The 57671-nt window shown below is 70.3% G+C and carries 49 protein-coding genes and 1 pseudogene (2 of these 50 cut by a window edge); 29 read left to right on the forward strand and 21 right to left on the reverse strand.

Annotated features, from left to right (window positions below):
* From eccCa to ACQPZW_RS11345, 8 genes and pseudogenes are all read left to right on the forward strand, one after another.
* Window positions 1-3142: the 3' portion of a type VII secretion protein EccCa gene (gene eccCa, locus ACQPZW_RS11310; RefSeq protein ID WP_433794800.1), read on the forward strand. Its footprint begins 818 nt before the window's first position; the window shows 3142 of its 3960 coding nt (coding positions 819-3960); the start codon falls outside the window, past its left edge; it ends in the stop codon at window positions 3140-3142.
* Between the two features lie 34 nt (window positions 3143-3176).
* Window positions 3177-4586, forward strand: a complete 1410-nt coding sequence (gene eccD / locus ACQPZW_RS11315) for a type VII secretion integral membrane protein EccD (protein WP_433794801.1) — start codon at window positions 3177-3179, stop codon at window positions 4584-4586.
* Between the two features lie 6 nt (window positions 4587-4592).
* Window positions 4593-5948, forward strand: a complete 1356-nt coding sequence (gene eccB / locus ACQPZW_RS11320) for a type VII secretion protein EccB (protein ID WP_433794802.1) — start codon at window positions 4593-4595, stop codon at window positions 5946-5948.
* 9 nt (window positions 5949-5957) lie between these two features.
* A pseudogene (locus tag ACQPZW_RS11325) lies at window positions 5958-8973 on the forward strand (hypothetical protein).
* A 4-nt stretch (window positions 8974-8977) separates the two neighbouring features.
* On the forward strand, window positions 8978-12283 hold the full coding sequence (locus ACQPZW_RS11330; protein WP_433794803.1) for a right-handed parallel beta-helix repeat-containing protein: 3306 nt from the start codon (window positions 8978-8980) through the stop codon (window positions 12281-12283).
* Window positions 12284-12354: 71 nt separating this feature from the next.
* Window positions 12355-12630, forward strand: a complete 276-nt coding sequence (locus ACQPZW_RS11335; protein ID WP_433797505.1) for a YbaB/EbfC family nucleoid-associated protein — start codon at window positions 12355-12357, stop codon at window positions 12628-12630.
* 126 nt (window positions 12631-12756) lie between these two features.
* A complete protein-coding gene (locus ACQPZW_RS11340) occupies window positions 12757-13380 on the forward strand; it encodes a response regulator transcription factor (RefSeq protein WP_433794804.1) in 624 nt (207 codons plus the stop codon).
* Between the two features lie 22 nt (window positions 13381-13402).
* Window positions 13403-15826 (forward strand): hypothetical protein, encoded by a 2424-nt coding sequence (locus tag ACQPZW_RS11345; RefSeq protein WP_433794805.1) that lies wholly within the window; start codon window positions 13403-13405, stop codon window positions 15824-15826.
* Window positions 15827-15959: 133 nt separating this feature from the next.
* On the opposite strand, the gene ACQPZW_RS11350 is transcribed toward ACQPZW_RS11345, so the two are convergent.
* Genes ACQPZW_RS11350 through ACQPZW_RS11360 form a run of 3 tightly spaced genes read right to left on the reverse strand, consistent with a single transcriptional unit; the run spans window position 15960 to window position 20142 of the window.
* Window positions 15960-16760 carry a hypothetical protein gene (locus tag ACQPZW_RS11350; RefSeq protein WP_433794806.1) on the reverse strand — a complete coding sequence of 267 codons (801 nt, stop codon included), beginning with the start codon at window positions 16758-16760 and terminating at the stop codon, window positions 15960-15962.
* Window positions 16715-18025, reverse strand: a complete 1311-nt coding sequence (locus ACQPZW_RS11355) for a BTAD domain-containing putative transcriptional regulator (protein ID WP_433794807.1) — start codon at window positions 18023-18025, stop codon at window positions 16715-16717. Before ACQPZW_RS11355 ends, ACQPZW_RS11350 begins: the two co-directional genes overlap by 46 nt.
* Window positions 18022-20142 carry a BTAD domain-containing putative transcriptional regulator gene (locus ACQPZW_RS11360; protein WP_433794808.1) on the reverse strand — a complete coding sequence of 707 codons (2121 nt, stop codon included), beginning with the start codon at window positions 20140-20142 and terminating at the stop codon, window positions 18022-18024. Before ACQPZW_RS11360 ends, ACQPZW_RS11355 begins: the two co-directional genes overlap by 4 nt.
* Before the next feature lie 236 nt (window positions 20143-20378).
* Here ACQPZW_RS11360 and ACQPZW_RS11365 point away from each other — a divergent pair, with 236 nt between their 5' ends.
* Window positions 20379-20726 carry a hypothetical protein gene (locus ACQPZW_RS11365; protein ID WP_433794809.1) on the forward strand — a complete coding sequence of 116 codons (348 nt, stop codon included), beginning with the start codon at window positions 20379-20381 and terminating at the stop codon, window positions 20724-20726.
* A 1-nt stretch (window position 20727) separates the two neighbouring features.
* Here the strand turns inward: ACQPZW_RS11365 and ACQPZW_RS11370 are convergent, their stop codons facing one another.
* From ACQPZW_RS11370 to ACQPZW_RS11395, 6 genes are all read right to left on the reverse strand, one after another.
* The gene (locus ACQPZW_RS11370; RefSeq protein WP_433794810.1) at window positions 20728-22047 is read right to left on the reverse strand and encodes a S8 family serine peptidase; all 1320 of its coding nucleotides are present in this window, start codon (window positions 22045-22047) and stop codon (window positions 20728-20730) included.
* 5 nt (window positions 22048-22052) lie between these two features.
* Window positions 22053-24428, reverse strand: coding sequence for an RICIN domain-containing protein (locus tag ACQPZW_RS11375; protein ID WP_433794811.1), 2376 nt, complete (start codon window positions 24426-24428; stop codon window positions 22053-22055).
* 631 nt (window positions 24429-25059) lie between these two features.
* Window positions 25060-25287: a hypothetical protein gene (locus tag ACQPZW_RS11380; RefSeq protein ID WP_433794812.1), complete on the reverse strand. Its 228-nt coding sequence runs from the start codon at window positions 25285-25287 to the stop codon at window positions 25060-25062.
* A 175-nt stretch (window positions 25288-25462) separates the two neighbouring features.
* Complete coding sequence (locus tag ACQPZW_RS11385) at window positions 25463-26011, reverse strand: GAF domain-containing protein (RefSeq protein WP_433794813.1); 549 nt, start codon at window positions 26009-26011, stop codon at window positions 25463-25465.
* The gene (locus tag ACQPZW_RS11390; RefSeq protein WP_433794814.1) at window positions 26008-26313 is read right to left on the reverse strand and encodes a hypothetical protein; all 306 of its coding nucleotides are present in this window, start codon (window positions 26311-26313) and stop codon (window positions 26008-26010) included. Before ACQPZW_RS11390 ends, ACQPZW_RS11385 begins: the two co-directional genes overlap by 4 nt.
* Window positions 26314-26390: 77 nt before the next feature.
* Entirely contained in the window at window positions 26391-28028 is a 1638-nt protein-coding gene (locus ACQPZW_RS11395) for a methyl-accepting chemotaxis protein (RefSeq protein ID WP_433794815.1), read from the reverse strand.
* Window positions 28029-28233: 205 nt separating this feature from the next.
* Here ACQPZW_RS11395 and ACQPZW_RS11400 point away from each other — a divergent pair, with 205 nt between their 5' ends.
* Window positions 28234-28431: a hypothetical protein gene (locus tag ACQPZW_RS11400; RefSeq protein ID WP_433794816.1), complete on the forward strand. Its 198-nt coding sequence runs from the start codon at window positions 28234-28236 to the stop codon at window positions 28429-28431.
* A 470-nt stretch (window positions 28432-28901) separates the two neighbouring features.
* Window positions 28902-29597 carry an IS3 family transposase gene (locus ACQPZW_RS11405; RefSeq protein ID WP_433794817.1) on the forward strand — a complete coding sequence of 232 codons (696 nt, stop codon included), beginning with the start codon at window positions 28902-28904 and terminating at the stop codon, window positions 29595-29597.
* 18 nt (window positions 29598-29615) lie between these two features.
* Here ACQPZW_RS11405 and ACQPZW_RS11410 read toward each other — a convergent pair whose 3' ends face one another.
* Together ACQPZW_RS11410 and ACQPZW_RS11415 are read right to left on the reverse strand one after the other, a co-directional pair.
* Window positions 29616-30299 carry an alpha/beta hydrolase gene (locus ACQPZW_RS11410; RefSeq protein WP_433794818.1) on the reverse strand — a complete coding sequence of 228 codons (684 nt, stop codon included), beginning with the start codon at window positions 30297-30299 and terminating at the stop codon, window positions 29616-29618.
* Window positions 30230-30736 carry an alpha/beta hydrolase gene (locus ACQPZW_RS11415; protein WP_433794819.1) on the reverse strand — a complete coding sequence of 169 codons (507 nt, stop codon included), beginning with the start codon at window positions 30734-30736 and terminating at the stop codon, window positions 30230-30232. Before ACQPZW_RS11415 ends, ACQPZW_RS11410 begins: the two co-directional genes overlap by 70 nt.
* Window positions 30737-31286: 550 nt before the next feature.
* Between ACQPZW_RS11415 and ACQPZW_RS11420 the strand changes: the two genes are divergently transcribed.
* From ACQPZW_RS11420 to ACQPZW_RS11430, 3 genes are all read left to right on the forward strand, one after another.
* The gene (locus ACQPZW_RS11420; RefSeq protein WP_433794820.1) at window positions 31287-31829 is read left to right on the forward strand and encodes a cyclophilin-like fold protein; all 543 of its coding nucleotides are present in this window, start codon (window positions 31287-31289) and stop codon (window positions 31827-31829) included.
* Between the two features lie 128 nt (window positions 31830-31957).
* Complete coding sequence (locus tag ACQPZW_RS11425) at window positions 31958-32737, forward strand: glucose 1-dehydrogenase (protein ID WP_433794821.1); 780 nt, start codon at window positions 31958-31960, stop codon at window positions 32735-32737.
* A gap of 136 nt (window positions 32738-32873) precedes the next feature.
* Window positions 32874-33029, forward strand: a complete 156-nt coding sequence (locus tag ACQPZW_RS11430; protein ID WP_433794822.1) for a hypothetical protein — start codon at window positions 32874-32876, stop codon at window positions 33027-33029.
* Window positions 33030-33045: 16 nt separating this feature from the next.
* Here ACQPZW_RS11430 and ACQPZW_RS11435 read toward each other — a convergent pair whose 3' ends face one another.
* The 4 genes from ACQPZW_RS11435 to ACQPZW_RS11450 form a co-directional block, all read right to left on the reverse strand.
* On the reverse strand, window positions 33046-34032 hold the full coding sequence (locus ACQPZW_RS11435) for an aldo/keto reductase (protein ID WP_433794823.1): 987 nt from the start codon (window positions 34030-34032) through the stop codon (window positions 33046-33048).
* A gap of 117 nt (window positions 34033-34149) precedes the next feature.
* Complete coding sequence (locus tag ACQPZW_RS11440) at window positions 34150-34356, reverse strand: hypothetical protein (RefSeq protein ID WP_433794824.1); 207 nt, start codon at window positions 34354-34356, stop codon at window positions 34150-34152.
* A 1-nt stretch (window position 34357) separates the two neighbouring features.
* The gene (locus ACQPZW_RS11445) at window positions 34358-35212 is read right to left on the reverse strand and encodes a zinc-binding dehydrogenase (protein WP_433794825.1); all 855 of its coding nucleotides are present in this window, start codon (window positions 35210-35212) and stop codon (window positions 34358-34360) included.
* Between the two features lie 278 nt (window positions 35213-35490).
* Complete coding sequence (locus tag ACQPZW_RS11450; protein ID WP_433797506.1) at window positions 35491-36174, reverse strand: response regulator transcription factor; 684 nt, start codon at window positions 36172-36174, stop codon at window positions 35491-35493.
* A 368-nt stretch (window positions 36175-36542) separates the two neighbouring features.
* Between ACQPZW_RS11450 and ACQPZW_RS11455 the strand changes: the two genes are divergently transcribed.
* Genes ACQPZW_RS11455 through ACQPZW_RS11470 form a run of 4 tightly spaced genes read left to right on the forward strand, consistent with a single transcriptional unit; the run spans window position 36543 to window position 41157 of the window.
* A complete protein-coding gene (locus ACQPZW_RS11455) occupies window positions 36543-36995 on the forward strand; it encodes a (2Fe-2S)-binding protein (protein ID WP_433797507.1) in 453 nt (150 codons plus the stop codon).
* Window positions 36996-36998: 3 nt separating this feature from the next.
* Window positions 36999-37979 (forward strand): FAD binding domain-containing protein, encoded by a 981-nt coding sequence (locus ACQPZW_RS11460; RefSeq protein ID WP_433794826.1) that lies wholly within the window; start codon window positions 36999-37001, stop codon window positions 37977-37979.
* Complete coding sequence (locus ACQPZW_RS11465; protein ID WP_433794827.1) at window positions 37976-40168, forward strand: xanthine dehydrogenase family protein molybdopterin-binding subunit; 2193 nt, start codon at window positions 37976-37978, stop codon at window positions 40166-40168. Before ACQPZW_RS11460 ends, ACQPZW_RS11465 begins: the two co-directional genes overlap by 4 nt.
* Entirely contained in the window at window positions 40165-41157 is a 993-nt protein-coding gene (locus tag ACQPZW_RS11470) for an XdhC family protein (protein ID WP_433794828.1), read from the forward strand. The genes ACQPZW_RS11465 and ACQPZW_RS11470 overlap by 4 nt, the downstream gene beginning before the upstream one ends.
* Window positions 41158-41170: 13 nt before the next feature.
* On the opposite strand, the gene ACQPZW_RS11475 is transcribed toward ACQPZW_RS11470, so the two are convergent.
* Window positions 41171-42418: a multidrug effflux MFS transporter gene (locus tag ACQPZW_RS11475; protein WP_433794829.1), complete on the reverse strand. Its 1248-nt coding sequence runs from the start codon at window positions 42416-42418 to the stop codon at window positions 41171-41173.
* 101 nt (window positions 42419-42519) lie between these two features.
* On the opposite strand from ACQPZW_RS11475, the gene ACQPZW_RS11480 reads away from it, so the two are divergent.
* Entirely contained in the window at window positions 42520-43395 is an 876-nt protein-coding gene (locus ACQPZW_RS11480) for a helix-turn-helix transcriptional regulator (protein ID WP_433794830.1), read from the forward strand.
* A gap of 50 nt (window positions 43396-43445) precedes the next feature.
* A complete protein-coding gene (locus ACQPZW_RS11485; RefSeq protein WP_433794831.1) occupies window positions 43446-44177 on the forward strand; it encodes an SDR family NAD(P)-dependent oxidoreductase in 732 nt (243 codons plus the stop codon).
* Between the two features lie 42 nt (window positions 44178-44219).
* Here the strand turns inward: ACQPZW_RS11485 and ACQPZW_RS11490 are convergent, their stop codons facing one another.
* The 3 genes from ACQPZW_RS11490 to ACQPZW_RS11500 all read right to left on the reverse strand — a co-directional run bounded on the left by ACQPZW_RS11490 (window position 44220) and on the right by ACQPZW_RS11500 (window position 47923).
* Window positions 44220-45518: an MBL fold metallo-hydrolase gene (locus ACQPZW_RS11490; protein ID WP_433794832.1), complete on the reverse strand. Its 1299-nt coding sequence runs from the start codon at window positions 45516-45518 to the stop codon at window positions 44220-44222.
* Between the two features lie 157 nt (window positions 45519-45675).
* A complete protein-coding gene (locus ACQPZW_RS11495; RefSeq protein ID WP_433794833.1) occupies window positions 45676-46818 on the reverse strand; it encodes a (R)-mandelonitrile lyase in 1143 nt (380 codons plus the stop codon).
* Window positions 46819-46963: 145 nt separating this feature from the next.
* Window positions 46964-47923, reverse strand: a complete 960-nt coding sequence (locus tag ACQPZW_RS11500; RefSeq protein WP_433794834.1) for an alpha/beta hydrolase — start codon at window positions 47921-47923, stop codon at window positions 46964-46966.
* Window positions 47924-48262: 339 nt separating this feature from the next.
* On the opposite strand from ACQPZW_RS11500, the gene ACQPZW_RS11505 reads away from it, so the two are divergent.
* Window positions 48263-49375, forward strand: coding sequence for a PQQ-dependent sugar dehydrogenase (locus ACQPZW_RS11505; RefSeq protein WP_433794835.1), 1113 nt, complete (start codon window positions 48263-48265; stop codon window positions 49373-49375).
* A gap of 114 nt (window positions 49376-49489) precedes the next feature.
* Here the strand turns inward: ACQPZW_RS11505 and ACQPZW_RS11510 are convergent, their stop codons facing one another.
* Window positions 49490-49735 (reverse strand): hypothetical protein, encoded by a 246-nt coding sequence (locus tag ACQPZW_RS11510; protein WP_433794836.1) that lies wholly within the window; start codon window positions 49733-49735, stop codon window positions 49490-49492.
* Between the two features lie 204 nt (window positions 49736-49939).
* On the opposite strand from ACQPZW_RS11510, the gene ACQPZW_RS11515 reads away from it, so the two are divergent.
* From ACQPZW_RS11515 to ACQPZW_RS11540, 6 genes are read left to right on the forward strand one after another with little or no spacing between them, the layout of a single operon-like run.
* A complete protein-coding gene (locus ACQPZW_RS11515) occupies window positions 49940-50959 on the forward strand; it encodes an AAA family ATPase (protein ID WP_433794837.1) in 1020 nt (339 codons plus the stop codon).
* Window positions 50956-51936: a DUF58 domain-containing protein gene (locus ACQPZW_RS11520; RefSeq protein ID WP_433794838.1), complete on the forward strand. Its 981-nt coding sequence runs from the start codon at window positions 50956-50958 to the stop codon at window positions 51934-51936. Before ACQPZW_RS11515 ends, ACQPZW_RS11520 begins: the two co-directional genes overlap by 4 nt.
* Window positions 51933-52883, forward strand: coding sequence for a VWA domain-containing protein (locus ACQPZW_RS11525; protein WP_433794839.1), 951 nt, complete (start codon window positions 51933-51935; stop codon window positions 52881-52883). The genes ACQPZW_RS11520 and ACQPZW_RS11525 overlap by 4 nt, the downstream gene beginning before the upstream one ends.
* A gap of 11 nt (window positions 52884-52894) precedes the next feature.
* A complete protein-coding gene (locus ACQPZW_RS11530; protein WP_433797509.1) occupies window positions 52895-53851 on the forward strand; it encodes a S1C family serine protease in 957 nt (318 codons plus the stop codon).
* 7 nt (window positions 53852-53858) lie between these two features.
* On the forward strand, window positions 53859-54542 hold the full coding sequence (locus ACQPZW_RS11535) for a response regulator transcription factor (protein ID WP_433794840.1): 684 nt from the start codon (window positions 53859-53861) through the stop codon (window positions 54540-54542).
* The gene (locus ACQPZW_RS11540) at window positions 54539-55732 is read left to right on the forward strand and encodes a sensor histidine kinase (RefSeq protein ID WP_433794841.1); all 1194 of its coding nucleotides are present in this window, start codon (window positions 54539-54541) and stop codon (window positions 55730-55732) included. The genes ACQPZW_RS11535 and ACQPZW_RS11540 overlap by 4 nt, the downstream gene beginning before the upstream one ends.
* Before the next feature lie 90 nt (window positions 55733-55822).
* Here ACQPZW_RS11540 and ACQPZW_RS11545 read toward each other — a convergent pair whose 3' ends face one another.
* Window positions 55823-56173, reverse strand: coding sequence for a hypothetical protein (locus ACQPZW_RS11545; RefSeq protein ID WP_433794842.1), 351 nt, complete (start codon window positions 56171-56173; stop codon window positions 55823-55825).
* A 205-nt stretch (window positions 56174-56378) separates the two neighbouring features.
* Here ACQPZW_RS11545 and ACQPZW_RS11550 point away from each other — a divergent pair, with 205 nt between their 5' ends.
* Together ACQPZW_RS11550 and ACQPZW_RS11555 are read left to right on the forward strand one after the other, a co-directional pair.
* Window positions 56379-56858 carry a lipocalin-like domain-containing protein gene (locus ACQPZW_RS11550; protein WP_433794843.1) on the forward strand — a complete coding sequence of 160 codons (480 nt, stop codon included), beginning with the start codon at window positions 56379-56381 and terminating at the stop codon, window positions 56856-56858.
* Window positions 56859-57103: 245 nt separating this feature from the next.
* A protein-coding gene (locus tag ACQPZW_RS11555; protein ID WP_433794844.1) for an SDR family NAD(P)-dependent oxidoreductase crosses the window boundary here: on the forward strand, window positions 57104-57671 show its 5' portion. It continues 245 nt past the right edge of the window; 568 of the gene's 813 nt are visible here — the first part of the coding sequence; the start codon lies at window positions 57104-57106; the stop codon falls past the right edge of the window.

Genomic DNA, 57671 nt, shown 5'->3' on the forward strand with positions numbered 1-57671 from the left:
CGACGCGGCCGGGCCGGTGCGGATGTTCGCCGGCACCCACGACGCGCTGATGGACATGCTCGGAACCGATGTCACCGACCGCGGCGACCACGACAAGAACGTACGGCCGACGGCCACCGAGCCGCTCGTCGTGATCATCGCCCACCTGGTCGACCTGCCGGACAGCTCCCGGCTGCTCGGCGCCGGCATCCGTAACGTGGTGCTTCTCGACCTCACCGGTGCGATGCCCGGCGGCCCCAAGGTGCTGCGGCTCACCGTCAAGGACGACGTGGTCGAGTTCCCGGCCGGCGCCACCACCGGTTCGGCGCAGCGGGACAGCCTGGACGACGTCCAGTGCGAGACCCTGGCCCGGATCATCGCGCCGAAACGGACCAGCGGCACCCTGGAGGTCTCCGACGAACCGCTGGAGACGAGCTTCGAGCTGACCACTCTGCTCGGGATCCGCGACGCGAAGACCTTCGACGTCCAGGCGCTCTGGCGTACCCGGACGTCGCAGCGCAACCGCCTGACGGTGCCGATCGGTGTCACCGAGGAGCGCGAGGTCATCGAACTCGACCTCAAGGAGTCGGCGCAGGGCGGCATGGGACCGCACGGCCTGCTGATCGGTGCCACCGGCTCCGGCAAGTCGGAGCTGCTCCGTACGCTCGTCTGCGGTCTGGCCGCGACGCACAGCTCGGAGATCCTCAACCTGGTGCTGGTCGACTTCAAGGGCGGCGCCACCTTCATCGGCATGGAGAAGCTGCCGCACACCTCGGCGGTCATCACCAACCTCGCCGATGAGCTGCCGCTGGTCGACCGCATGCAGGACGCGCTCAACGGTGAGATGACCCGGCGCCAGGAGATGCTGCGGGCCAGCGGGTACGCATCACTGTTCGACTACGAGAAGGCCCGTGGCAGCGGCGCTCAACTGGTGCCCTTCCCGGTGCTGCTGATCATCGTCGACGAGTTCAGTGAGCTGCTCTCCAGCAAGGCCGAGTTCATGGACCTGTTCGTCTCCATCGGACGCCTGGGCCGGTCGCTCGGCGTACACCTGCTGCTCGCCTCCCAGCGTCTCGACGAGGGCCGGATCAACCGGGTCGAGGGGCACCTCTCCTACCGGCTGGCCTTGCGGACCTTCTCGTCGATGGAGTCGCGTTCGGTCATCGGCGTGGGTGCGGCCTACGAGCTGCCGCCCGAGCCCGGCAACGGCTACCTCAAGATCGACACCACCAACCTGGTGCGGTTCAAGGCGGCGTACGTGTCCGGTTCGTACACCGGCAGCGGCCGGGACAGCGGCAGCGTGGAGACCGCCGACGACCTGCCCGCCGACGTGGTCCCGTTCACCACCCGGCAGGTCGCGGTCCGTCACGATCCGGGCCAGGAGCGCCCGGCGCCGGCCGAGCAGGAGACGTCCGCGAACGCCAACGGGCCCAGTCTGGTCGAGGTGCTGCTGGACCGGCTCGCGGGTTCCGGCCCGCCGGCCCGTCAGGTCTGGTTGCCGCCGCTGTCCAACGCGCCCAGTCTGGACTCGCTGCTGCCGAGCGTGGTGCCCGATCCGGATCGTGGCATGACCCTCGACGACCCGTACCTCCGTGGTGGTCTCAAGGTCCCGGTCGGCATCGTCGACCGGCCCGCCGAGCAACTGAGGGAACTGCTGGTCGTCGATCTGAGCGGCGCGGACGGGCACGTCGGCATCGCGGGCGCGCCGCAGAGCGGCAAGTCGACCCTGCTGCGCAGCCTCATCCTGGCGCTGTCGCTGGCCAACACCCCGCGGGAGGTCCAGTTCTACGGGCTGGACTTCGGCGGTGGTGGTCTCTCGTCGATCTCCGGTCTGCCGCACGTCGGGTCGGTTGCGACGCGGATGGAACGCGATCGCGTGGTCCGTACCGTCGAAGAGGTCCTTCAGGTCATGGAGAGGCGTGAGGCGGAGTTCGCCGCCCACGGGCTCGATTCGATGGCCACCTACCTGGCCCGGGTGGCCGAGGGCGTGATCGAGGACAACTTCGGCCACGTCTTCCTGGTCATCGACGGCTGGTACACGATGAAGCAGGACTTCCAGGACCTGGAGCAGAAGTTCCAGGAGCTCGCCTCGCGCGGCCTGTCGTTCGGTGTGCACGTCATCGTCACCGCCACCCGCTGGTCGGAGATGCGCACCTGGATGCGGGACCTGCTCGGCACCAAGCTGGAGTTGCGGCTCGGTGACTCGATGGAGTCCGAACACGGCAACCGCAAGGCCCAGACCGTGCCCAACCAGGTCGGCCGCGGCCTGACCGACGGCGCTCTGCACTTCCTCTCCGCGCTGCCGCGGATGGACGGCAGCTCCGAGGTCACCGACCTGGCCGAGGCGACCAAGTCGGTGGTCGAGGAGATCGGCACCTTCTGGCCCGGCCCGGCGGCGCCGCCGGTACGGATGTTGCCCGCTCACCTGATGGCCGACCGTTTGCCGGCGCCGGAGCCGGAGTTCAAAATGGTCGTCGGCCTGGACGAGCAGCGGCTCGCCCCGGTCTGGCACGACTTCATGGCCACCCCGCACATGCTGGTCTTCGGGGACAGTGAGACCGGCAAGACCAACATGCTCCGCCTCGTGCTGCGGGCCATCCAGCAGCGCTACCAACCGGATCAGGCCAAGGTGGTGCTCGGCGACTCCCGCCGGGACCTGGACACCGCGATCGACGCCGCCTATCAGGTGGGCTTCGCCTTCACCGGCGACAAGATGTACGAGCTGGCCGGCCAGACCTCGGTCTCGATGAACAAGCGGATGCCCGGCGCGGACATCTCCTCCGAGCGGATGCGTAAACGGGACTGGTGGGAGGGCCCGGAGCTCTTCGTCATCGTCGACGACTACGACCTGATGTCGAAGGGCACCGGCATGGGCTCGGCGCTCGACCCGGTGCTCCCGCTGCTGGCCCAGGGCATGTACATCGGCCTGCACCTGATCATCGCGCGGAGCACCTCCGGCGCGATGCGGGCGATGATGGACCCGGTGATCCGGCGGATGTGGGAACTCGGCACCCCCGCGATGCTCTTCTCCTACCCCAAGGAGGAGGGCAAGTTCCTCGGTGAGGCGAAACCCCGGCAGTTGCCGCCGGGCCGGGCGCAGCTGGTCACCCGCCGCGGTGTGCGCCTGATGCAGACCGGTTTCGTATCGGACACGGCCCCGTGAGAGCCGGACACGGTCCCATGAGAAAGGCTCGCTGGTGAGTACAGCGTTGAACGAGCAACTGTGCCGCATCACCGTGATCGGGCCGGAACGCAAGGTCGATCTGGCCGTGCCGATGCGGATGCCGGTCGGCAACCTGATGCCGATGCTGGTGCGGCACACCACCGATCTCGGCCGGGTCCCGGACGGTGACGTCGCCGACGAGTCGTGGGTGCTGCAACGCCTCGGGCAGACGCCGTTCGAGCTGTCCGGCACGCCGGAGAGCCTGGACTGGCTGGAGGGCGAGGAACTGCACCTGCGCCCCACCCAGGACCCGCTACCGGAACTCGCCTTCGACGACCTCGCCGAGGGCGTCGCCACGATGGTCAACCGGCGTGGGGACCGATGGCAGCCGGAATACCGCCGGGTGCTGTTCCTGGTGCTGTCCATGGTGGCGATGGGAGCGCTCGCGGCCGTCCTGGTCGACCGGGGCCCGGTGCTGCCGCAGGTGATCGGTGGCGGCGTGCTCGCTGTCGGCCTGCTCGTCGCCGCGCTGGTCAGCGCGCTGCGGCAGAGCGACGGCGCGTTCCCGCTGCTGTTCGGTTGCGGTGCGGCGTTCTTCGCCGCGGTCGGTGCGTCCAGCGCCTCCGACGGCAACCCGGACGGTGTCTCGCTGAACGGCCCGGCCCTGCTGTCGGCTGCGGTCGCCGTCACCGCGGTGTTCGCGTTCCTGCTGGTCGCGCAGCGCACCTTCGCACCCGTCATGCCGTTCCCGCCGCTGCTGATCGGCGGCGTGACGGCGGTGATGGCGGTCCTCGTCCTGCTGACCCGGGGCATCGCCGAGATGACCGTTCCGTCGGTCTCGGCCACGGCCGTCGCCGTGATCCTGACGCTGATCGTGCTCGCCCCGCGGATGGCGGTGAAGTTCTCCCGGCTGCGCGGGCCGCAGTTGCCCAAGACCGGCGCCGACATGTCGTACGACATCGAACCGGAGGATTCCGACCTGGTACGGACGCGGGCCAACGACGCGGACACCTACCTGACCGTCTGCATGGTCTCGTCCGCGTCGGTGCTGCCGTTCCTGATGTACTTCACCATGGCGGTTCCGGGCTGGTCCGGCTGGACTCTGGTGCTGGTGACCTCAAGTGCAATCCTGCTGCGCTCGCGTACCTTCTTCGGCCTCTGGCAGCGGATCGCGCTCGTGGTGGCCGGTACCGTCGGCTACCTCATGGTGGTCCTCGAATTCTCCGACATGTTCGGCCCGGCCGGCCGCTACGTGCTGCTCGGCGGTCTCGCCGCGCTGCTGATCCCGCTGGTGACGGCGGCGCTACGGCCGTGGCCGCGGCGCATGCTGCCGTTCTGGGAGTACACGGCCACCGGTCTGGACGTCGCGACCGGCCTGGCCGTGCTCCCGGTGCTCGCGCAGGTGCTCGGGCTCTACGCCTGGGCCCGAGGACTGTTCGGGTAGGCGCCGGTGCAGACTCAGCGCGACCACGTACACGCCCATCAGTTCATGATGGGCCGGTTGAGTTCCGCCCTCGTGCAGGGTGACCCGTCGACCGCGGAGATCCCGGGCCGGCGCGCCCTCACCGGACTGTCCTTCGGCGTACTGATCAGCGTCCTGGTGGTGGCCGGGTTCGCCGTCTACGGCTGGATCGTCCCCGGTGGCAGCAAGGCGTACACCCAGCCCGGGATGATCCTGGTGGAGAAGGAGAGCGGCACACGTTTCGTGTTCCTGAACGGCATGCTGCGGCCGACACCGAATCTCACCTCGGCCATGCTGATCCAGGGGCCGTCCGGCACCGTGAAGCTGATCTCCAAGGAATCGCTCAAGGATGTGCCGCGCGGCCCGTCGATCGGGATCGAGGGCGCACCGCAGTCCATCGCGACCGACTCGATGGTCACCGGCCCCTGGCTGACCTGCCTGCCCGGTTCGGTGTCGGACTCCCCCGGTGACCGGCTCGGCCTGAACCTGGACCCTCGGATCACCGGCACCCCGGTGCCGGCCGACGGCTTCGTCGTGGTCCGGGGACCCCAGGCGGCCACCTACCTGGTGACCGCCGACCGGAAATACCGGGTGAGCGATCCGGCGGTGCTCGTCGCGCTCGGCGCCAGCACGGCGCGGGAGGTGCGGGCCCCGCAGGCCTGGCTGGATTTCCTGCCGGACGGCCCCGCGCTGGCCCCCGCCAAGATTCCCGGCGCCGGTGAGCCCGGGACGGTGGGGCCGGCGAGTCATCCGGTCGGCACGCTGTTCCGGCAGCAGCCGGACGCCGGTGTGGAGCAGCTGTTCGTCCTGCGGCGCGACGGCCTGGCGGCGATCAGCCGGACCGAGTTCCTGTTCGCGACCGCGACCAGCGACCGGAAACCGGTCGAGCTGGACGCGGCCGACCTGGTCTCGGCCCGCAAGTCCGACGACCGCTCGCTGCTCACCCGGCTGCCCGACCTGACCGGCCTGACTCCGCGGGAGCCGGGACCAGAGGTGCTCTGCCTGCGGCAGGCGCCGGTGGGCGAGCAGCAGTTCACCAGCGGCGCGGTGTTCGTGCCGCCGGCCCGGTCCGGCGTGGACCCGTCCGGGCGGACGTCGGTGCTCACCGCCCCCGGCTCGGGCATGGCGGTCATCCCCGCGCCGTACCAGGCCGGCTACAGCAAACCCCTGCCCACCTACATCGCGGACGACGGAAAGGCCTACCCGATCGGTGACCCGGATTCCGCAGCGGCGCTGAAGCTCGACAAGGTCGCGACCGTCCCCTTCCCGAAGAACCTGCTCGCGTTGCTGCCCACGGGCCCGACGCTGAGCGTGAGGGCCATCGCGGCCGCAGAAGTAAGGTGAGTCGATCTCATGGCATCCCGGTTTCGTGACCTGCTCGGTGGTGGCAAGGACCGGCCCGACGGCGGCATCGTGCAGCACACCGTCGGCAACGCCCTGGTGGTCCACTCCGCGGACGCGATCAGCTCCGAGGCGCAGTCGCTGGCACTGTCGATGATCGAGGATGCCGAGAACGACGTCGTCGTACTCGACCTCGGCGACGGCATGCCGATCACCGCGTGGGAGTCGGTGGCGGTGGTGCTGCCTCGCCGTCGTCGTGGCATCCGGCTGGTGGCCTGCGGCCGGCACCACAACTCCGCCGCCATGGCCGGGCAGTGGCTCTCCGAGCGTCTGAACCGTACGGTGATCGCCCCCGACGGTGAACTGGTACGCGGCTCGGCCGGTGCGCTGTTCGTGCACTCCGTGCCGGGTAGCGGCTGGGTGCGGTTCCGGCCCGGCCGGCCGCCGACCTGGGATGCCAAGCGATACCCCACCCCGTTGTGGGATAGGGCCTCGATCGAGACGCGGGCCTCCAGCGCGACCGGTGAGATCGAACCGATCCCGGCCGGCGTGTGGATCCACAGCACCCGCAACCCGGAGGTGGTCGAGCAGCACCGGCAGCGGCTGACCGCGTACGTGCCGTGCAACCCGGACACCATGACGGTGCTGCTGGGCTGCCCCGGGACCCCGGCGCTCTCCCTCGACGACGTGGTGCGCTTCTGGCGCGGCCTGGACGAGGAGAACCGGCAGCGAGTGCGGTTCGCGCAGTTCGGCGATGTGCGCATGCCCGAGGGCGAGGCCTTCGGGCAGGCACTGGCCGACCTGCTGAACACCAGTGTGGTCTGCTACACCGGCATGCCGATCGGCAGCCCGCAGAAACACGAGATCCGTACGGTGCTGCCCGACGGCACGCTCGGCTGGGCGCCGTTCTCTCTCGAACTGGTCTACACACCCCGCGCGCATCCGAACTCCCGGGCCCGCCGCCCCACCGTGCTGACCCACCGCCCGCCGCTGCCGACGGCCGAGGAGATCTCGCCGCGTGTCTACTGGTTCGCCCCGGGGCCGTGGTCGAGGTCGTGCAGACCGGCCTCTGGGTACGGTCGGCGGAGGAGCCGAAGAACGCCGAGCAGGTTCGCGCCGCGATGCTCGACGCCGAGGGCGGTGTCCTCGTCTTCGACGACACCATCCACTCCGCCACCGGCCGGATGCGCGAGCTCGCGGTCGACCTGGCCGCCCGGGTCAGCGGCATGGAGGGCAGCGGCAGCGCGCTGATGCCGGCCTCCGTGCTGGTGCCGGGCGCGAAGCCGGCCAGCCGGGCGCAGGCGGTCATCGACCTGGAGGAGGAGACTCGCAAGGTCTCCTCGGTGGCACCCATCCCGGTGTACGTGGAGGTGGCCCCGCCCGCCCCGGGGGCGGCGGAGAACATGGTCATCGCCGAGGTGTCCCTGCCGTCGCGGCTGGCGGTCGACGCGCCGGGCGAGGAGGAGCAGATCCAGCTGCCCGGCGCCCGGCAGCAGGTGCGGGCGGAACCGGCGGGGCACCGGCGCCCGTGCCACCCGTGCCGGCGGTGGCCCCGGCGCCCATGCCACCCGCGCCGGTCGTCTCGGCCCCGGCGGCGCCCCGGATCCTGGTGGAACCGGCCCTCGCTCCAGCTGCCGGACCGGCCATCACGTCGGTCCCGGGGTTTGTCGCGAGACCCGTTGTGCCCCCGGCCGCCGTGCCGGTCCCGTCGTCGGCGGCGGAGCCCGTACCATCGGCCCGGTCTTCGGCTCCGGCTCCGATCGCTGAGCCGGTCGTGGTGGCTCCCGTCGCACCGGAAAACCCGGGCCCGTCACCGGCGGTCGTGCACGCCACACCGGAACCGGTCGCTCCGCGGGCTCCCGAACCGCCGGCGATGCCGGCCGGGTTCGCCGAGCCCGGCCCCTCCGCCGTGCCGGAGCCACCGACCGCGCCCGAGCCGTCGACGATGCCCGAGCCCCCGACCATGCCCGAGCCCCCGACCATGCCGGCGGGCTTCGGCGGCTCCCTCGGCACGGACACGTCGCTGCCGATGGCACCCGTCGTCGAGCCCACCGTCGTCGCGGCGCCGCCCGCCCCACCGGCTCCCGCCCCACCGGCTCCCGCCACGAAACCGGTTATCGCCGTCCCCGCGGCCCCGGAGCCGGTGGTGGCCGACCGCGCACCCGAGGCGACGCCGGCCCCGCCGCGGTCCGGCGTCCAGTGGCAGCCGGTGCCGGCCGCCGGTGCGAGCGCGCTGCTCCGGGAGAAGGGACTGGGCGACGAACGAGCCTGGCTGCGCCGTACTCTCAGCCGCGAGTTCGACGTGATGGCCAGCTCGGTCTCCCGGACCATGTCCGAGCACCCCGGCATGCAGGGCTCCGGTCTGTCCACCGAGGACGTGCTCACCGATTCGGTGGCGCTGCGGCTCTACCTCACCGCCCGTGGCCCGGGTGTCGATGCCGGTCTGCGGTCCGGGCGCAACGGCCCACACGTGCCGTTCGCCCGCTGTGTGGTCTCCGGGCTGTCCCGGATGTCGTCGTTCCGTGGGACGACGATCTACCGAATCACGCCGACCGCGGACGAATGGGACCTCTACCAGCAGCGCAAGCTCGTCACCGACTGGGGTTTCGTCAACGCCCTGACCCAGCCGTGCTCCAGCCAGGACGGTGACACCGACGTGCTGATCTGGTCGATGACGGCTCGGCGTACCACCGTGCTGGAGCCGGAGGGGGACGAGGCGGTCGAGGACCGGGTGCTGTTTCTGCCGGGCACCAACTTCAAGATCCTGGAACTGCGCCGGCCCTCCGTGGGGGAGCGTGGCGCGGTCCTGATCCGGGAGATCGGCACCAACGAGATCGACGACAACGGCAAGGTCGACGCCAACCGGGTCTCGCTCGACGAGCTGGCGGTGACCTCACTGCGGCGCAGCGTCGACCGGTGGGCCACCGCCGAGCCGCGCCGGCGGACCGGCGTCAAGGCCGGTGGGCGTAATCGGACACTGCCCGGACTGGAACGGAACACGCAGCCCGGATCGGAGCGGAAGGGATGACGCCATGAGTCGGCAGGTTCTCGTGGTCGGTGACCGGAAGCCGGGTTCCTACCCGACGATCGGTGCGGCGCTGTCCCGGGCGGAGCCGGGCGCGACCATCAGCGTCCACCCGGGCAGGTATGTCGAGAAGCTGGTCGTCGGCAACCGGGTGACGATCAGCGCGGCCGACCCCGGCACCGTCGAGGTGCACGTCGAGGAGGGCAGCGTTCTCGTCGTGCACGGTGAGGGCGCCCAACTGCGCGGTGTCGCGCTGAGCAGCGACGATCCGAAGCTGGCCGCTGTCGACGTGTACGCCGGTGAGGTCGCCCTGGACGACTGCCGGGTCCGCGGTGCCTCGTGGGTCACCCTGCTGGCGCGCATGCAGGGTTCCGTCGCCCTGCGCGGCTGTGACATCACCAACTCGGTCGGCGCCGGGGTCGTGGTGATGTCGGTCGGTTCCAGCACGATCGAGGACACCGTCATCCACGATGTCGCGACCACCGGTGTGGTGGTCGGCGAGAAGAGCGCCCTGACGCTGCGCCGCTGCCGTGTCACCACCGCCCAGGCCAACAGCGTCTGCGCGGGCGGCGACTCGCGGCTCACGGTCGAACAGTGCGAGATCACCGGCTCCGGCAAGCCCGCATTGGTGATCGAGCAGCGGGCCTGGGCCCGGGTGCGTGCCTTGACCGTCACCGAGAGCGGCAACGTCGACGTGTTCGTGCGCGGCGAGGCCGACGTGCAGATCAGTGACTCCACCTTCACCGGGGCGGCCGTACAGTCGGTGCACCTCACCGAGGGTGGCTCGCCAGCCTTCAGGAACTGCGTCTTCAAGGGCGCCAAGCACACCGCGGTGCAGGTGCTCAGCGATGCGAAGCCGACCTTCACCGACTGCACCGTCAGCGACGTCCCGATCGGGATCAGCACCGGCAGTAACGCCACACCCCGGTTCATCGGCCTGACCGTTCGCGGAACCGGCGACAACGTCGCGGTGATCGGCGGTGACTCGGCCGTCACGATGCACCGGCTCCGGGCCGTGGTGGCCAAGGGCGCCGGTCTACTGGTGCAGGAGAGCGCCTCGTTCGAGGGCGCCGACCTGGTGGTGGACTCCGGTGGCGCGGTGGGCCTGGCCCTGAGCGGTCCGGCGCGGGGAACGGTCCGCGAAAGCCGGCTCACCGGTACGGGCGCCGCCGGCGTACAGGTGGGCCCGGGCGCCGATCTGACCCTGGAGTCGTGCGTTCTGCGCGGTACCGGCCTCGTCGTCGAGGGCGCCGTGCAGGTGCGCGACAGCGAGGTGGTCGACGCGGCGCGGGACGGTCTGCGGATCAAGGGCTCGGTGACCGCCACCCAGACCCGCGTGCGTACCGCCGGAGCCGACGGGATCAGCCTGGAAGCCGGCTCGTCGGGTTCCTTCGTCGACTGCGAGGTCCTCGACAGCGCCGCGGTGGGGGTGAACGTGGACACCACCGAGCCCGTGTCGCTGACCCGGTGCGTGGTGCGCGACAGCGGCAACGACGACGTCCGACGGGCTCCCGGCGCCAAGGTGACCACCGACGCGCTGACCGTCGGGCGACGTCCACAACCGGCCGCGCCCGCCGGTGTCTCGCAGGTGTCGTCCGATCCGGTTCCCGCCCCGCTTCCCGATCAGTCCGGTGACAGCGCGACGAGCGGCAAGGACGAGCTCAGCGAGCCGTTGCGTGAGCTGAACAGCCTGATCGGCCTGCGCGGGGTGAAGCAGGAGGTCACCGCGCTCATCAACCTGATCAAGATGTCGCAGGTCCGGCTCCAGATGGGCCTGCCGATGCCGCCGATGAGCCGGCACCTGGTCTTCGCCGGCCCGCCCGGAACGGGCAAGACCACCGTCGCCCGGCTCTACGGCTCGGTACTCAAGGAGCTTGGCATCCTCTCCAAGGGACACATGATCGAGGCGGCCCGGGCCGATCTGGTGGGCCAGTACATCGGGTCGACCGCGATCAAGACCACCGAGCTGGTCACCAAGGCGATCGGCGGCGTGCTCTTCATCGACGAGGCCTACACCCTGTCGGCGGGTTCCGGAGGTTCCGGGCCGGACTTCGGCCAGGAGGCCATCGACGCCCTGATGAAGATGATGGAGGACCACCGCGACGAGCTCGTGGTGATCGTCGCCGGGTACTCCGAGCTGATGGAACAGTTCCTCGCCTCCAACCCCGGCATGGCCTCCCGGTTCACGCGCACCGTCGAGTTCCCGAACTACTCGGTGGAGGAACTGGTCACGATCACCTCGAACCTGGTCAGCAAGCACTACTACGAGCTGACCGACGACGCGACCGACGCCCTGACCGAGTACTTCACCAGAGTCCCGAAGAACTCCACCTTCGGTAACGGCCGTGTCGCCCGCAAGCTGTTCGAGGCGCTGATCAACAACCAGGCGTCCCGTCTGGCGATGATGCCCCCGACCAGGGACAACGAACTCAACAGGCTCACCGCGGCCGACGTCGAGCCCGAGCTGGCGCAGCTGGAGGACCTGCCGGTCGAGCGGACCGCCCAGCCGGACGCGGCGACCGATCCGACCGGAGCCATCAACGCCGCCCGCAGCTGGAAGCGAGTCTGTGAGCTGGTCGGCGGCCGTGCGGTGAAGGAGGCGGCCGGGCAGACCCTGCTGCAGCTCTGCGAGGGACGCAACCGCCGTCGTGGCCCCGGTAAGACCGGCAACGTGCTGATCAGCGGGCGCCCCGGTAGCGGTCGCGGAGAGTACGGCCGCCTTTACGCGGCCGGTCTGTCCGAGCTCGGTCTCGTGCCGGTCGGTCAGTTGGTACGGGTGAGCACCGGTGTGGAACTGGCTCCGCAGTGGCCCGGTCAAGCGCGCAGCCTGGTGGCCGCCGCGCTCGACGACGCCGCTGGTGGCGTGCTGCAGATCGGCTGGTCGGACGACGGTAGCGGCTCGGCCCAGGAGATCGGCGAGGCGCTGGCCGACCAGATCCGCTCCCGCCTGGGTGACCCGGTGGTCGTGCTGATCGGCGAGGAGGCGGTCCTCGCGAGTCTGCGTGCGTCCGTACCGGCCATCGGTGAGGTGTTCGGCCAGCAGTGGTCGGTGCCGGAGCTCAGCACCGACGAACTGGCCGCGATCGTGGTCCGGCACCTGGTGCGTCGGGGGCACGAGATCCCCGAGGACGTACGGGCGGCGTTGACGGCCCTGGCCGAGCAGCTGCCCGAGCGCACCGTTCGTGCCGCCCACCAGTTCTCCCTGGCTCTGGCCCGGCGCACCGGATCTCGTACCATCGCGCTGGCCGATCTGGCCCTGCCGCCCTCTGCCGCCGTGGGCGGTCAGCCGGTCGGTCTGGCCGCGGTCGGCTGACCGTCCCCCGTCAGAAAGGCACCGCCGTGCAACCCTCCTCCTCACCCGTCCCGCCCACTTTCCAGGAGTTCATGGAGAACGCCCAGCGGCTCGAGGAGCGGATGCGCCGAGGCCAGGCGGAGCTCGAGAAGACGGTCGTCACCGGCCGCTCGCAGGACGGGACGGTCGTCGCCGTCTCCACCGGTCTGGGCAGGCTCCAGGCCGTCCGGGTGGATCCCCGGGTCTACGAGCAGCGCGACGTCGCATCATTGCAGAGAGCAATCATGGAGGCGATGCGGGCGGCCGGGGAGAACGCCGCGACCCTGGCCGCGGAGAAGATGGGGCCCGTCGAGATCAACCTCCATTGAGAGGCCTCTGAGCTGGCAATGTAGAAACCTTCATGGACCCTTCAATTCCGTTGAGGGTGCCGTGGAGATTTTTTGAAGAACGTTTAAAGACACTCCTTCCGCCCACATCGAGTGACGGAGGTGTCTGTGGAGAAGGTCGATGTCGCGGTGCACGCGCCGGACCCGTTGACCCATGCGGGGCTGGTCAGTCATCTTCGGACCCGGTCCGACATCACCGTGCTGCCCGCCGAGGAGCGGTCCCGGGCAGATGTGCTGATCGTCGCCGCCGAGCGGCTCACCACCGATGTCATCGCCATGCTGCGGCTCGCGGCCGGTGAGGTCGGCGCCCCCGTGGTGCTGGTCGCCGGCGAGATCAGCGAGCAGGAACTGCTGATCGCGGTGGAGTGCCGGGTGGTGGCCATCCTCCCGCGTGCCGTGGTCACCGCCGAGCGTCTGCTGCACAGCGTCCTCGCCGCAGCCTCGGGTGGCGGGGTCCTGCCTCCGAACCTGGTCGGCGAGTTGCTCAAGCACGTCGAGCGTCTGCAACGTGACGTGCTCACCCCCAACGGGTTGAACGCCTCCGGCCTCACCTCCCGTGAGATCGACGTGCTCCGCCTGATGGCCGACGGCCTCGACACCAACGAGATCGCCGACGAGCTGTGCTATTCCGAGCGGACGGTGAAGAACGTCATCTACGGCCTCAACCACCGGCTGAAACTCCGGAACCGCTCGCACGCGGTGGCTTACGCCGTGCGTTCCGGCGTGATCTGAGGCGTTCGTGCCGGGTTCAGCCGTGATCGCGCGGCATACCGTCGGTAGCGCGCTGGTGCTGCACGCCCGCGAGCAGATCAGCGCGGAGGCCCGGTCGATGGCACTGTCGGTGCAGGGCGATCCCGACAACGACATCGTCATCCTCGACCTGCACCACGAACTGCCGTTCGACATCTGGGACTCGGTGGCGGCCGCGCTGCACCGCCGGGGCCGGGGTATCCGATTGATGGTCTGCGGCGCGCACCCGGAGACCGGGGCACTCGCCGGTCAGTGGCTGTCCGACCGGCTGGGCCGTCCGGTGATCGCTCCGTTCGGCCGGCTGATCCCGGGAGCGTCGGGTCTGCTGTTCGTGCACGCGGCGGACCTGGGCGGCTGGGTCTGCTACCGACAGGGCAGGACGCCGGTCTGGCAGTCCAAGCGCTATCCGGTGCCGGCCTGGGACGGCGCGGCCGTCGACTACCTGTCGATCAGTTCCACCGCAGCGGCGGAACCGCTTCCCGGCGGTGTATGGCTGCGCGAGAGCCGGGACGAGGCGGCGATAGCCGAGCACTGGCACCGTCTCATGGCGACGATGCCCTGCCAGCCGCATGCGATGTCGGTCGTCCTGGGATGCCCGGGCACCGCCCCGCTGAGCCTCGACGACATCGCCCGGTTCTGGCGCGCCCTGGCGCCCCAGGGCCGCAGCCACGCTCGTTTCGTTCACTACGGCCCGGTCGCCCTGCGCTCGGGCGAGACGGTCGGCCAGGCCCTGGCCGACCTGCTGGAGAGCCCGGTGGTTCTCTTCGGCGGAGTACCCGCAGGCAAGCCGTCGGAGCCGTCCCTTTTCACGGTGGGCTCCGACGGCCGGCCCGGGTGGCAGGTCTTCGCCCGGGAACTGGTCTATCAGCCCCGCGACAGCCCGGGGGCCGCGCCGAAGACCCCGCGCATCCTCGAGCACCGCGCCCCGGAACTGCTGGGTGAGCCGCTCGGCTCGCTCGCCTACCGGTACACCGACGACGCGGTCGTCGAGGTGATCCCCTCCGGCCTCTGGATACGGGGTGAGAGGCCACCCCGGTACGCCGACCGGGTTCGCGCCCTCCCGGCGGATCCGGACAGCATGCGTATCGTCGTGGACGATGCCGCGCCGGGCCTCGTGGACCGCTACCGCGAACTCGCCGGCGACCTGGCCGGCCGGCTCGACCAGGCCACCCGTGACCGGGCGACCACTGCGCTGTCCTCGGCGGCAGTCCAGGCCGGCCCGCGTACCCCCGGCCAGGCGCATGGAGTGGTGACCGCCCCGCACGATTTCCCGGACCGCCCGGTTCCGGCGTCTGCGCCGGAACGGCTCGTGCCGGAGCCCGCCGTCGCCCCGCCCGGTCTCACGGTGGCCGGGCCCACGGCCGTGGCCGGACCCACGGCGCCGGTCCCGGCGGAAGCCGCGGTGGGCCCGTCGTCCACCACGCCGCCCACGCCGTTGCCGGCCCGGCCGTCGTGGGCCGCCGGCCCGACCATGGCGCTGCCGCTGCGGCGTCCGGATCATCCCGCGGACCCGCAGAAGCCCGCCCCGTCATGGGCCGCCCGCACCCTCGAGATCCCGACGGCTGCTGCCCCGACGGCTGTTCCGGCGTCGAGTGCCGCGCCGCCGTCGGACGTTCCCTTGCCGGCTGTCGTCCGGGAATCCGCCGAGGCCGGCGAATCCGGCTACTTCCAGCAGACTCCGGGCGACGAGGTACGCGGCTACCGTCCCGACCTCGACCCGGCAGCGGAACGGGCCTGGCTGCGCCGTGCCTTCAGCCGGGAGTTCGAGGCCGCCTCCGGTGGCATTTCCCGGATCCTCGCCGAACACGCCATCCTGCAGAGTGGCCCCGAGGCTATGGAGCACGCGGTCGCCGTCCGGCTCTACCTCTCCGTCTGGGGCGACAGCGTCGACAAGATGCTGCGCCTGGCCGAACCGGGCGTACACGTCTCCTTCGCCCGGTGTGTGGCCACCGGTCTGAGCCGGCTGCCTTCGCATCGCGGCGTCACCTACGCGGCAGCCGATCTGACCCCGGACGAGATGCGGCATCTCGCCCGCCGCGAGACGCTGACCGACTGGGGGTTCACCAACGCGCTCATCGAACGGCCCGCCGGCCTGCCGGGGAACGTCGAGGTCATGCTCTGGTCCACCACGGCGCGGCGTACCCGGCTGCTGGAGCCGGAGGGTGACGCGGGCCTGCCGGGACGGGTCATCTTCCTGCCGGGAGCATCGTTCAAGGTGCTCGAGTTGCGCCGGCCCACCGACGGCGCACGCGGGTTGCTGATGCTTCGTGAACTGGTCCGCGGCGAGGCCGGGTTCGGCCGGAGAGTTCCGCTCGACGACCTGGCGCACGCTGCTCTGCGCCGGAGTGTCGAGCGTGACGTCGGCGCCGGTCCGCCGATGCCGGTGACAGTCGCCAGCCGGTTCGTCGGCGTCCCCGGGATGATCTGAACCGGTCAGGTCGCTCCGGAGGGTGGTGACGGCCGCCGTGCACCGGCCCGGCCGGACGCGAGCTCGGACAGGGCCGACTCCAGCGACTCCCGTTGCGACGTGGTGCAGCGGCCATCGGCCAGTACCCGGCCGATCAGGTCCCCGGCCGGGTCGGGCGACTCCCGTACCAGCTCGGCACCGTGTGCGGCGACCCAGCCCACCACCCAGGCGTCGACCTCGGGCGTACCCAGGACCAGGTGTTCGGCGACGCGGGCGGCGGTGCCGCCGTTGGCTGCCAGCACCTGCGCGGCGTGCCGGTGCAGGGTCGGTCGCAGTGCGGCCGGGACGCACTCGACCAGGGCCTGCCGCAGCACCGGGGCCGGAACGTCAGCGTGCCTCCGCTGTCCACGACGACGTTCGTCTCCCGTAGATCTGTCTCGACGGTCGGCGCGGCGCGCCCGGTGAACGCCGCCACGTCCGCGACGGTGAACTCGGTGCCGAGCAGGGCGGCGTGGCGCAGCGTCTCCCACCGGTCCGGGTGGAGATGGGCGAGGGTCTCCCGCACGGTGTCGAGCAGTAACCGCGGAACCTCCGACGCATGCTCGTCCACCTCGGCGAACCCGTCCACCACCCGGACGGCCTGCTGCTGCATCAGGCCATGGGCCAGCTCGCGGGCGTACAGCGGGTTGCCGCCGGTCAGCTCGGTCAGCGATCGAAGGGTGGGGCCGGGTTCCGCGCCCGCCACGGCACCGACTATCCGCTCGGTGTCGCTGCGGTCCAGTGGCCCGAGAACCATGACGTGTCCGTCGTGAGCCACCACCAGGTCGCGAAGGCGGGCCGACTCGCGGCCGTTCGATTCGGGCCGGGTCGCGGAGACCAGGAGGAGCGGCAGCGAGCGGGTCAGCTCGATCAGTCGCTCCCAGACCAGCATGCCGATCTCGTCGATCCACTGCATGCCGTCGACGGCCAATGCCAGCGGTCCGTCGGCGCACAGGTCACGGACGTATCCGACGATCCGCTCGACGCCCGGGGGTCGGCGGTCAGAGAGAAGGCCAGCGCTGCACGTGGCGTGTCGGCGGCGGTGGTCTCCAGGCCCAGCGCGCGCATGACCGCCCGCAGCGGGACCCGCCTGCTGAGCTCGTCGGCGAAACCCCGGGCGACCCGGCACCCGAGCCGCTCGGCCTCGTTCAGGACGACGCCCATCAGCTCGGATTTGCCGATCCCCGGTTCGCCCTCGATCCAGAGGGCCGCTCCGTGGCCGCCGGCCACCCGGCCGGCCAGGTGGAGCAGCAGCTCTACCTCGGTGTCCCTGCCGACCAGGGGAGGAACCGGCGTCCGGATGGCGGTCGGCGCGAACGGTGGCGCGTGCCGCGCGGTCGGCGGCGTCGTGGGTGGCTCATGCGGCGTCGTGGGTGGCTCATGCGGAGTCGTGGGTGGCTCATGCGGCGTCGTGGGTGGCTCATCGGACCCGGCCAGAATCCGCCGCTGCAACGCGCGGATCGACAGGCCCGGTTCGACGCCGAGCTCGTGGACGAGAGTTCGCCGGGCCGTCCGGAACGCCTCGAGCGCCTCGGTGACACGTCCCGCCTGATGCAGTGCGGACATCAGGAGCTCATGGAACGGCTCGTGCAGAGGATGCCGCCGGACCAGGGTGGTGAGGTCGGCGATCAGGCCGTCGTCACCGCCGCCCGCCAGGATCAGCCGGGCCCGCTGCTCCGCCACGGCGATCCGCGACTTCTCCAGCCGGTAGCGGTCCAACTCGACGAAACGGCCGGTCAGGTTCGCGTAGGCATCGCCCTGCCAGAGCGCGAGCGCCTCGTCTAGGCCGGCCACCGCCTCGTCGGTCCGACCCGCGGCGGCCGCCGCCGTGGCCGATTCGTGGAGGCGGTGGAACCGGTCGGCGTCCAGGGCGTCCGGGGCGAGCCGCAGGGTGTAGCCGGCCGCCCCGGAGACCAACGGTCCGTCGTTGCGGCCGGGTTCGCGGTGCGGTTCCAGGCTTCGCCGCAGCCCGGAGACGTACGTGTAGACGTTGCCCACCGCGGTCGTCGGCGGGAAGTCCCCCCACAGGGCCACGATCAGCTCGTTGCGGCTGACCACCCGGTTCGCGTTGGCCGCCAGTACCGCGAACAGCGCGCGCCGGCGAGCCGTGCCCAGGTCGATCTCCCGGCCACTGCGCCAGGCGCGTACCGGTCCGAGAACGTTGACGCAGAGCCCGGTCATCGGACGATGGAGTACTCGTCCGGGGCCGCCGGCCGTCCGGGGCCGGCCACATCGAGCAGGCCGGCCCGGAGCAGGGACCGCCTCAGCCGTGCGGCGAGCAGCTCACGGGAGGGCGGGGACAGGCTGGGGGAGGAGACGGCGTGCCGCAGTACGGCGATCGCGGAGGCCGGTACCGTGACGCTCAACTGCTCGACGTTGGCCGTCAGCCACTGTTCCACCCACGCGTCGATCGGTACCGGCCCGGCCAGGAGCTGACCTGCGACGCGATGGAGATCGCCACCGGCCTCGGCGATCCGCTGGGCGAATTGCCGGTGCATGGTGACCCGGAGAGCGGTCGGGATCGCACCGCGCAGTACCTGGCGGACCACCGGGTGACGGAACCGCACACGGTCGCCGTCCTCGACCAGCACCCCGGCGATCATCGCCTGCTCCACGAACGGCACCAGAGCGGGAAGTGGCTTTCCGGTCACTGCCGCCAGGTCGGCTATCCGGTGGTTGTTGCCCAGGAAGGCGACCGCGTGCAGCAGTTGTCGGGTGTCGTCGGTCAGCGGCCGCAGATGCCGGTGGACGGCCTCGATCAGTTCGGGTGTCGGCGTGTTGGCGCTGAGCCTCTGCCGTTCGGTGATGACCAGGTGGCGCAGGTAGAAAGGGTTGCCGCCGGCGGCAGCGACCATCGAGCGGACCGCTCCCGGCTCGATGTCCGCCCGTAGCGTCCAGCAACGCACCAACTCGGTCGCCGTCGGGTCGTCCAGCGGGCCGAGGTCGATCAGGGTGGTGCCGTTGCGGGGCAGCAGGCGGCGCAGCAGGCGCATCTCGTGTCCGGTGGGCAGCGGCCGGGAGGCCGAGACGAGCAGGAGCGGCAGCCGGTCGGTGAGTTCGTGCAGCGCGTGCCAGACCAACAGCGACGTGTCGTCGGCCCACTGCATGTCGTCCAGGACGAGCAGGACGGGGCTCTCGGCGCACCGGACGACCACGAACGCCTTGACCGCGTCGATCACGGCCATGGTCGGCGGCATCATGCCGTGAGCGGCGTACAAGGGCGCGAGCAGATCGTTCGCCGTCTCCCGGGGGAGGAACTCCGGCAGTAGGCTCAGCGGCGCGCCCTGGTCGGGCTCGTCTCCGACACCCCAGCCGACCTGCACCTCGGTGGTGACGACATCGCGCAGACCCTCGGCCAGCAGAGCGGACTTGCCGATGCCCGCCTCACCACTGATCCAGAGGCTGCCGCCGCGGCCTCCGTCGGCCAGCGCAGCGACCGCCTGCCGGAGCCGGGAGACCGTTGCGATCCGCCCTCGAAAACCGGGGTGCCGGGGAGGTACCGGCGAGCGGGGCCGGGACGGGCGGGCGGCGTCGCCGGCCAGTTGGGCGTGTATTCGGATGACGGCGGCTCCGGGCTCGGTGCCTGACTCCGTCGCCAGGCGGTCCCGCAGGTCGGTGTAGAGCGCGATCGCCTCGTCGACGCGGTCCCCGGCGGCGAGAGCCAGCATGGTCACCGCGTGCAGGCTCTCTCGCGTGGGGTGGCGCGCGGCGAGGGGCAGCAGACGGTCGACGACCTCGGCGGCCCGGCCGAACCCGAGCATCAATTCGGCATGGCGTTCGGCGGACGCCAGGTAGAGCTCACCCAGCCGGACGCGCTGGTCCTCGGCATGCGGCCCGGGAACCCCGGCCAAGGGCTCGCCACCCTGCCACTCGGCGAGTGCGGCTTCGAGGGCGGCCAGTTCGCCACGGGCGTCTCCGGACGCGCGGAACGACCTGCTCCGCTCGCGTGCCCTCTCGAAGCGGTGGACGTCCACCTCCTCGGGCTGCACGTGCAGGCGGTAGGCGCCACCCCGCGAGGTGAGGACCGTGTTGGAGGACCAGCGGTCGCGGCCCGGTTCGAGGACGCTGCGCAGCGCTGAGACGTAGGTGTAGAGGTTGCCCATGGCGCTGGACGGGGGGTCCTCACCCCAGACCGCTGCGATCAACTCCGCACGGGGTACGGCCCGGCCGGAGTTCAGGACGAGGGCGGCGAAGACGGCTTGGCGGCGAGCGGGGCCCAGTGCGACTTCCCGTCCCGTGAGTGTCACGTGGGGTGTGTCCAGCAGACGGATGTCGAAGTTGATGGGCACTGCCGTCATACGCGGTCCTCGCGAGATCCCCTGCTTGCTCAATCAACTATTCGGCCGAAATATTATCCGAAAGATGGATGAGGGCAACCGTTGGTGGGACGACACCGACGGAATCGGCCGTCCATTGTCGCCACCGACGGCGAAGACGGGCATCGTGCCTAGCAGAGCTGGGCACTGTCTGTCCCGTCGCGCTGACAATTCATCGTCCGGGGTGATGAACTCGTAACCGTTTTCCTCCCGGCGAGATGCCGGAACGACACGTTTTGGGGGCCGGATTGAGCGACGAATTCGCGGGCGAGATCTTCCTCACCCTGGCGAACGAGGGCCGGTTGGTCGTCGCCTCGGAGGAGGCCGATTCCCTCATCGCGGGCCTGGAGGAGACCATCGCCATCCTGAACGAGCGATTGAATGTGCTCGACCTCTGGCGGCGGGCCCCGCGCCTCGACGGGAGGCCCTCGGCGGTCTCCGGTGCGGTGGTGGACACCGTCTTCGCCGATCAACTGTGCCCGGGGCGCATTGAGCGTGCCGCCCGGGAGCTCCCGAAGTATGTTGCGGCACTTCGCCTGGCCCGTCGGGAACTCGCCGTCGACTGAGTCAGCCCGCCCCTCCGGGCGGTGACAGCGAGGCCGAGTGCCGTCGCCGCAGGTATGACACGAGAAGCACCGTCACGAGCATGGTCAACCCGATCGCGACCCCGATCAGCACGGTTCCCAGCGTGCCGAGACCGGTCCGGGGAGCCGGCGCCGGCGCCGCGGCAGCCACCGGTTCGGCGGCCGTCGGCGTGGTGACCGCAGCGACCGGGTCGACCACCCCGTCGACCACCGTGTCGAGCACCCGCCGGGTCACCTGTGCGGCGGACATCCCGGGGTCGGCCGAGCGGACCAGAGCGATCGTGCCGGCCACGAACGCGGCGGCATACTCGGGACCGGTGCCGGCGCGGCCGATGCTCGCCACCTCGGCGCCGGGGGCCAGCAGATCCGCCGCGGTGCCGTCGGACGGGCGGCCGTTCCGGTCTGCCGCACCGACCCGGAGCAGGCCGTCCGCCGCCGGGGCCGCGGCTGTCGCGGGGATCACCACCACCACGTCGCGGGCGATCACCTCGCTGATGGCGGCTCTCACCCGCGGGTTCGCGGCATCGACGGCGGTGCCGACGAGCAGCACTCCGGCACCGGAGGAGGCCGCTACCTCGATGGCGGTCGCCGCGAGGCCCGGCGCCGGCTTCGTGACTCCGGCCTTGACCGGTATCACCTTGGCGCCCGGCGCCACGCCGAACGTCCGTCCCTCGGCGCCGTCGTCGCCGGCCACGATGCCGGCCAGGGCGGTTCCGGATCCGCTGCAACTGTCGTCGCCGCGGCCGGTACCGGTGGCGACGTCCGTGCCACCCAAGACCCGCCCGGCAAGCGCGGGGGCCGAACCGTCCACGCCGGAGCCCACGATCGCCACCTTCACGCCGGAGCCGTCCGTCACCGTCCATGCCTCGCTCGGCGTGAGCAGAGACTGACCCCACGACGCGGCTCCCGGCACGGTGGTGTTCCACCGGCACTTCGACGGACGGGCACCGCTGACCGGCAGCGGGCCGTGCTGAACCTCCGCGCCGACCGCGTCCCAGGGCAGCACGAGATGCCAGCCCGGGGAGAGATCGTCGAGGTTGGTGAGCCGGCCGCCGTCGGGTTGAACCCGGCCCGCGTTCAGTTCGAGGATCTCACCGGCCCGCTGCGGGTCACCGAGGAAACGCTCCGCGATCTCCCGCAGGTTCTCCGGCGTGCCCTGAGGGCCGCGGCCGACCGTGTAGTAGTACCGGTTCCGCGCGGCGTCCGCGGGGGGCTCCGCCCGGGCCGGCAGGGCGGCCCCGGCGAGTGTCGTCACGACCGCGGCGAGGACCAGCGCCACCGGACGCCGTGTCGTGGCCGGCATCGCCCTCACCATTCGGACTTCTCCACGAGCGCCCACTCGTGATCGTCGTTCGCCTTGCACGGGAACAGGGCCAGCCGGGTGTCGGGGCCGCCGTTGGCGTCGCCGTCCACGTCGAGACACATGTCGGAGGCCGTGTTGCGCAGCCAGTAGTAGGCGAAGCCGCCGGAGGTCGTCCTCGGCTCCAGCCGGAAGTACTGGTTGTCGTCGTCGAAACAGTTCGACTCGTTGAGCGGCGTCCTCTCCGCCACCGCGCCGTTGCCCGGCGGGTCGATGCAGTAACCGTCGTCGACGTTGCGGATCCAGTAGAGCTGGTACCCGCCCGCATCGACCCTCCGCGGCTCGAACGTCCACTCCTGGTTGTCGTCACCGTTCTTGGCGCACGGGAACTGGTTGACCGGGCCGTCCACGGAGCCTGCCTGGTAGTTGGGCACGTCGATGCACATCCCGGTGGCGAGATTCAGGACGAAGTACGGGCCGGAGGCCGTGCCCGAAGCGCCGGCTCCCTTGACGGCCGGCTGATTGGTCCGGCCCGGGGCCGCCGTCGTGGGGCTGGTCGTCCGGCTGGGCTGAGAGGAGGCGGCGACCGGAGCGGACGCCGGGGCCGACGGCTTCTTGACGGGTTGGAGCCGGGCGTCCCTGGCGTACTGGGTCTGCGCGGTGGACACCCTCTGGGCCAGGTCGGTCACGGTCGCGGCCCGGTCGCCGCGGGTGAACGCAGCCAGCGCGAAGGTGTAGCCGCCGTTCTTCTCGATCAGCTTGCACATCGTGCGGCCGAGTGCCGGGATCGCCACCGCCGGATCCCAGGGAGACCGGCCGGGCGCCGCTGTGCCGGTGCTCGCCCACACCCGTGGCGGGAACTGCGCGATGCCCTGCTCGCCGGCCGGGCCCAGCTTGTTCGGGTCGAAGCCGGAGGTGGCCATGATCTGTGCCGCGATCCGGGCGGGCGGCATGTCCGGGCAACTCTTGGCGGCTGCAGCGATCGCCGGCAGGTACGCCGCCGGGACCGGAACCACCGCATCCCCGGCGGGGCGGACGGGCGTCGGCGCCGGTGACACGGCGCGGCCGGCGAAAGCGGGTTGCAGGGCGTACCAGTTCGCGTACCGCTCGACGGTGTCCACATAGTCGTCCGCGTCGCCGGGAACGCCACCGGCCGCGATCACCGGCTCCATGCCCAGCCGGTGCGCCGCCAGTGCCACCCGCCACGGATCCTCGTCCAGGTTCACCGTGCGGGCCTGGCCGACGAGCCGGCACATGTGGTGGGCCAGAGCGGTCACGGCCGCCTCGCGGTCGGTGATCTGCGCGCCTTCCCACGGCACATTCTCCTGCCACTGTGCCGGGGTGAGCGCCGCCACCCCCGCCGCGCCGCCGCCGCTCATCGCCGCCACCGGCTGATCACCGAAATTCGAGGCGACCATGATCTGCCCGGCCAGCCGGGGAGCGGTGAGTGCGGCACAGGAGGACGCAGCGCCGACGAGGATCCGTACGTCCTGGGCGGAGATCCGGTCTGCCGCCTCCACCTCGTCGGCACCGGCGGCACGCCGGGCGGCCAGGCCCCCGACTCCGGTCAGAACCGCTAGCGCCAGCACGACGCCGAGGGCCACCGGACGGCCCAGGCGTGATCTCCGGGACGGAGCCGGCGGCAGGGACGTGGTGATCAGTTCGGTGGGCTTGTCGGTGTCCTGGCCGGTGCCGGGCGTCCCGGTGAGAGCCGTCGCCGAGGGCTCGGCGGGCTGTCCCGCGCGATCATCGACGGTCTCCTCGGCCACAGCCGGCGCGACGCTGGTGACGGTGGTCTCCTCCTCCCACCGCAGGGTGCCGACGACCGCGTCGAACATCAGAACCACGGCCTGGACCGTTTCGGCCTCGACGTCGCCGTCGCTGACCGCGGTGAAGGTGACCAGACCGTAGGCCCCGGGCACCCGGGGATGGGCGATGTAGTACTTGACCTGGCGGGACGGCATCCTGCTCTCGGCCGGTCCGCTGCTGGACACGGCGGACACCCGGACGGCCTGGGAGCCGCCGATCTCCAGGTAGGTCCCGTCCGTTCCGGCTCCGGCGAGAACCGACGCGAACAGTTGCTCCGGGGCGGTGCCCTCCTCGACGTCCTCCACCACGGCGACGAACAGGTGACCGGGCAGCCGTACGCCGTCGAAGTCCCCGATCGGCAGTAGCACCGTGCGCGCCTGATGACGGCTCGCCTCGTCCACCGCGGTGGCTATTTCCCGCCGCAACGCCCGCTGCCACGAGCCGGCCCTCTCGGCATCCGTGGGCGAGTGCCGGCGGACGAGGTCGTCGATGATCCGGGCGCGATCACCGGCGCTGGTCGAGCCGGCCGGGATCTGCGCCCAGCCATCCGGGACGATCAACTCCAAGTCGATCACGATGGTCCCCCCGGCGGCGGATCGGGATGTACAAAGCGGCGGTAACCATAGCGCAGTCGACTTCGCCGAAGGTGTCCGGCTTTCGGCGTCACGATGGCGGACCCCGCCGCGGAGACGACGGCCACCGCGCCGAGCCTGCGTTGGACGTCATCGAACACTCGCCGAGACGGTGATCAATGCTTCGATGCTGCTCCCGGAGCCGCAGCCGCCGTCCCTCCGGCATCGACAGTGCCCGTACGAATACTTCCGGGCATCGGCCGACCCGGCCGACTGGATCGCCTACGAACGAGCCTGCGCGCGGACCGACCTGAACCGTGATACGCACCGATTCTGGCCGCAGCATGCCGGTCACCCCGGGAGATCGGCGCGATCGCACCCAGCGGTCGGCACCTTGCGGCGTGCAGTGCCGACACCCTGCTTGCGGTCGAGCGCAACCACGCCATGGCGGCGCACTTGACCACTACCAGGCCCTGGCTGGAGATTATCGGGGGCGACTCGATGAATCGTTCTCCACCGCGACGTACCGGACGGTGTGGCGGAACCTTCCTCCGGCTCGCCGGTACGTATGCAGGAGATCGGCGACCCTGGGCATGCCTCCGGTGGTTCAGGTTGGCGCCTGAGGGCCTTGCGTCTACCTGGGACGTGTCCCTGCCTCGCCAGCGGTGTCGGCGGCGCGTAGCAGCATGTCGTGAACGCGGGTGAGGGTGTCGGCGGCGTCGGTGAGGTCCGTGGCGGCTTGAGGCTGAATGGCCGGGTTGAGCGCTGCGGCGCGGCGGACCTTGTCGAGTGTGGCGCGGGTTTGCAGGGCGGCAGCGAGCAGTTGGTTGACGATGTCTTGTTTGTCGTGGTGCGTGGTCATCGCTGGTGGTGGATACATGGTTGTCCTAGCGGGTCTGGCTGACTGGTGGCGCTGGCGTTGCCCGGACGCTTGATGCTCGGGTCGGACTGTGCTCGAGACCGCGGCGCCCGGGTGCTTGCTCTCGTGCTCCCGATCCGTATCCCCGGACTGGGTGCCGTTCGGCGCGGTGAAGTCATCAGCGCCCGTCAGGTGGCGCGGTGTGCGGTGGGGTGCGGTGTCCGGCGAGGATGCGCATGGTTTCGGTGGCGCCGGCGGTCAGGACGGTGATGTCGCCGTCAGTGAAGGTGCGGGGCTTGGTGTCGATGACGCAGTGGGCGCCGAGGATGTGGCCGCTGTCGTCGGTCAGGGGTACGCCGGCGTAGCTGCGGATCGGAGTCATTGCCAGCAGGGGGTTGTCGGCGTGGACGGGGTCGGTGGTGCCGTCGGCGATGCAGTACGGCTCGCCGGCGAGGACGGTGTGGCTGCACAGCGCCCATTCGGCGGGGGTGCCCTGTACTTCGCTGATCCAGCCGGGTACGCCGTGCTGGCCGATGATGAACTGGGAGCTGTCGAGCACGACCGACACCATGGACACTGGGGCGTGCAGCAGGCCGGCGGTGTGGGCGGCGACGGCGTCGAGCTGGGCTTGCAGGGTGGGGTCGAAGACATCGTACTGGGCGATCTGATGCATGCGGGCGGGCGCGCCGAGACGGTCGAACATCTCGGTGTGGGCGATGGTGGTCATGCGGGGCTCCTGGTCATGCTGTCGTGCGCGGCGGACAGGTGCGTGTGTGACGTCAGGCGGATGCGCAGGGCTTGTGCGCAGAGCCGGCTGACGGGGTCGAGACCGGCCATCGCGGTGAGCAGTCGTTGCAGGGCCTCGTCGCTGGTGTCGGTGCCCGACACCCCGGCGGCCTGCAACAGCCGTTCCCAGGTGGAGCGGCCGGAATATCCGTGTACGCGGTGCATCGCCTCGCGGGCGTCGGACATGGTGGGGCGGTGCAGCCCGTATGCGCCGGGAGCGTTGTCGCCGGGTGTGGCCGGCATGATTGCCTCCTGAGGCGGTAGCAAGCCTGTGGGCCGGCTCCGGTCGTCCGTTGTGCCGGGTGGCACAGCGGGGCTGGTCAGTGGCGGAAGCTGCCGACCAGGTTGGTGAGGTCGCTGGCCAGGCGGGTCAGCTCGCCGGCGGCCTGCTGGGTGGCTTTGGCGCTGTCGGCGGCGGCGTTGGCGACCTCGGCCACCCCGGAGACGGTGCGGGCGACTTCGGCGCTGCTGGTCGCGGCCTCGGCCACCGACCGGCTCATCTCCCCGGTGGTGGCGGTCTGTTCCTCCACCGCGGACGCGATGGTGGTGGTGTAGTCCCCGACCTGCCGGATCACGTCGGTGATCTCCCCGATCGCCGTGGCCGCGGTATCGCTGGAGCTCTGGATGTTGCCGATCCGGGCGGTGATCTCCTCGGTCGCCTTCGCGGTCTGCTGCGCCAGTTCCTTGACCTCGCCGGCGACGACCGCGAACCCTTTGCCGAGTTCCCCGGCGCGGGCGGCCTCGATGGTGGCGTTGAGGGCGAGCAGGTTGGTCTGCTCGGCGATGCTGGTGATCAGCCGGACCACGTCGCCGATCTCCGCGCTGGCCGCACCGAGGGCGGCGACCTGACTGGTGGTGCGCTCGGCGACCGCCATGCCGTTCAGTGACACCTCGGCGGCTTTGCTGGCGTTCGACGCGATCTCAGCGATCGAGGCGCTCATCTCCTCGGCGCCCGCGGCGATCGACTGCACCCCGGCGTTGACCTCTTCACTCGACGACGTCGCCGTGGTCGCCCGCTGCGCCGCATCAGCGGCACCGGCCTGCAGTTGGGTGCTGACCGCGGACAGTTCCTCCGACGCGCCGGCGAGCGTCACCGCTGACCCTCCGATGCTGGTCACCGCCTGACGCAGCACACCGACCGCGGTGTCCAGCGCCCGGCCCATCAGCCCCGGCTCGTCACGGGAGGTCAAGCCGGTGGTGCGGGTCAGATCGTTGCCGGCCAGGGCGTCGCACACCGCCTTGACCGTGTTCAGCGAACGCACGATGGAACGGGCGACGAACACGCCGAGCCCCAGGGCGAGCGCCAGCCCCACGACGAGCAGCACGATCGACTGGATACGGCTGGACTCATAGCCCGACTGCGCTCCCGCCGCGCTACGGGCGGCGTCGGTGTCCTCGGCCCCGGTCAACGCGGCGAGGTCCTTGTTCATCTGGACGATCAACGGCACGATCTCGGTGTTGCGGGTCGCCGCCCAGCCGGCGATGTCCTTGCGTTGCCCGGCCGGCAGCTGTTTCGTCTCCACCACCTGCACGTAGGCCTGCCATTGCGACTCCAGGTCGGCGATCACCGCCGGGTCACCGCTGGGGTTGCTGGCCTTGTAGGCGGCCAACGCCGTACCGAACGTCTCCTGGTCCGCAGCGAATGCGTCAGCGAACTTCTGGGTGTCGGCGGGCTTCTGCGAGATCAACTGGAACGCGGTGTCCAGCCGGGCCTGCACCACCGCCTTGTCCAGGACCCCGATCGCTTTGACGGACGCGACGTTGCTGCGATAGATCTGCTGCGCGGCGCTGCTGGCGTCGCCCAGCGCTGACAGCCCCAGCACGCCGACCACCAGCGCGACGAGCGCTGCGAGCGTCACCGCCGCCAGGATCTTGACGTTCACGCTCAGATCAGCGAACGATCGCCGCCCTGCAGCCACACGAGGCACGGGTGCGGCACCGACATAGGTGGTGTTCATATGTCTCTCCTCGGCGCGTGACAAAGCTCCATCGATGCTCGGCTGGTCACTTCCACGGTCAGCTCCGCCAGCCGCATTACTCCCGATCGGCAACCGACGGCACCCGCTGAGCCCACCGCCGGGCACAACGGGGACAACCTCGTCATGTCGAGCACATGGATGGATCTGAGTGTGCAGTCGCGAACGACGCGTCAGGCACGGGTGCGTGCGCTGTGGAACCGAGTGGTTCAAGGTTCGTTCTGGTGGCCCAGCAGGCTGGGCCGTCGCCGACCTGCTGCTGGGCGTCGCCAACCCGTCCGGGCGTCTCGCCGAGACTTTGCCCGTACGGCTGCAGGACATTCCGTCCTACCTGAACTTCCCCTCACCGCCTCCGTCACCGGCGGTCCGGAGAACGGCGATCTGAGCGTGACTTTCACCTGCACCGTGGCCGGCACCGGTGACCGGCCTGGCAAGGAAGTCGTCCAGCTCTACGTCAGCGCTCCGGGTGTCCAGGCGTCCCGGCCGGCGCCGGCTGCTGGAGGACGGCCCCCATCAGGTCGGCGTCGGTGCGTCGTCACGCGACCTGCGGTTGATCGTGCCGGTCCGGGTCCCGGCCACACCGGTGGCGGCGCCGCTTACCCCCGGGGCCACGCTGGGGGAATGGCTCACCGATCCGCACGGTGCCGCGGCCCTGCGCGCGGCCGTCGGTATCGGCGCCGACGGACGGCCCCAAGGCATCCTCAGCGACAGCGAATCGATGACAGTACTGGGCGACTTCCCACGGACCACCCTGACCGCCTTCCCCAGACTCGGCATTGATCGGACTGATCTTCCCCGGTTCCGCGGAGTCGGCATGCGTGATCTCCCATGCTCGGTCGCTCCTGGAGGAGATCCGTGCTGAGAAGCCATCCACCCGGGTTCCGTCGTAAGGTCCTCGACCTGCTCTGTGCTGCCGCGTGCTGGACGTGTCGGTGTCCGGCTATCACGCCTGGCGCAGCCGTCCACCATCAGCCCCGCTCGCTGCGCCATGCCGGGCTCACCGAGCAGATCCGCGCAGTCCATGCGGCTTCGCGCGGTACCTACGGCGCAGGCAGGGTCCACGCCGAACTCCGGCTCGGCCACGGCATCATCGTCGGACACAAGGCGGTCGAGATGCTGATGCGCCGCGCCGGGATCAAGGGCCTGCCAACGCACCGGTACGGCCATCAGCAACCGCCGGCCCGCCGCCACCGTGATCCACTCCGACCACGGCGTGCAATTCACCTCCGGGGCCTTCACCGAACGCTCCCGCGCCTGCCAGGCACCGACTTCCCGCTCGGTTCACCCCACGCCGCCGACATCCCGCTCAAGTTCGCCAACACCGGTGCCGACCGGCCGGCCGGCGAGCGGGCGACCGCCCGGCACATGAGCGCGCTGTGGGCGGGCTTCGCCCGCGACGGCCGCCCGAACGCGCCGCAGGTCCCACGTTGGCCCGCCTACACGCTGACCAACCGCGCCACGATGTGGATCGACACCCAATGCAAGATCGTCAGCGACCCCGACCGAGCGGAACGACTCTTCTGGGAGAACCGCGAGCCGAAACGGTCCTGAAACTGCGCCTACGTCAGGTCAGGCGAGGTTCTTGGTGAAAAACTCGTCGAGCCGGTCGAAGGGGATGAGGTCCTTGCGGTCATACAGGTCGACGTGGTCCGCGCCAGGGACGATGACCAGGTCGACGGTGCCGGGAGCCATTGCCTGGACGTCCTCGGAGTAGTAGCGGGAGTGCGCGTCGGCACCGGCCACCAGCAGGGCCTTGCGCGTCGCCAGCAGGTCGATGTTCGACATCAGCGGAAAGGCGAAGAACGACATCGGCGTGGTCGCGGTCCACGCCGTGTTGGAGTTGATCGAGCGCGGGTGGTAGCCGCGCTCGGTGCGGTAGTAGTCAAAGAAACTCGCAAGGACCGGGTCCGCGTTCGCCGGGAGGGTCTTGGGCAGAACCCGGTTGCTGGGGGCCACATTGCCGTCGGCGTCGAACGGGACCTCGTGGGACAGCCGCGCGTAGGTGCCCTTCTCCGCGTCGATCCAGCGCTGCCGGCTGAGGTGGTCCACGACCTTCTGCCGCTGCTCACGCGTGTAGAAGTCCTCGTGACCGCGCGACATGCTGCGCGACATGTCATACATCGACGCCGTGGCGACCGCCTTGATCCGGCTGTCCGCGGCCGCCGCGGTGAGCGCCATCCCACTCAGGCCGCAGACGGCCTGCGCGCCGATCCGCTCACGGTCGACGATCCGCTGCAGGCCGAGAAAGTCCACCGCGCGCTGAAGTCCTCGGTGTAGATGTCGGGCGACGCCACGTCGCGTACCGGGCCGCTGCTCTCCCCGGTGAAGGACGGGTCGAAGGCGAGAGTGACGTAGCCGCGGCGGGCGAACTCGTTGGCGTAAAGACCGGAGGACTGTTCCTTGACCGCGCCGAACGGGCCGCTCAGCACCAGGGCGGGCAGCTTGCCCCGGGCGTTCTTCGGTACGTAGAGATCGCCGGCGGCCGTGAGGCCGTAGCGGTTCTTGAACCGCACCGAGGTTCGTTTGACGTTCTTGTCCAGCGCGAAGGTGTAGCCGCCCGTGGCCGGGGCCCTGCCCGGTCCGGCGGGAACCGTGGTGCGGCCGGTCTCCGCACCGAAGGCGGGCAGAGCCGGGAAGGCGGCGGCCGCGCCGGTGGCGGCGATCAGTCCGAGTGCTTTGCGACGTTCCATGGAAGTGAACCTCACCTTTCGATTGGTGGGAATGGCGCAGACATCGGCGCCGTGTCGATTCCCCTGAGTTCGTAGAGACGTTGTCCTGCAGTGCGGCTCCGATGACCGACCGGTGCGGCCACGCGCTCGCTGGATGCTGTTCCTCCGGCGTGCCGGGCGGTCCGAACGAGCTGGTTCGGCTCGTCCCGGCTCCGGAGGTCCGGAGCGGCTGGTGTGATGGCGCCTCAGCCGAACTGCCTTGTGCGCCAGCCGGGACAACGTGTGGCCAGAAGGTCGCGTCCTCCTGACCGGTTGGCCATGCGTCGAGCGTAGGCCGTACGACAGCGGGGAGGGATTCCCTGTCGGTACACCCATCAACAAGGACTTCTTCGTCCTCGGGCGGGCACGTTGACTAGGTGCCGTGGACCCCTATGGGGTCGCTCCCGGTCGAAGTGAACGGAGCACGCCACGATGCTTCCGGTTGTCATGTACAAGCCCATGGACCACCGCATCGCCACCAAGGTCCTTCTCGCCTTCTGACGCGATGCCTCACCCGATACGGGGAGATGCCATGCCCACCTCACGCACCACCGCCCGCGTGGCGCTGTCGGCGATCCTCGGCCTGGCTCTCGCCGCCTGCGGCGGCAACGGCCAGGCCGGTGCCACGCCCGATGCAACGTCCACGACATCGCCCGGCAGCGCCAGCAGGGCGACGGCACCACCGAGCGACACGGCCGCGCCCCGGGAGGAACAGATGAATATTCAGATCACCATCAACGGTCAGCGCTTGCAGGCCACGATCTTCGACAGCGCCGCCGGCCGTGACCTGCTCAACCAACTGCCGCTGACCGTCGACATGACCGACCACGGCGCGGTGGAGAAGACCGGCCCGCTGCCGACACCGCTGTCACTGGACGGCCAGCCCGACGGTGCGGACCCCGATATCGGCGATGTTGGCTACTACGCTCCCGGAAATGACCTCGTCTTCTACTACGGCGACCAGTCCTACTACCCCGGCATCGTGATCCTCGGCCGCCTCGACGGCGACGCCGCCAGCCGCATCGCCGACATGGACGGCGCCGTCACCGCGACCGTCGAGACCCGCGCCGCCTGAACCCACCACGCCCGACCTCAACGGGAAACGTCAGCGGCGCCCTCATGTGTCACAGGACGCCGCAAGCCGGCTCCCGCCCAGCTCCGCGGACACCGTCCGCATCAACCGATGCCGTCAAAGGACGTGACATGACCAGTGCTGGCTCCACCCGCGAACAGATGTTCACCGGCAAGGTCGCCTTCGTCACCGGCGCCGCCGGTGGGATCGGCAAGGCCACCGCGCGAGCGTTCGCCGCCGCCGGTGCGACGGTTGCCCTGGCCGACCTCGACCAGGCCGGCGCGCACGCCGTCGCCGCCCAGATCCAGGCTGACGGAGGCACCGCCATGGCGTTCGGCCTCGACGTCACCGACAGCGACGCGGTCAAGGCCACCCTCGACCAGGTCGTCGCCGTCTACGGCCGCCTCGACCTCGCCTTCAACAACGCCGGCATCGAGCAAAGCCACACCACCACCGCTGACACGACCGAGGCGGACTTCGACAGGCTGATGACGGTCAACGTGCGCAGCGTGTTCCTCTGTCTCAAACATCAGATCCCGCTCATGCTCGCCGGTGGAGGCGGCGCGATCGTCAACACCTCCTCCGGCGCTGGTGTCATGGGCATCGCCCAGCAAGCCACCTACGCCGCGACCAAGCACGCCGTCATCGGTCTCACCAAGTCCGCCGCGCTTGAGTACGCTGCCCACGGCGTACGCATCAACGCCATCTGCCCCGGCATCATCGACACCAAGATGATCGAGCGCGTCAGCGGCGGAACCGACGATGGGTACGCCCAGATGATCGCCCAGGAACCCATCGGCCGCCTCGGACGACCAGAAGAAATCGCCTCCGCGGTGCTCTGGCTGTGTTCACCCACCGCCGCCTTCACCATCGGACATGCCCTGGTCGTCGACGGCGGCCAAACCGTCTAGGCGAGTGGCTCCCTCACGGCCTGCTTCGCAGCCGGCGCCAACCATGGCCTGCCGAGCGGCCTGTCCGGCGCTCGGATCGGCATTACCGTGAGCCTGTCCGAACGCCGGAGACGGCCTCTTCTTCTGTCACGCGCCGATGGCTGACAGCCCGCGGCCGGTGGACAGCGTCACCGGGACGCTCAGCCCGGTCGCCAGCGCCGTCTGGACGCGGTTGTGCCAGGCCGCCAGCTCCGCGCACGTCGTCCGCGTGACCGGCGAGGTCGAAGTGGTGGAGCCGCAGGTCGCGGCCTGAGCTGGCGGCCGGGTGATCAGCGGCCGACGAGCGACATGTGCTGCTCGTTGTAGCGGTTGCCCTGCACGCCTACACGGGCGGCGAGTTCGTTGAGATCGGCGAGTTCGTCGGCGGACAGCGGTACCCGCACCGCGGCGGCGTTCTCCTCGATCCGTTCCAGACGCCGGGTGCCGGGGATGGGCACGATCCCGGAGTGCTGGGCGAGCAGCCAGGCCAGGGCGACCTGCCCCGGGGTGGCGTCCTTCGCGCGGGCCAGTCCCGTGATGTGCTCGACCAGTGCCTGGTTAGCGGCGCGGTTGTCGCCGGTGAACCGCGGGATGCTCGCGCGGATGTCGCCGGCGGTGAATTCGGTGGCGGCGGTGACGGTGCCGGTGAGGAAGCCCTTGCCGAGCGGGCTGAACGGCACGAATCCGATACCCAGCTCGGCGCACGTCGGCAGTACTTCGGGTTCGGGGTCGCGGGTCCACAGCGAGTACTCGCTCTGCACGGCCGTTACCGGGTGCACGGCGTGGGCGCGGCGGATCGTGTCCGCGGCGGCTTCGGAAAGGCCGAAGTGGCGGACCTTGCCGGCCTTGACGAGTTCGCCGACGGTGCCGGCGACGTCCTCGATCGGCACGTCCGGGTCGACGCGGTGCTGGTAGAACAGGTCGAGCGCGTCGACCCGCAGCCGGCGTAACGACGCGTCAGCGACCCGCTTGATCTGCTCAGGCCGGCTGTCGAGCCCCACTGACTTGCCGCCTTCGATGCGCCAGCCGAACTTCGTGGCGATCACGACCTGGTCGCGCAGCGGCGCGAGGGCCTCGCCGACGAGTTCCTCGTTGACGTACGGACCGTAGACCTCGGCGGTGTCGAAGAAGGTGACGCCGCGTTCGACCGCGCCGCGCAGAACGCCGATCATCGCGTCGCGGTCGCCGGGGTTGGGTCCGTAGCTTTGAGACATACCCATGGCACCCAGGCCGATGGCCGAGACCCGCAGGCCCTGGCCGAGGGTTCGTGTGTGCATCGATGCTCCAGTCGTTGTGTCGAGGGGACGGGCCCCAGAGTGGTCCGGTCAATGTCGCGGGTACCCGGAGGCCCCCGAGTACCCGCGAGACTTGTTGCCGCGGTATTGCGGCAGAACTCAGCTCAGCTTGGCCCACTCGTCGACGGCGGCATGCTCATACGGGCAATCGGTTGTGGACGTCGTCGAGGTGCTGTCCGGCTCGATGATCAGGATCAGTGCGGATCCCGCATCCGGTACGTCAGCGCGTGTGGCCTCGTCGATGCCGACGGTGAACAGCGCTGCGGCGGCGAGGAACAGTGCCGCCGTTACCACGGTCGGTCGCATGTCACACCTGCAGCAGGGTCTTGATGGCGCGGCGTTCGTCCATTGCTTTGTAGCCTTCGGCGGCTTGCTCGAGCGGCAGCGTGAGGTCGAAGACCTTGCCCGGGTCGATGGCGCGGTCACCGATCAGCCGCATCAGGTCAGGGAGGAAGCGGCGCACCGGTGCGGGCCCGCCGTGCAGGTGCACCAGGGCGTTGAACATGTCCATGCCGGGCAGGCTGACGTCGTGGGTGACGCCGACGAAGCCGACGTGCCCGCCGGAGCGGGTGGAGTGCACGGCCTGCATCATCGACTCCTGGGTGCCGACGGCCTCGACGACCGAGTGCGCGCCGAGCCCGCCGGTCATGTCCTTGATCCGGGCGATGCCCTCGTCGCCGCGTTCGGTGACGATGTCAGTGGCGCCGAATTCGCGGGCGAGGTTCTGCCGCGGTTCGTGGCGGCTCATCGCGATGATGCGTTCGGCACCGAGTTGCTTGGCGGCGAGGACGGCGAGCAGCCCGACCGCGCCGTCACCGACGACGGCGACGGTCTTGCCGGGGCCGGCCTCGGCGGCGACCGCGGCGAACCAGCCGGTGCCGAGCACATCGGAGGCGGCCAGGTAGCTGGGGATCATATCGGCCGGTGGCAGCTCGGGCGTGGCGACGAGGGTGCCGTCGGCCAGAGGTACGCGCAGGTATTCGGCCTGGGAGCCGATGGTGCCCATCAGTACGCGGTGCACGCAAGCGCTCTGGTAGCCGGCCCGGCAGATGTCGCAGGTGTTGTCGGACGCCCAGAACGAGCCGACGACGAACTGCCCTTTCCTGACGCTGGTGACAGCGCTGCCGACCTCTTCGACGATGCCCACGTACTCGTGGCCCATCCGGGTCGGCCCCTGTTGCTTCTCGATGCCGCGGTACGGCCACAGGTCGAACCGCAGACGCAGGCCGCCGACAGCCGGATGATGGCATCGGTCGGCTCCTCGATCCGCGGATCGTCAAGTGTCTCGACGCGGACGTCGCCGGGGCCGTACATGATTGCACCGCGCATGATTCCTCCTCAGTAATGGTCACTGCAATAGTGCTGCGAATTCCCGGCCGATACGTTTCCATGCCAGCTGAAGGATGCCCTGTCAGTACCTGTTCCGTCGCGGCGATACGCTCACGCCGCGGATTGCCGCAGCCGATATCCGCGACCCACGATCGTTTCGATGGATCCCGGTCCGAGCTTGCGGCGCAGGGTGCCGACGGTGACCCGTACGGTCTGGGTAAAGGGGTCAGCGTGGGCGTCCCAGACGTGTTCGAGTAGTTGCTCGGCCGAGACGACCTCGCCGGGCCGGGTCATGAGGTATCGCAGGATCCCGAACTCCTTGCGGGTCAGGCTCAACGCTGCGCCGCCGCGGCTGACCTGGTGACGGGCCGTGTCCAGTTCGATGTCGCCGGCGACGAGCGTCGCGGTCGAGTGGCGGTTCTCCCGCCGGAGCAGCGCGCGCAGCCGTGCCAGTAGTTCGGGCAGGTGGAACGGCTTGACCAGGTAATCGTCGGCGCCGCCGTCCAAGCCCCGGACCCGATCGTCCAGGCCACCACGGGCGGTGAGGATCAACACCCGCAGCTCCGCCGCACCGGCGACCGGAATACGGTCCTGACGTAGATCACGACAGAGAGTGAAGCCGTCGCCGTCGGGCAGATTGACGTCGAGCAGCATCACGTCGTACTCGTTGACCGTCAGCCGTTCGTAGGCGCCGGCCACGTCCAGCGCGACATCGACCGCGTAGCCGTCACGGGTCAGGCCGATGCGCAGGCCCTCGGCCAGATCGGGCTCGTCCTCGACCACCAGCACTCGCATTTCCGCAACGCTATGGGTAGCGGTCACCGGCTGGAAGTCATTGTTAAGGGGTGTATCAACAGGGAACCCCTGATGGGTTGACTTCATCCGGAATCCGTATCTCGAACCCACCCGCCACTGCGGCCGGTTACTTTCGGATTATTTTCGGGCCGTGCTGATCTGCTTCTCAGGTCTCGACGTCGGCCAATGCCATCAAAACCGTGAGGATGGGAAACATGTCCGAAGACTTACCGGAAGGATCCGTGTCACGGCGAACCCTGCTCGCCAGCACGGCCAGTCTCACCGGCGTAGCAGCCACCAACGGCCTGGTACCGGAGGCCGTCTCGGCGAGTCCTTCGCTGGCAGTCGACGCGGAAACGTCAGGCCAGGTGTCGCTGCGGATCAACGGCGACCGGCACACCCTCGCGGTCGACAACCGCACGTCACTGCTCGACCTGCTGCGCGAGCAGCTCGGGCTGACCGGAACGAAGAAGGGCTGCGACGCGGGCGCCTGCGGCGCCTGCACGGTGCTCGTCGACGGCCGCCGGGTCAACGGTTGCCTGACCCTCGCCAGGCGCCTCGACGGCGCGGAGGTCACCACCATCGAGGGCCTGGCCGACGGCGACGAGCTGCACCCGTTGCAGCAGGCGTTCATCGACCACGACGCCTTCCAATGCGGGTTCTGCACGCCGGGACAGATCGTCTCCGGGACCGCCTGCATCGCCGAGGGACACACCGGGTCGGCAGCGGAGGTCCGGGAGTGGATGAGCGGCAACATCTGCCGCTGCGGCGCGTACCCCAAAATCGTGACAGCGGTGCAACAGGCCGCCGGGAGGCGATGACCGATGTTCCCCTTCACCTACACCCGGCCCGCCAGCACGCGGGCGGCCCTGGCTGCCGGCGCGAGCGGCGGCCGGTACATCGCCGGCGGCACCACCCTGGTCGACCTCATGCGGGAAACCGTCGAGCGGCCGGACAGCGTGGTCGACATCGCCGGGCTCCCGCTGGGCGGCATCACCGCGACCCGCGGCGGCGGCCTGCGCATCGGGGCACTGGTGAGCATGACCGACGCCGCCCGGCACCGGCTTGTCCGCACGGCGTACCCGGTCATCTCTCAAGCCCTGGAACTGAGCGCGTCGCCGCAGCTGCGCAACATGGCCAGCATCGGCGGCAACATCCTGCAACGCACCCGATGCACCTACTTCCGTGACGCCAGCGCCGCCTGCAACAAACGCGAGCCTGGCTCCGGCTGCGCGGCACGCGAAGGCTGGAACCGTACGCACGCCATCCTCGGCACCTCCGAGGCGTGTGTGGCCACCCACCCGTCCGACCTCGCCGTGGCCCTGACCGCGTTGGACGCCACCGTGCACCTGATCGGTTCTGCCGGGACACGCCAGGTCGCTGTCGGCGACTTCCTGCTGCAGCCCGGCGCGACCCCGCACCGCGAGAATGCCCTGCGGCCGGGTGAGCTGATCACCGCTGTCGAGATCCCGGCACATCCGCGCCCGCTGTCCTCCGGATACCTCAAGGTCCGCGACCGGCAGTCGTACGAGTTCGCCCTCACCTCCGCCGCGGTGGCCCTGCACGTCGACGGCGGCGTCATCCGGACCGCAAAGGTCGCCGCCGGTGGCGTCGGCACCGTCCCGTGGCGGCTGCGTGCTGTTGAGCTGCAGCTGGTCGGCCGGCGCCCGTCACCGCAACTGTGGGCCCGGGCCGCACAGCACGCTGCGGACGGCGCCCGCCCGCTTGCCCACAACCGTTTCAAGCTCGGCCTACTGGAACGTACCGTCGAGCGTCAGCTGCGCGTCGTAGGAGGAACCCGATGACCCAGCCTCGTAACGCCGTAGGGGTCGGGCACGCCCGGGTCGAGGGCCGCCTCAAAGTCACCGGCCGGGCCGGCTACGCCGCCGACCAGAACGTCGAGGGCATGCTGCACGCCGTCATCGTCGATGCCACCGTCGGCCGGGGCCGCATCACCGGCATCGACACCACCCGCGCGCAGGCTCAGCCCGGTGTCGTCGCGGTGATCAGCCACCTGAACGCCACCCGGCTCACGTATCGGGAGAACCCCGACTCCAACCACCCGCCGGGCGAACGGTTGCAGGCGTTGCAGGACGATCGGGTGCGGTTCTTCGGTCAGCCGGTAGCGGTTGCCGTCGCCGCCACCCTGCAGCAGGCACAGCACGCCGCGAGCCTGGTCACCGTCACCTACGACGCCGAGCAACCAGCGCTCGGGCTCGACGAGGGCACCCCCAATGCCGCCCAGAACTACGCGCGCGGCGATACCGCCGACGCCCTCGCCGCCGCCGACGTGCGGATGACCATGGCGTACGCCCCCGCACGCACTCATCACAACCCGATGGAACCGCACGCCACCGTCGCGCAGTGGGACGGCGACCGGATCACCGTGTGGGACAAGACCCAATGGATCAACGCCACCCAGGCCGAACTGGCATCGGTGTTCGACATCCCGCGATCCCAGGTGCGGGTCGTCAACCCGTACGTCGGTGGTGCCTTCGGCAGTGCGCTGCGGCCCTGGCCGCATGTGATCATCGCGGCGCTGGCGGCGCGGATGACGCGGCGCCCGGTCAAGCTGGTCCTCACCCGCCGGCAGATGTACTTCGGCACTGGGTACCGGCCCGCCTACGACTACCGGATCACCCTGGGCGCTGACCGCCGCGGCCGCCTGACCGCGATGGAACACACCATCCGGGCCGAGACGTCCTCCTACGAGGACTTCCGCGAGGCCGTCACCGCGGCCGGGGAATCGCTGTACAGCATGCCGAACGTCCGCATCGACTACCGGTCGGTCGCCCTGGACGTCAACACCCCGATCTGGAAACGCGGTCCCGGACCCGCCACCGCCGCGTTCGCCATCGAGGTGGCGCTGGACGAACTCGCGCACCGCGTCGGCGTCGACCCGGTTGACCTGCGGTTGCGTAACGAGCCCGAGAAGGACGAAGGTAGCGGGCTGCCGTTCTCCACCCGACGCCTGCGCGAATGCCTGTCCACCGGCGCCCGCGAGATCGGCTGGCAGCGCCGGGCCCGGCGACCCGGAACCCGCCGCGACGGCGACTGGCTCATCGGCCTCGGCATGGCCGCCGGCAACTACCACACCGTCTCCGCACCGGCGCAGGCCCGCGTCCGGTTGAACGCCGACGGCACCGCGTTCGTCGAAACGGCCAGCAGCGACATGGGCCCCGGCACCTACACGTCGATGACCCAGGTCGCCGCCGACGCGCTCGGGTTGACCCTGGAAACCGTTCAGATGCGGCTCGGCGACTCGCTGTACCCGCCGACCCCTCCGCACGGCGGCTCGATGACCATGGCCAGCATCGGTACGGCCGTCCTCAACGGCGGCGACACCGTGCGCCGCCAGGCCATCGATCTCGCGGTCAACGACCGGAATTCTCCGCTGTACGGTGCGGCGCCGGACAAGGTCGTGGTCCGCGACGGCCGGCTCACCGTGCGGGATCAGCCGGCCCGGGCCGAGACCTACCGGCGGCTGCTGGCCCGCAACGACCGTGACCACCTCGAGGCTGTCGGGTCGTACACCCCCAACGACGCCGGTCAGCGGTTCTCGATGAGCGCCTACGCGGCCACCTTCGCCGAGGTCGCCGTCGACGCCACCCTCGGCCTGATCCGCATCCGCAAGCTCGTCGGGGTCTATGACGCCGGCCGGATCGTGAACCCGCGGCTGGCTGAGAGCCAGGCGATCGGTGGCATGGTCGGTGGCATCGGTGCCGCCCTGCTGGAACACACCGTCACCGACGACCGCGACGGCCGCATCGTTAACGCCAACCTGGCCGACTACCTGGTGCCGGTCAACGCCGACATCCCTGAGCTGAAAGCCGTCTACCTCAACGGTGAGGATCCGCACATGGTGTCCCTCGGTGTGAAGGGCCTCGGCGAGGTGGTGCACGTCGGCGTGGCCCCGGCGATCGCCAACGCGGTGTTCAACGCCACGGGCCGCCGCGTCCGCTCCCTGCCGATCACCGTGGAGGCGTTGCAGTGAGCGAGCTGCGCGAGGTGTGGCCGTTCGTGGACGCGCATCACCGGGCGGGCCGGCCTGTCGTGCTGGCCCGCCTGGTCGGGCGCGACGGCCCCGGCGCCCGGCCGATCGGCGCGGTCATGGCCGTGGCCGCAGACGGCACGTGGCGCGGCTCGCTGTCCGGCGGCTGCGTTGAGGGCATCGTCATCGAGCATGCCCGCGCGGTTCTGGGCGGCGCACCGGCATGCCTGATCCCGGTGTCGCCGGGCGGCGAGCTGCTGCCGTGGGAACCGGCTCCGGCCTGTGCCGGCGAACTGCGGGTGTTGATCACCCCGGCGCCGCCGCCCGCGGTCCACGCGGCGATCACCGCGGCGCTGGCCACGGACGAGGCCCTGGATGTCGGCACGGCGCTGGAGTCCCCGCACGACTGGCGGCTCAGCGCGGCCATGGGCGCCTTCGTCGAGCGGCTGCGCCCGCGCCGGCGTCTCGTGCTCATCGGCGCCACCGATCTGGCCGCCACGATCGCCGACATGGCTCAGGGTCTCGACCGGTGGGTCGTCATCGTCGACCCGCGGGCCGGGCACCTCGGCTCCGGGGCGTTCCCGGCGAGCGCTGCGCTCGTGCGCTCCTGGCCGGACGAGTGGCTGCGACATCACCCGCTCGACCAGAACGATGCCGTGATCACGCTGAGCCACGACCCTCGCATCGACGACCGTGCCCTTCGCGCCGCTTTACCGGGACCGGCTCGCTATGTCGCCGCTCTGGGCAGCCGCGCTACCCACCGGCAGCGCCTGGGCCGTCTCGACGGTACGCCCGGGCTTGCCCGGCTGCGCGGCCCAGCCGGCCTTGACCTCGGCGGCGCCCGCATCGGTGAGACGGCCCTGTCGATCCTGGCCGAGCTCGTCGCCCTCGACCACGGCCGCACCGGGCAGCCCCTGAACACCGGGCAACTGCCTATCCGAGCCGGGGGGCTGTCCCGTGCGAGTTCGGACGGACTACTGACGGCTCGGTAGCGCCGACGATCTGTCAGTTCGAGACGGTGGGGGAGCCTTTCGCCGGCCGGGCGAGGACCAGGCCACCCAGGGACAGCACCATGCAGGCGATCATGAGCAGCGCCATCGGTACGGCGGTGTGCTCCCCGCCGAGACCGGCGATCGGCGCGATGACACCCGCGGCCACCCAGGTGACGAAGCCGAGCAGCGCCGACCCGGTGCCCGGATGCTCGGGCACCTCCGCCGATGCCAGGGCGCCGCCGTTGGGGCCGATCAGGCCCTGTGCCGTCATCAGCACGAAGAAGCAGACGATCACCAGCAGCAGTGGCGTGCTGAACCACAGCGCGCCTGCCAGCATCGCCACACCGGCAGCCAGCGCGGCGACCTGGCCGACGAGAATGACTTTGCGGGTGGCGACCCGGCCGGCGAGCCGGGCAGCGACCAGCGCGGCGAGGGTCATGCCGGCAGCGTTGGCGGCGAAGTCGATCGAGTACGCCACCGGCGACAAGCCGTTCATCGACTGCAACACGAACGCCGACGTCGCCACGTACGCGAAGATCGCACCCATTCCCGAACCGCTGACCAGCACGTATCCGACGTATCGGCGCCGGGCGAGGACCTGACGGCCGGCGATCGCGAACGCTCGCAGGCCGCCGCCGTGCCGGCGCTGCGGTGGCAGCGACTCGGGTACCGCGATCAGCACCGCCAGCACCATCGCCACGCCCAGTCCGGCGACAGCCCAGAACGACATCCGCCAGCCCGACAGCTGCAGGACGGCGGCACCCAGCAGCGGACCGGCGATCGGCGCGATTCCGCCGACGCCGGCGATAACGTTCAGCACCCGGACGAGCTGGGCGCCGCGCGCCAGGTCGACGATCACGGCCCGGCCGATCACCATCGCCCAGCCGCCGGCGAAGCCCTGCACGAACCGGGCGGCCATCATGACGCCGATCGACGGCGTCAGGGCGCACACCACCGACGCCACCGCCATCACGGCTACCGAGGCGATCAGCAGCCGGCGCCGGCCGTACTGGTCGGAGACCGGCCCGCCGATCAGCTGACCCAGTGCCATGCCGACGAAGAACGTGGTCAGCGTCAGCTGCACCTGCGTGGCCGTCGACGACAGGTCACCGGCGACATCTGGGAACGCGGGGACGTACATGTCGGTGGCCAGCGGCGCGATCGCGGTCAGGAAGATCACCGTGGCGATCAAGGTGGTGGTCAGCTGTGCCTGGCGCCGTACCCGGCCAGGCGCCGGCTGTTCGACGAGAACTGCACTCATGCTTCAAGAACACCCGGCCCGAGCGGTGGGAGGAAGTCACCGACGATGGGTGTACCAGCAGTACATTCCAGGTCAGCGGGCCGCGTCGTACCGTCGAAGACATGAACAATCGAGCCGAGGTCCACGACTTCCTCACCACGCGCCGCGCGAAGATCACCCCGGAACAGGCGGGGCTGCCCGCCGCGGGGCAGCGCCGGGTGCCCGGTCTGCGGCGCAGTGAGGTCGCCGCGCTGGCCGGCATGAGCGTCGAGTACTACGCCAAGCTGGAACGCGGATCGCTGGCCGGTGTCTCCGCCGGGGTGCTCGAGGCGATCGCCCGTGCCCTGCAACTCGACGAGGCGGAACGCGCCCATCTCATGCGCCTGGCGCAGGAGGCCAGCGGCACCAGCGCGCTGGTGCGGCCCACCCGCCGGCCCAAGCAGTGGACCGTACGACCGAGCCTGCAATGGACGCTGGACACGATCACCGCTCCGGCGATCGTGGTGAACAACCGGCAGGACCTGCTCGCCGCCAACCTGCTCGGCCGTGCCATGTACAGCGACGTCTACATCAAAGCCAACGGCGTGCCGAACTTCGGGCGGTTCACGTTCCTCGACAGCACCGCCCACCGCTTCTACCCCGACTGGAACCTCGCCGCCGACATGACCGTGGCGAACCTGCGTACCGCCGCAGGCAAGGACCCGCACGACAAGGGCCTGCACGACCTGGTCGGTGAACTGTCCACCCGCAGCGAGGACTTCCGCCGCCGCTGGAGCGCGCACAACGTCCGCACCCACGGCACCGGCACCAAGACCTTCCACCACCAGGTCGTCGGCAACCTCGAACTGGCCTACGAGACGATGGATCTGCGCGCCGAGGACGGAGCCGGGATGACCATCTACGCCGCCGAACCGGCCTCGCCCACTGCACAGGCCCTCAAACTGCTCGCGTCGTGGGCCGCCACCAACGAAAGCACCCCTGCCACATCGCAGCGATAGACGGCCTGGTCCTCGGCAGCCGCCCCGCACACACGAAGAGAAACAGGACCATGGCTCGCGTCTTCATCACCGGCTCGGCCGAGGGATTAGGCCGAGCCACCGCGGACACCCTTCTCCACGAAGGGCATGAGGTCATCGTGCATACGCGCAGCATCGAGCGGCTGGCCGCGGTGAAAGATCTCGTCGATCGCGGCGCTTCGGCAGTCGTCGGCGATCTGGCCGAGGTGGAGCAGACGCGTGACGTGGCCGTCCAGGTCAACCGGCTGGGCTCCACCGATGTGGTCATCCACAACGCGGGGGTTTACAGCGGCGCGCAGGTCCTGCCGGTCAACGTCGTCGCGCCGTACCTGCTCACCGCGCTGATCCGGCGGCCGCGACGACTGATCTATCTCAGCAGCGGCATGCACCACGGCGGACGCGACACCCTGGCTCGGCTGGACTGGACCGATACCCGGTCGACGGGCTCGTACTCCGACAGCAAGCTGTTCGTCACCGCCCTCGCCCTCGCGGTGGCGGGCCTCTGGCCCGATGTGCACAGCAACGCCGTCGACCCGGGCTGGGTACCCACCCGGATGGGCGGGCCCGGCGCCCCTGATGATCTGCGGCTGGGCCACCTCACGCAGGAGTGGCTGGCCACCAGCGACGAGCCGGCGGCGTTGACCAGCGGTGGCTACTGGCACCACCAGCAACGCCGCGAACCGCATACTGCGGCTCGCGACGTCACCTTTCAGGCCGGGCTTCTCGATGCGCTGGCCGACTACACGGCGACAACGTTGAAGTGAAACGGGTGGCTCTGCCCTTGCCGTACCGGTATCCGGCTCGTCCTACCGGCCGCCGGTCGAACAGGGGGCGATGTCGACTCGCTGGTCCGGATCGCCGTTGACCGTCGGGTTGATGGGCGCTTGCGCGGCGGTGCGCCAAGGCAATGCCGGCCACCACGGCTGTTGTGCGGCCACCGCATCGTCGGTCGGCTCGGTCGGCACCCCGGGTACGAGTGCCAGGTAGCGCTGCCCGCGGCATGCCGCTTCGGCTCGTACCCGTTCGACCGGTTCGGTCCAGCTGTGCGGGGCGAGGCTGAACCGTCCCCAGTGCACCGGGATCATCAGCTCACCGCGCACCAGGGCGTTCGCTTCGACGGCGAGTTCCGGGCTCAGGTGGGTGTCCGGCCATTTCGGGTCGTACTGCCCGGAGTCGATCAGCGTCACGTCGAACGGGCCGAGACGTTGCCCGATCTGCGCGAGCTCGGCGAAGTACCCGGTGTCGCCGGAATACCAGAGGCGGTGCTGCGGGCCTCGCAACGCCCACCCCGACCACAGGGTTTCGCTGCTGCGCAGCGGGTCCCGGGCGGACGAGTGCCGAGCCGGTGTGGCAACCAGCTCCACGGAACCGACAGTGGCACTGTCCCACCAGTCGAGCTCACGGATCCGGTCCGCCGGGATGCCCCATCGCTCCAGGTGAGCCCCGATTCCGAGTGGCACCACGAACGTGGTGGCTGACCAGCCTGCCATGGCCCTGATGGTCGGATGGTCGAGGTGATCCCAGTGGTCATGCGAGATGAGCACGACGTCCATCCGACCGAGATCGGCGAGTGCCGCCGGCGGCGGATAGAACGCCTTGGCACCCAACAGGCCGGACGGCCCGGCCTGTCCTCCCCATACCGGGTCGATCAGCACCCGCAGACCGTCGATCTCCACCAGCGTCGAGGAGTGACCGAACCAGGTGACACGCATTCCATGCGTCGGCGCGACAGCGAGCCGGCCGGTATCGGTCGCCGCGATGCTGAGGGGCTGATCCGGGCTGCTCGTGGCGCTGTCACCGCCGGGAATCGATGCGGTGGGCGACAGCCACTGCGGCCAAGGATCGGCGAACTCGCCGTCTTTCCACTGCGGTGACTGTTCGATTCTTGCCAGCCGGTCGCCTGACGGGGACGCGCCGAACGGTGCGGTGCGCACATAGATCAGACCACCGACCACGGCGATCACCATGAGCGCGCCGATGACGGCCAGGGCCCGGCGTACCCAGCGCCGTCGACGTCGGGGGAGGGCAGGTGCAGCCTTATCCTGGGTGTCTCCAGAGATGATGGCGACGTCAGTGCCGTCGCCGCGATCCGGTCGTGCCGTCATACGGGGATCCTCCTGTGGGAGCAGGCGTGCGCCCGCTTGGCGTCAGCCAGATGTTCGAAGTACTCAGCAGGCGTGGGTTCGGATCCTGGCCTCGCGGCATCGGCCTGCACTCGGTGGCCCGAAGTGCCCGCCAGCACCCCCGGGCCGCCGCGCGGGATCAGCGGGTGCGTAGGACCTCGTCGAGGATCCGGCCGGCGTTGTCGGCCTGCCGGGTGCCTACTTCGTTGCCCAGGACCTGCACCAGACCACGTAGCTGGCCTTCGGTCAGGCCGGTGTTGAGCCCGATGGCGAAGTGCGACCGCAGTTGTGATTCCGTGCCCTTCAGCGTGGCCAGAGCCGCGATGGTCGCCACCTCGCGGCTGCGCCAGTCGAGGTTGTCGCGGCTGAAGATGTCGCCGAACAAGTGCGTCTTGAGGAACTCGTCGATCGCGGGTGCGAAGTCGAACATCGGACCGGTGACCGGGGCTCCAGTCAGCTTCGTCTGGTTGTCGGTGCCGAGCTCCAGGATGTCCGTACCCTCGGGCAGCGGCGCCGGTTCCGGACCGGTCTCGTCGGTGATGCCCTTGGCCTTGCGCTGTTCGAGCACGGTCATGAAGGTGCTGATGGCGTTGAGGCTGCGGGGGAAGCCGGCGTAGGCGTACATCTGCACCAGAACTTCCTTGACCTGGTTGACCGTCACCCCGGCGTCCAGGCCTTTGTTCAGCGCGGTGGTCAGCCGGGGCAGGTCGCCACTCGCGCTGAACGCGCCGATCATGGCTACCGTTGCGTGCTGTTCGCTGAGTTCCCCGGTCTGCTCCTGGTCGCCGGCGACGTGCCCGTGGTACTGCTGGTCGGAGACGTGTTCCATCCAGGTCACGTTCTGCCCGTCACGCACGCTGGTCAGGGCCATGTGGGTCATGACGCTGTCCGGGGCGGCGCCGTGCCAATGCTTCACGCCGGGCGGGCACCACACCACGTCCCCGGCGCGGATCTCCTCGATCGGGCCGCCCCATTGCTGGGTGCGGCCCACGCCCTCGGTCACCACGAGGCGTTGCCCGGCCGGGTGGGTGTGCCATGCCGATCGGGCGCCGGGCTGGAACGTCACGTACGCGCCCGAATACGGCGCGGTTTCACTCGCGGGAAACAGGGTGTCGACGCGTACCTCGCCGGTGAAGGTGTCCGGCGAGCCGGCGGTGGAGGTCTGGTCCTGGCTGCGGGTGATCGTCTGCTTCTTCCTGCGGTCGTCCTTGTCCGCGGCGGCCGCTGGAGTTCCGGCCAGAATCAGCAGTGGCAAGGCGAGTACTGCGAGTGCTCTTCTCATGGGCTGCCTCCCTGGCGTGCGGGATGTGCTCGTGGTTTTGCGCGGGTCTCGGGCGCGGGGTGTCGGCGAGGGGGAAACCGCAGACCTGCGGTGGGCCGCGGCTTGGTCGCTCCAGCTCGCCGCGTCGGTGACTGCTGCGGTGGTGTTACTTCGCGAGGTTCTTGGCGAAGAAGGTGTCCAGAGCGTCGAAGGGGATCAGGTCCGTGCGGTCGTAGAGGTCGATGTGGCGGGCGCCGGGGACGACGAGCAGTTCCTTGGGGCCGGTGGCCTTGGCGTGCACGGCGTCGCTGAACCACTTGGAGTGCGCCTGATCGCCGGTGACGAGCAGGATCGGCCGGGGCGCGATGTCGGCGAGGTGGCGCAGTTCGCCGAAGTTGATGTGCGCGGCGTCGCTGGTGATGGTGAACCCGCCGATCGAGCGGGGGTGGTGGCCGCGGTCGGCGACGTAGTACTCGAAGAACTCCGCCGTGATCGGGTCGAGGCCGGCGGCCGGGATTTCGGCCGGGAAGGTCGGGCTCAGGGTGGGCGTGCCGGCGTCGACGTCGGCCCAGCGCTGCTCGGCGATACCCGCGAGGGTGTTCTGCCGGTCCTCGGCGGTGCCGCTGTCGAGCCAGCCGTTGCGCTTGACGCCGCTGATGTCGTACATCGCCGTGGTGGCGACGGCCTTGATCCGCGGGTCGGCGGAGGCCGCGCTCAGCGCGAAGCCGCCGCTGCCGCAGATGCCGATCGCGCCGATGCGTTCGCGGTCGACGTAGCTGAGGGTGCCGAGGAAGTCGACGCCGGCGCTGAAGTCCTCGGCGAAGATCTCGGGGGAGGTGATGTGGCGCGGTTCGCCGCTGCTCTCGCCGTTGTAGGACGGGTCGAAGCCGATGACGACGAAGCCGCGGCGGGCGAGCTCCTGGGCGTACACGCCGGGGCCCTGCTCCTTGACGCCGCCGTGCGGCGGGCCGACGACCAGAGCCGCGTGCGTGACGGACTCGTCGAGGTCGGCGGCCCGATACAGGTCGGCGGCGATCTCGATGCCGTACCGGTTGCGGTAACGCACGGGTGTACGGGTCACGCCGTCCGCCAGGACGAAGGTGTAACCATCAGACTGCAGAGGCATGAGGGAGACTCCTTTCAGCGACTCATGTCGTTCGGTTCGTATTCAGTCAACGCCCACGCTGACGAACGAAGAAGTCACTCTCGAAAGGTGTACTGACAGGGCACCCCACCACGGATGCCGATGCGAATGATGTGACTGTCGGGAGACGAATTCCAGGACTACTGCCGCATCGGGAAGAAACCATCCCGCTCTTTCACCGACTGGCATGGCCTTTCCGGAAAACCGTCATGGTCAGCGCTGCTCCTTCTTTCTGTCGGCTTTCGCCGGCAGATGATGCTGTCAATGCTGGACCCGACGCCGTGATCGCGAACGGGCCGTAGCGACCGAGGAGAGACACTGATGATGCGTCGACGACGGACCTTGCTGGCAGCTGTTCTGGCGGTGACCACCGTCGCCGGTTGCGGTGTCGGCGGATCTGGATCTGCCTCCAGCGGGCCGGCGGCTGCCGTCGCGACCAGCCCCGCCGCCAGTGCTGCCACCGGCAGTCCCGACCTCGACGCTGCCGAGGTTATGGCTGCGGGCTTGGAGGTGCCGTGGGGTCTGGCGTTCCTGCCTGGCGGGGACGCGTTGATCACCGAACGCGACTCCGGCCGGGTGCTGCGGCTGGCAGCGGGCTCGGGCCAGGCCCGGCCGGTGTTCCAAGTGCCCGGGGTGGCCGCCGTCGGCGAAGGCGGGTTGCTCGGGGTCGCGGTCTCCCCGGACTTCGCCCGCGACAACCTGGTGTACGTGTACTTCACCGCCGAGCAGGACAACCGCATCGGACGGTTCCGGCTCGACGGCGGCGACTTCGAAGTCGTCTTCGAAGGCATCGCCAACGCGAGTTACCACAACGGCGGGCGCATCGCGTTCGGCCCCGACGGTCTGCTCTACGTCGGCACCGGGGACGCCGGCGACACCGCCAGTTCGCAGGACCCGGCCAGCCCGAACGGCAAGATCCTGCGCCTGACCGCGGACGGCGATCCCGCGCCCGGCAACCCCACCGCCGGGTCGCCGGTCTACAGCCTGGGCCACCGCAACGTGCAAGGGCTGGCCTGGGATGCGGCCGGCAGGTTGTTCGCCACCGAGTTCGGCCAGAACGACCTCGACGAGGTGAACCTCATCGAAATCGGCCGCAACTACGGTTGGCCGCAGGTCGAGGGGGAAGGCGACACTGGTGGCGGACGATTCACGGATCCCCTCGTGACCTGGCAGGTTCGTGACGCGTCGCCGTCCGGCATGGCGATCTCCGGGAACACCGCCTACGTTGCCGCGTTGCGCGGGGAACGCCTGTGGACGTTGCCGCTGGACGGCACGAGCGTCGGGGAGCCGGTCGCTCGGCTGCAGCAGTACGGGCGGCTGCGGACCGCGCAGATCGCCCCGGACGGCGCCCTGTGGGTGACCACATCCAACACCGACGGGCGTGGTGACGTGCGCGACGGCGACGACCGGATCCTGCGCTTCGCCGCCCGCTGACGGCTGGAATGCCTGGGTCATTGCCACCCTTGCCATCGGGGGAGCGGGGCAACTGCTTCCGGTAACAGAACTCAGGCCAGGTCGCGTTCGACCTGACCTGGTTCCACTGTGTGGTCAGAGCGTTGCGGCGGCCGGTTCGTCAGCGGCCGCAGAACCGGAACTGCCGCTTTTCTCGGGACAGTCCCACTCGCCCGTGGACGCAGTACCACCGTCGCCCTGCGGCACCGCCGGGCTCACTTCGGCAACGACCGGCACCGACGTTTCGGTCTGTGCCGCGGCCAGCGCCGTTCCACCGACGCTGGCCGCGACGGCGGCGGCACCGGCCGCGACGGCCAGCCCAATGACAGTTCTTGTGCGCATTTCTCGCTCCTGACTATTCCGCTATCGGATGCCACCAGCCGACCAGCCGGCCCCGAAAATCCTTCGAAGATCGAGGAGGGCGTAGCTTCGCTCGGCTTTCGGTACCGGTTGCTGTCATGAAAGTCCGGGGCGGGCGCTCGGTGCATTCCCCCCAGCCCGGGCGTTCGCCCTGCGATCTCTGCCGCAAGCCATCAGAGGAGACTCATGACAACCATCGCACCAGACACCGACGTGCGTCTGCTGGAGCAGACACTGTTCGAGGTCAAGAAGGTCATCGTCGGGCAGGACCGGCTCGTCGAGCGGCTGATGACAGCACTGCTCGCCGGCGGGCACTGCCTGCTCGAAGGTGTGCCGGGTGTGGCAAAGACCCTCGCCGCGGAGACCCTGGCCGTCGCGGTAGGCGGCGTCTTCCACCGCATCCAGTTCACCCCCGACCTGGTGCCGTCCGACATCCTCGGCACCCGCATCTACCGGCCCAGCCAGGAGAGCTTCGACGTCGAACTCGGCCCGATCATGGCGAACCTGGTGCTCGCCGACGAGATCAACCGGGCCCCGGCCAAGGTGCAGTCGGCACTGCTGGAGGTGATGGCCGAAGGCCACATCTCCATCGGCGGCCACACCCACCCGGTGCCCAGGCCGTTCCTGGTGCTGGCCACCCAGAACCCGATCGAGAGCGAGGGTGTCTACCAGCTGCCGGAGGCGCAACGCGACCGGTTCCTGATGCGCGTCGTGGTCGGCTATCCCAGCGACGAGGACGAGCTGGGCATCCTCTACCGCATGGGCGGTCGGCGGCCCACCGCCCGGCCGGTCCTGGACACCGCTCGGCTGGAGTCGTTGCAGCAGCGGGCCCGTGACGTGTTCGTGCATCACGCGCTGGCCGAGTACGTGGTCCGGCTGGTGGTCGCCACCCGCGATCCGGCGCGGTTCGGGGTGCCGGAGGCGGCTACCCAGCTCGCGTACGGTGCCAGCCCACGCGCCACCCTCGGCCTGGTCGCCGCCGCCCGCGCGCTCGCGCTGCTGCGCGGCCGCGACTACGTGCTGCCCGGCGACGTGATCGACATCGCACCCGATGTGCTGGCCCACCGGCTGGTGCTCGCCTTCGACGCGGTCGCCGACGGTGTGCAGCCCGAGACGATCGTGCACCGCCTGCTTGAGGCGGTGCCGCCACCGGTGATCGCCCCGGCCCAGCAGAACACCGGTTTCGGCCTCGGAGCCGCCGCATGAACACCGGCGCGTCGATCAACGAACTCGCACCGGAACGCCGGCTGCGGCGCCTCGAACTCGTCGTCACCCGCCGCCTCGACGGCCTGCTGCACGGCTCCCATCTGGGACTGCTACCCGGACTGGGCAGCGAACCGGCCGGCAGCCGCGAATACCGGGCCGGCGAGGACGAGGTGCGGCGCATGGACTGGGCGGTCACCGCCCGGACCACCGTGCCGCACGTGCGCACCGTCGACGCCGACCGGGAACTGTCCACCTGGGTGCTCGTCGACGCCACCGCCAGCATGGACTTCGGCACCGCCGAATACGAGAAACGCGAACTGGCCGTCGCCGCGGTCGCCGCCGTCGGGTTCCTCACCACCGGTGGCGGCAACCGGCTCGGCGCGCATCTGCTCACCGCCGACGGTGTCCGGCGGCATCCGGCACGCGTCGGGCGTACCCCGCTGCTCGGGATGCTGCGCACCCTGCTGGCCGCGCCCCGCGCCGCCGAGGCCACCGTTCAGATCCCGCTGGCCGACGCGATCGACGGCCTGTCGCGGGCCGTGCCGCGCCGCGGCCTGATGGTGGTCGTCTCCGACTTCCTCGACGGCCTCGACGAGGACGGGCTCGGCCCCGGCGCGCCGGACTGGGAACGTCCGCTACGCCGGCTGGCGGGCCGGCACCAGGTGCTCGCTGTGCAGGTCACCGACCCGCGCGAACAGGAGCTCCCCGATGTGGGCCTGCTGGCCCTCGTCGATCCGGAAAGCGGACGGCGCCGCGAGGTGCACACCGCCAGCCGCAAACTGCGCCAGCGGTACGCCGAAGCCGCCAGCCGCCAGCAGCAGAGCGTCACCGACGGGATCCGCCGGGCCGGTGCCGCCCATCTGGCCCTGAGCACCGACCGGGACTGGATCGCCGACATCGTCCGCCACGTGTACGCCCAGCGCCGCCTCGCCCGCGGCGCCCACCGACCCATGACCCCACCAGGAGCGTCCGCATGACCTGGCTCTCCCCGGAACGGCTGTGGCTGCTCGCCGCCGTCGCCGCGCTCGCCGTCGCCTACGTGATCGCCCAGCGCCGCCGCAGCCGCTACGCCGTCCGCTTCACCAACCTCAAACTGCTCGACCGGGTCGCACCGAAGCGGCCGGGCTGGCGCCGGCACGTCCCCGCCGGGCTGTTCCTGGCCATGCTCGGCCTGCTCGTCGTAGGTTTCGCCCGCCCGCAGGCCGAAGTGCAGGTACCCCGCGAACGGGCCACCGTCCTGGTCGCCGTGGACGTGTCCCGCTCCATGCTCGCCGACGACGTCGCCCCCGACCGGCTCACCGCAGCCAAGGACGCCGCCCGCCAGTTCGTCGCCGAACTACCCGAGCAGTTCAACGTCGGCCTGGTCGGGTTCGCCGGCTCCGCGTCGGTGCTCGTGCCGCCGACCACGGACCGGTCCACCGTGAACGCCGGTGTCGACCGGCTCGCCGAAGGCGCCTCCGGGCCGGCGGGTACCGCGATCGGCGATGCTATCGCCACCTGCCTGGACGCGATCCGCACGCTGGACGCGCGGGCCGGGGAGGACGTGCCACCGGCGCGGGTGGTCGTGCTCTCCGACGGCGCCAACACCGCCGGCCGGAACCCGGACGAGGCGGCCCGGCTCGCCACCGAACTCGGCGTGCCGGTCGACTCGATCTCCTTCGGCACCGCCGCCGGGACGATCGAGGGCGGGCAAGCCGTGCCCGTCGACGGTCAGACGCTGCAGGCCGTCGCGGAGACCACCGGCGGCAACTACTTCGAGGCCGGCAGCGCCGATGAGCTGCGCGCCGCCTACGCCGACATCGGCAGCTCGGTCGGCTACCAGACCGAGGTCGAAGACGTGTCGGCCCGCTTCATCGGCATCGGCCTGGTCCTCGCGGTTCTGGCCGCCCTGGCCTCCCTGTTCTGGTTCGCCCGCCTGCCGTAGAAAGGCAAACCATCATGATCAACAACGGATTGGGTACGGCACCTCGCGGCCCCGAATTCCTGTCTCCCGCTCTGTCCTCCACGCCGGCGGCTGCCGCGCCGGCGCCGTCAATCTCTGCCTCCCAGCCTCCCGTGCCTTCTGCCGTGCCCGGGCAGCGACCGCCCGGTGAGCCGGCTCCCGACCCGCACCCCGTCCACGCCCCAGCCGGCCGACGCTGGACACGGGTGCTTGCCGGCGGCCTCGCGGTCATCGCCGTCTCGGCCGGCACCGGCGGCGTCGCCGGCTACGCCGCCGGCCGGGACGAGCCCATCGAGGCGCCCCCGTACGCGGCCCCGGCACCCGCTCCCGCCGGGGTGCCCGCCGACCTGGTCGCCGCCGCGGCCCGCGCCCTGCCCGGCGTCGTCTCGGTACAGGTCCGCACCGGCTCCGGCGGAGCGTCCGGATCCGGGTTCGTCTTCGACGACCGCGGGCACATCGTCACCAACGCCCACGTCGTCGACGGCGGCCGCGGCGGCGGCGCGGTGAGCATCGTGGGCGCCGACGGACGCCGGATCACCGCCGAGATCATCGGCACCGACGCCGGCAACGACATCGCGGTCCTGCGGGTACCCAGCGCGGCAGCACCGAACCGGCTGGAGCTCGCTGACCCGCGCACTCTGCAGGTCGGCCAGCCGGTCCTGGCCGTCGGCTCCCCGCTGGGCCTGTCCGGCACCGTCACCGCCGGCATCGTCAGCGCCACCGACCGGCCGGTACGCCTCGGCGGTAGGACCCGGCAGACCGCGGTGCAGACCGACGCCTCCATCAACCCCGGCAACTCCGGCGGTCCGCTGGTCAACGCCCGCGGCGAGGTGATCGGCGTGAACACCGCGATCGCCACCCTCGAAGGCGGCGGCAACATCGGCATCGGCTTCGCCGTACCGATCGAACGGGCCCGGCAGGTGGCCGCCACCCTGATCAGCCGTGGATAGTCGACAGATGCGCCTACTCGTCGTGGAAGACGAAGAAGACCTGGCCGAAGGCCTGCGCGTCGGGCTCACCCGCACCGGCTACGCCGTCGACGTCGCCGCCGACACCGCCCAGGCCTACGACCATCTGACCCTCAACGAGTACGACCTCATGCTGCTCGACATCAACCTGCCCGACGGCGACGGCTTCACCCTGTGCCGGCAGTTACGCGACGGTGAGGTGGACACCCCCGGCAACGGCGACCTGCGGGTACTCATGCTCACCGCCCGCAGCGGCCTCGACGACCGGGTCCGCGGCCTCGACGGCGGCGCCGACGACTACCTCGTCAAACCGTTCCACCTCGCCGAACTGCTGGCCCGGGTACGGGCGCTGCTGCGCCGTGACACCACCGGCGCCACCGCAACCGTCAGCGTTCGGGGACTCGTGCTCGACACCGCCCGCCACACGGTCACGCTCGACGGCGCACCGCTGGCGCTGACGCTCAAGGAGTTCGGGGTCCTGCAATACCTGATGACCCGCCCCGGCCATGTGGTGTCTAGCGAGGAACTACTCGAACACGTGTGGGACGCCAACACCGACCCCTTCACCCAGACCGTCCGGGTCACCGTCGGCACCCTGCGCCGCAAACTCGGCGACGGCTGGATCGACACCGTCGTCGGCCGCGGCTACCGGCTCGCGCAGGAGGCACCGTGAAACGCCCCGAAGTGTTTCGGTCCATCCGGTTCCGGCTCACCGTCGTCTACTCCACCCTGCTGTTTGCGCTGGCCGCGCTCACCCTCGCCGTCATCTACCTCGCGGTCGCGCAGTCGACCGCACCGCAGCAGATCACCGAACAGACCGCGAAGGTCTACAACGACAACCGGCAGTACGTCGGCACCATGACCGTCGCCGACATCAGCCAGATCGAGGCCGCGGTCAACTACAACACGCTGCAGACCCTGCGCACCTACTCGATGATCGCCCTCGGCGGGCTGTTCCTCGCCAGCCTCGGCATCGGCTGGGTGCTGTCCGGGCGTGTCCTGCGACCGGTCGGAGCGATCGCCCGCACCGCCCGCGACATCCAAGCCACCGACCTGACCCGCCGCATCCGCCTACGGGGCCCGCACGACGAACTGCGCGACCTCGCCGACACCCTCGACTCCATGCTCGACCGCCTCGATCAGGCGTTCCGCGCCCAACGCCAACTCATCGACGACGCCTCCCACGAACTACGCAGCCCACTCGCGATCATCCGCACCCACCTCGACGCCACCCTGACCACCCCGGACGCCACCACCGAGGAACGCCACCGCGCCGTCGCCATCATCGACCGGGCCACCACCCGCATGTCGAGGCTCGTCGAAGACCTGCTCGCCACCGCCCGCCGCGACGCCGGCGCACTCAACGAGACCGAACTCGACCTCACCACGATCGCCCACGAAGCCGGCGAAGAATCACCCCTGCCGGACCGGCCACTGCACCTGCGCTACCAGACCACCCGCGGACTGCGGATGATCGGTGACAACGACGCACTGCGCCGCGCGGCCGGCAACCTGCTCTCCAACGCCGTACGCCTGGCACCCACCGACTCCACCATCACCATCGCGACCGGCCGCAGCGGATCCTGGCTGTGGCTCGCCGTCGCCGACCAAGGCCCCGGAATCGCCCCCGACGACCTCACCCGGGTCTTCGACCGATTCTGGCGCGGCCCCCACGGCAACGGCACATCCCAGCAACGGCGCACCGGCCTTGGCCTGGCCATCGTCCGGCAGATCGTCGAATCCCACGGCGGCCACATCGCCGCCTTCTCCGAGATCGGACTGGGCAGCACCTTCGTGCTCTGGCTGCCCGCAGCCGACCCCACCGCAGCGACTCCGCCACCCACCGGCAACCCCCTGCGGTAAACACAGCACACCACCGGAGCACGCGAACTCACCGGGTATACCGATCCGGTGGTGCACTGACATTTCCGGCGCGGCAACTTCCACGCCGCGTCAGCGGTGAGATCCGCGAAGACCGCGGGTCAGAACTCGATGAAGGGCTTCGAGGACTTCGCGGCCGCCCATGACCCGGGTGGACCGCGGAGACATCGTCAAGGCGACAGCGCCGTCGACAACGTTCGGCAGCAGCCCGGCGATGCAGGCCCCCACGGGCGCCAGGCCGCCGTCGAGGGTGAGGTCGCCGCCGAACAGGCCGGCGAAGCTGACGGACGCCTGCTCGTATCGGTGTGCGCCGCCGCGGCTGGTTACACCGCGCCCACGGATGATGCCGACGGCCTGATCGAGGCATGCGGTGCCCCGACCGCTTCCAGCCCTGGAAGGCCCGCCGCCGGTGAGTTCGCGCACGAGGGCGACACGACCTCCGCGGCTCCCGATCCAGGCTGGCGCGACAGACAGGGGTGCCCTGCCAGTACACCCACCATCAGAAACTCCCCGCCCGCCGGTTGAGGCGGTTTGCTGATAACCAGCGGGCGGCACGGCCACCAGCCGCAAGCGCAGGCCCAGCAGTTGCCCGCCACACCCCCGGTAAAAGAGAAGGAATCAACGAGCAATGGCAACGAAACTCAAGATCGCCCCGCGCACGCTGGTGCTTCCCCTCGTCCTCGCCGTAACGCTCCTGGTGGCCGCATTCTCGTTCGCCCAGCCGAGCCAAGCCCACCGCGACACGTCGCCCCTGGTGGGCGGATGGCGCATGACCTCCTTGGAGGCCGGCACCCCGGGCAACCTGCGACCCGTGCCGTACTCCGGCCAGATCATCTTCACCAGGTCCGGCACCATGTCGGTGCAGGCCATGAACCCCGACGCGAGCGCTGCGGACACTCCGTACACGATCAACGGATACGAAGCCTTCTACGGGACTGTCGCCGTCAACAAGGCCGCCGGTACGTTCGTCGTGACCGTCGAGTCATCAGCGGTGCGCAACCTCATCGGGCAGCGCCTGACGCGCGTCTTCAAGGTCTCGGGTGACCGGCTGGTTCTGACGCCGACGGACCCGGCAGAGGGCTGGCGCGTCACCTACAAGCGCTTCTGATCGCAGCAGGGTGGTGCCACACCGCCCAGCGAGCGTGATCGCAGAGGGCCCCGCACGAGCGCGGGGCCCTCTGTCACCCAGCGATGGCTGACAGATCTGCGCACACCGCAGTGCAGCGGGCGGTGCTGTGGCTGTGCAGCGATCGGTTATGTCACTGGGAAGCGCTCCCGGTCGACACCGGCTACGTCGCCTGATCTCGAGACGATCGGCGAGCAACGAAGGAGCCCTGACCCCGCATGACTGAAATGACCAGACGCACACTCCTGCGCTCCGCGACCGCGCTCGGCGCGGGACTTCTGGCCGCCTGCACCAGCCCTCGGGCACGCGAGGACACACCGACCCCTGCCCACGTCCAGACCGACCGCAGTCCCGCTGCGCCCCAGGGCGACGTGTACGGGGCGAATATCTACAACACGCAACAGGTCGCGGACGAGCTGCGCTACATCGAGCAGAACATCCAGCCGCTCACCGGCAACGATCCCAAACGGATCCTCATCACCGGTTCCACCGCCGGTGTCGGCCAACTCGCCGCCGCATACTTCCTGCGGCGCGGGCACACCGTGGTCGCGCACGCACGAAACGCGCAGCGTGAGGCGGACATCCGGCGCGATCTCCCCGCTCTGGAGGCCGTCGTCGTCGGCGACCTGCTGAATCTGCAGCAGACCCGCGCGCTGACCGAGCAGATCAACGCGCTGGGAACCTTCGACGTCATCATCCACAACGCCGGCGAGTACGGCCTGCCCAATCAGGACATCCTCAACGCCAACTCGCTGTCGCCGTACCTGCTGACCGCTCTGGTCGACGCTCCCCACG

The organism is Actinoplanes sp. CA-252034, from assembly GCF_050956125.1.
Taxonomy (GTDB): Bacteria; Actinomycetota; Actinomycetes; order Mycobacteriales; family Micromonosporaceae; genus Actinoplanes.

What these genes read in the sequence shown, in the direction of transcription:
- ACQPZW_RS11500 (WP_433794834.1), bottom strand. Translation starts at nt 47,923, where the DNA reads ATGCCTCTGCAGTCTGATGGTTACACCTTCGTCCTGGCGGACGGCGTG.
- ACQPZW_RS11385 (WP_433794813.1), bottom strand. Translation starts at nt 26,011, where the DNA reads ATGACCACCATCGCCCACACCGAGATGTTCGACCGTCTCGGCGCGCCC.
- ACQPZW_RS11445 (WP_433794825.1), bottom strand. Translation starts at nt 35,212, where the DNA reads ATGGGCCACGAGTACGTGGGCATCGTCGAAGAGGTCGGCAGCGCTGTC.
- ACQPZW_RS11330 (WP_433794803.1), top strand. Translation starts at nt 8,978, where the DNA reads ATGAGTCGGCAGGTTCTCGTGGTCGGTGACCGGAAGCCGGGTTCCTAC.
- ACQPZW_RS11360 (WP_433794808.1), bottom strand. Translation starts at nt 20,142, where the DNA reads ATGACGGCAGTGCCCATCAACTTCGACATCCGTCTGCTGGACACACCC.
- ACQPZW_RS11475 (WP_433794829.1), bottom strand. Translation starts at nt 42,418, where the DNA reads ATGAGTGCAGTTCTCGTCGAACAGCCGGCGCCTGGCCGGGTACGGCGC.
- ACQPZW_RS11480 (WP_433794830.1), top strand. Translation starts at nt 42,520, where the DNA reads ATGAACAATCGAGCCGAGGTCCACGACTTCCTCACCACGCGCCGCGCG.
- ACQPZW_RS11420 (WP_433794820.1), top strand. Translation starts at nt 31,287, where the DNA reads ATGCCCACCTCACGCACCACCGCCCGCGTGGCGCTGTCGGCGATCCTC.
- ACQPZW_RS11510 (WP_433794836.1), bottom strand. Translation starts at nt 49,735, where the DNA reads ATGCGCACAAGAACTGTCATTGGGCTGGCCGTCGCGGCCGGTGCCGCC.
- ACQPZW_RS11505 (WP_433794835.1), top strand. Translation starts at nt 48,263, where the DNA reads ATGATGCGTCGACGACGGACCTTGCTGGCAGCTGTTCTGGCGGTGACC.
- ACQPZW_RS11335 (WP_433797505.1), top strand. Translation starts at nt 12,355, where the DNA reads ATGGAGAACGCCCAGCGGCTCGAGGAGCGGATGCGCCGAGGCCAGGCG.
- ACQPZW_RS11525 (WP_433794839.1), top strand. Translation starts at nt 51,933, where the DNA reads ATGACCTGGCTCTCCCCGGAACGGCTGTGGCTGCTCGCCGCCGTCGCC.
- ACQPZW_RS11370 (WP_433794810.1), bottom strand. Translation starts at nt 22,047, where the DNA reads ATGCCGGCCACGACACGGCGTCCGGTGGCGCTGGTCCTCGCCGCGGTC.
- ACQPZW_RS11395 (WP_433794815.1), bottom strand. Translation starts at nt 28,028, where the DNA reads ATGAACACCACCTATGTCGGTGCCGCACCCGTGCCTCGTGTGGCTGCA.
- ACQPZW_RS11415 (WP_433794819.1), bottom strand. Translation starts at nt 30,736, where the DNA reads ATGGAACGTCGCAAAGCACTCGGACTGATCGCCGCCACCGGCGCGGCC.
- ACQPZW_RS11460 (WP_433794826.1), top strand. Translation starts at nt 36,999, where the DNA reads ATGTTCCCCTTCACCTACACCCGGCCCGCCAGCACGCGGGCGGCCCTG.
- ACQPZW_RS11430 (WP_433794822.1), top strand. Translation starts at nt 32,874, where the DNA reads ATGGCTGACAGCCCGCGGCCGGTGGACAGCGTCACCGGGACGCTCAGC.
- ACQPZW_RS11365 (WP_433794809.1), top strand. Translation starts at nt 20,379, where the DNA reads ATGCCGGAACGACACGTTTTGGGGGCCGGATTGAGCGACGAATTCGCG.
- ACQPZW_RS11495 (WP_433794833.1), bottom strand. Translation starts at nt 46,818, where the DNA reads ATGAGAAGAGCACTCGCAGTACTCGCCTTGCCACTGCTGATTCTGGCC.
- ACQPZW_RS11465 (WP_433794827.1), top strand. Translation starts at nt 37,976, where the DNA reads ATGACCCAGCCTCGTAACGCCGTAGGGGTCGGGCACGCCCGGGTCGAG.
- ACQPZW_RS11450 (WP_433797506.1), bottom strand. Translation starts at nt 36,174, where the DNA reads ATGCGAGTGCTGGTGGTCGAGGACGAGCCCGATCTGGCCGAGGGCCTG.
- ACQPZW_RS11440 (WP_433794824.1), bottom strand. Translation starts at nt 34,356, where the DNA reads ATGCGACCGACCGTGGTAACGGCGGCACTGTTCCTCGCCGCCGCAGCG.
- ACQPZW_RS11490 (WP_433794832.1), bottom strand. Translation starts at nt 45,518, where the DNA reads ATGACGGCACGACCGGATCGCGGCGACGGCACTGACGTCGCCATCATC.
- ACQPZW_RS11435 (WP_433794823.1), bottom strand. Translation starts at nt 34,032, where the DNA reads ATGCACACACGAACCCTCGGCCAGGGCCTGCGGGTCTCGGCCATCGGC.
- ACQPZW_RS11350 (WP_433794806.1), bottom strand. Translation starts at nt 16,760, where the DNA reads ATGCAGTGGATCGACGAGATCGGCATGCTGGTCTGGGAGCGACTGATC.
- ACQPZW_RS11485 (WP_433794831.1), top strand. Translation starts at nt 43,446, where the DNA reads ATGGCTCGCGTCTTCATCACCGGCTCGGCCGAGGGATTAGGCCGAGCC.
- ACQPZW_RS11390 (WP_433794814.1), bottom strand. Translation starts at nt 26,313, where the DNA reads ATGCCGGCCACACCCGGCGACAACGCTCCCGGCGCATACGGGCTGCAC.
- ACQPZW_RS11550 (WP_433794843.1), top strand. Translation starts at nt 56,379, where the DNA reads ATGGCAACGAAACTCAAGATCGCCCCGCGCACGCTGGTGCTTCCCCTC.
- ACQPZW_RS11425 (WP_433794821.1), top strand. Translation starts at nt 31,958, where the DNA reads ATGACCAGTGCTGGCTCCACCCGCGAACAGATGTTCACCGGCAAGGTC.
- ACQPZW_RS11535 (WP_433794840.1), top strand. Translation starts at nt 53,859, where the DNA reads ATGCGCCTACTCGTCGTGGAAGACGAAGAAGACCTGGCCGAAGGCCTG.
- ACQPZW_RS11380 (WP_433794812.1), bottom strand. Translation starts at nt 25,287, where the DNA reads ATGACCACGCACCACGACAAACAAGACATCGTCAACCAACTGCTCGCT.
- ACQPZW_RS11355 (WP_433794807.1), bottom strand. Translation starts at nt 18,025, where the DNA reads ATGACCGGGCTCTGCGTCAACGTTCTCGGACCGGTACGCGCCTGGCGC.
- ACQPZW_RS11520 (WP_433794838.1), top strand. Translation starts at nt 50,956, where the DNA reads ATGAACACCGGCGCGTCGATCAACGAACTCGCACCGGAACGCCGGCTG.
- ACQPZW_RS11515 (WP_433794837.1), top strand. Translation starts at nt 49,940, where the DNA reads ATGACAACCATCGCACCAGACACCGACGTGCGTCTGCTGGAGCAGACA.